At 57.3% G+C, this 56,637-nt stretch carries 53 protein-coding genes (2 of these 53 running past the window's edge); 19 read left to right on the top strand and 34 right to left on the bottom strand.

All coding sequences use genetic code 11. The annotated features are described in order from the left end of the window. Window positions 1-907, top strand: partial view of an aspartate:alanine antiporter gene (locus tag AC0T7J_RS08810; RefSeq protein WP_031593167.1) — the 3' portion only. 782 nt of this gene lie to the left of the window's left edge; the window shows 907 of its 1,689 coding nt (coding positions 783-1,689); the start codon falls outside the window, past its left edge; it ends in the stop codon at window positions 905-907. 404 nt (window positions 908-1,311) lie between these two features. Beyond that, a complete protein-coding gene (gene ybjG, locus AC0T7J_RS08805) occupies window positions 1,312-1,917 on the top strand; it encodes an undecaprenyl-diphosphate phosphatase (RefSeq protein ID WP_473793536.1) in 606 nt (201 codons plus the stop codon). A gap of 222 nt (window positions 1,918-2,139) precedes the next feature. Here the strand turns inward: ybjG and AC0T7J_RS08800 are convergent, their stop codons facing one another. Further along, window positions 2,140-3,342 carry a serine hydrolase gene (locus AC0T7J_RS08800; protein WP_473793534.1) on the bottom strand — a complete coding sequence of 401 codons (1,203 nt, stop codon included), beginning with the start codon at window positions 3,340-3,342 and terminating at the stop codon, window positions 2,140-2,142. Between the two features lie 272 nt (window positions 3,343-3,614). On the opposite strand from AC0T7J_RS08800, the gene AC0T7J_RS08795 reads away from it, so the two are divergent. After that, complete coding sequence (locus AC0T7J_RS08795; RefSeq protein WP_473793532.1) at window positions 3,615-4,271, top strand: HAD family hydrolase; 657 nt, start codon at window positions 3,615-3,617, stop codon at window positions 4,269-4,271. Window positions 4,272-4,416: 145 nt separating this feature from the next. Here AC0T7J_RS08795 and AC0T7J_RS08790 read toward each other — a convergent pair whose 3' ends face one another. The 9 genes from AC0T7J_RS08790 to AC0T7J_RS08750 all read right to left on the bottom strand — a co-directional run bounded on the left by AC0T7J_RS08790 (window position 4,417) and on the right by AC0T7J_RS08750 (window position 14,346). Beyond that, a complete protein-coding gene (locus AC0T7J_RS08790; RefSeq protein ID WP_473793530.1) occupies window positions 4,417-5,553 on the bottom strand; it encodes a PQQ-dependent sugar dehydrogenase in 1,137 nt (378 codons plus the stop codon). A 112-nt stretch (window positions 5,554-5,665) separates the two neighbouring features. After that, window positions 5,666-6,325, bottom strand: a complete 660-nt coding sequence (locus tag AC0T7J_RS08785) for a DUF3313 domain-containing protein (protein ID WP_473793969.1) — start codon at window positions 6,323-6,325, stop codon at window positions 5,666-5,668. 141 nt (window positions 6,326-6,466) lie between these two features. Then, window positions 6,467-7,102 carry a carbonic anhydrase gene (locus tag AC0T7J_RS08780; protein WP_010254395.1) on the bottom strand — a complete coding sequence of 212 codons (636 nt, stop codon included), beginning with the start codon at window positions 7,100-7,102 and terminating at the stop codon, window positions 6,467-6,469. A gap of 504 nt (window positions 7,103-7,606) precedes the next feature. Beyond that, window positions 7,607-8,056: a DUF4385 domain-containing protein gene (locus AC0T7J_RS08775; RefSeq protein WP_031593172.1), complete on the bottom strand. Its 450-nt coding sequence runs from the start codon at window positions 8,054-8,056 to the stop codon at window positions 7,607-7,609. Continuing rightward, a complete protein-coding gene (gene gsiD, locus AC0T7J_RS08770; protein WP_031593173.1) occupies window positions 8,053-8,958 on the bottom strand; it encodes a glutathione ABC transporter permease GsiD in 906 nt (301 codons plus the stop codon). Before gsiD ends, AC0T7J_RS08775 begins: the two co-directional genes overlap by 4 nt. After that, a complete protein-coding gene (gsiC, locus tag AC0T7J_RS08765; RefSeq protein ID WP_052270855.1) occupies window positions 8,955-9,884 on the bottom strand; it encodes a glutathione ABC transporter permease GsiC in 930 nt (309 codons plus the stop codon). The genes gsiD and gsiC overlap by 4 nt, the downstream gene beginning before the upstream one ends. A gap of 46 nt (window positions 9,885-9,930) precedes the next feature. Further along, window positions 9,931-11,466, bottom strand: a complete 1,536-nt coding sequence (gene gsiB, locus AC0T7J_RS08760; RefSeq protein ID WP_473793527.1) for a glutathione ABC transporter substrate-binding protein GsiB — start codon at window positions 11,464-11,466, stop codon at window positions 9,931-9,933. Window positions 11,467-11,520: 54 nt separating this feature from the next. Then, entirely contained in the window at window positions 11,521-13,377 is a 1,857-nt protein-coding gene (locus AC0T7J_RS08755; RefSeq protein WP_473793525.1) for a dipeptide ABC transporter ATP-binding protein, read from the bottom strand. 9 nt (window positions 13,378-13,386) lie between these two features. Beyond that, window positions 13,387-14,346: an isoaspartyl peptidase/L-asparaginase family protein gene (locus tag AC0T7J_RS08750; protein ID WP_473793523.1), complete on the bottom strand. Its 960-nt coding sequence runs from the start codon at window positions 14,344-14,346 to the stop codon at window positions 13,387-13,389. A gap of 256 nt (window positions 14,347-14,602) precedes the next feature. Between AC0T7J_RS08750 and moeA the strand changes: the two genes are divergently transcribed. Beyond that, window positions 14,603-15,838, top strand: a complete 1,236-nt coding sequence (gene moeA, locus AC0T7J_RS08745) for a molybdopterin molybdotransferase MoeA (RefSeq protein ID WP_473793521.1) — start codon at window positions 14,603-14,605, stop codon at window positions 15,836-15,838. Next, complete coding sequence (moeB, locus tag AC0T7J_RS08740; protein WP_473793519.1) at window positions 15,839-16,597, top strand: molybdopterin-synthase adenylyltransferase MoeB; 759 nt, start codon at window positions 15,839-15,841, stop codon at window positions 16,595-16,597. Window positions 16,598-17,418: 821 nt separating this feature from the next. Here the strand turns inward: moeB and AC0T7J_RS08735 are convergent. The 7 genes from AC0T7J_RS08735 to mntR all read right to left on the bottom strand — a co-directional run bounded on the left by AC0T7J_RS08735 (window position 17,419) and on the right by mntR (window position 26,435). Further along, window positions 17,419-19,011: an ABC-F family ATPase gene (locus tag AC0T7J_RS08735; protein ID WP_010254366.1), complete on the bottom strand. Its 1,593-nt coding sequence runs from the start codon at window positions 19,009-19,011 to the stop codon at window positions 17,419-17,421. A 178-nt stretch (window positions 19,012-19,189) separates the two neighbouring features. Further along, window positions 19,190-19,591: an H-NS family histone-like protein gene (locus AC0T7J_RS08730; RefSeq protein ID WP_003850507.1), complete on the bottom strand. Its 402-nt coding sequence runs from the start codon at window positions 19,589-19,591 to the stop codon at window positions 19,190-19,192. Window positions 19,592-20,454: 863 nt separating this feature from the next. After that, the gene (locus tag AC0T7J_RS08725; protein ID WP_473793516.1) at window positions 20,455-21,984 is read right to left on the bottom strand and encodes an efflux transporter outer membrane subunit; all 1,530 of its coding nucleotides are present in this window, start codon (window positions 21,982-21,984) and stop codon (window positions 20,455-20,457) included. Between the two features lies 1 nt (window position 21,985). Then, window positions 21,986-23,554 carry a DHA2 family efflux MFS transporter permease subunit gene (locus AC0T7J_RS08720; protein WP_010254360.1) on the bottom strand — a complete coding sequence of 523 codons (1,569 nt, stop codon included), beginning with the start codon at window positions 23,552-23,554 and terminating at the stop codon, window positions 21,986-21,988. Then, window positions 23,551-24,696 (bottom strand): HlyD family secretion protein, encoded by a 1,146-nt coding sequence (locus AC0T7J_RS08715; RefSeq protein ID WP_473793514.1) that lies wholly within the window; start codon window positions 24,694-24,696, stop codon window positions 23,551-23,553. The genes AC0T7J_RS08720 and AC0T7J_RS08715 overlap by 4 nt, the downstream gene beginning before the upstream one ends. Window positions 24,697-24,846: 150 nt before the next feature. Next, the gene (locus AC0T7J_RS08710) at window positions 24,847-25,956 is read right to left on the bottom strand and encodes an SLC13 family permease (RefSeq protein ID WP_473793512.1); all 1,110 of its coding nucleotides are present in this window, start codon (window positions 25,954-25,956) and stop codon (window positions 24,847-24,849) included. Between the two features lie 20 nt (window positions 25,957-25,976). Then, on the bottom strand, window positions 25,977-26,435 hold the full coding sequence (gene mntR / locus AC0T7J_RS08705; protein WP_010254350.1) for a manganese-binding transcriptional regulator MntR: 459 nt from the start codon (window positions 26,433-26,435) through the stop codon (window positions 25,977-25,979). Between the two features lie 253 nt (window positions 26,436-26,688). On the opposite strand from mntR, the gene AC0T7J_RS08700 reads away from it, so the two are divergent. Beyond that, entirely contained in the window at window positions 26,689-26,886 is a 198-nt protein-coding gene (locus AC0T7J_RS08700) for a hypothetical protein (RefSeq protein WP_473793510.1), read from the top strand. Between the two features lie 230 nt (window positions 26,887-27,116). Here the strand turns inward: AC0T7J_RS08700 and ompX are convergent, their stop codons facing one another. Continuing rightward, window positions 27,117-27,629, bottom strand: a complete 513-nt coding sequence (gene ompX, locus AC0T7J_RS08695; RefSeq protein WP_473793508.1) for an outer membrane protein OmpX — start codon at window positions 27,627-27,629, stop codon at window positions 27,117-27,119. Window positions 27,630-27,997: 368 nt separating this feature from the next. Here ompX and rhtA point away from each other — a divergent pair, with 368 nt between their 5' ends. The 5 genes from rhtA to glnQ all read left to right on the top strand — a co-directional run bounded on the left by rhtA (window position 27,998) and on the right by glnQ (window position 32,265). Further along, on the top strand, window positions 27,998-28,912 hold the full coding sequence (rhtA, locus tag AC0T7J_RS08690) for a threonine/homoserine exporter RhtA (protein ID WP_473793506.1): 915 nt from the start codon (window positions 27,998-28,000) through the stop codon (window positions 28,910-28,912). A 326-nt stretch (window positions 28,913-29,238) separates the two neighbouring features. After that, on the top strand, window positions 29,239-29,742 hold the full coding sequence (dps, locus tag AC0T7J_RS08685) for a DNA starvation/stationary phase protection protein Dps (RefSeq protein ID WP_473793504.1): 504 nt from the start codon (window positions 29,239-29,241) through the stop codon (window positions 29,740-29,742). Between the two features lie 319 nt (window positions 29,743-30,061). Next, complete coding sequence (gene glnH, locus AC0T7J_RS08680) at window positions 30,062-30,808, top strand: glutamine ABC transporter substrate-binding protein GlnH (protein WP_010254333.1); 747 nt, start codon at window positions 30,062-30,064, stop codon at window positions 30,806-30,808. Between the two features lie 78 nt (window positions 30,809-30,886). After that, complete coding sequence (gene glnP / locus AC0T7J_RS08675; protein WP_022625976.1) at window positions 30,887-31,546, top strand: glutamine ABC transporter permease GlnP; 660 nt, start codon at window positions 30,887-30,889, stop codon at window positions 31,544-31,546. Then, window positions 31,543-32,265, top strand: coding sequence for a glutamine ABC transporter ATP-binding protein GlnQ (glnQ, locus tag AC0T7J_RS08670; RefSeq protein WP_010254327.1), 723 nt, complete (start codon window positions 31,543-31,545; stop codon window positions 32,263-32,265). Before glnP ends, glnQ begins: the two co-directional genes overlap by 4 nt. 241 nt (window positions 32,266-32,506) lie before the next feature. Here glnQ and rlmF read toward each other — a convergent pair whose 3' ends face one another. Next, complete coding sequence (gene rlmF / locus AC0T7J_RS08665; RefSeq protein WP_473793502.1) at window positions 32,507-33,439, bottom strand: 23S rRNA (adenine(1618)-N(6))-methyltransferase RlmF; 933 nt, start codon at window positions 33,437-33,439, stop codon at window positions 32,507-32,509. Window positions 33,440-33,580: 141 nt separating this feature from the next. Between rlmF and AC0T7J_RS08660 the strand changes: the two genes are divergently transcribed. Then, window positions 33,581-34,213, top strand: a complete 633-nt coding sequence (locus AC0T7J_RS08660) for a flavin reductase family protein (protein ID WP_010254320.1) — start codon at window positions 33,581-33,583, stop codon at window positions 34,211-34,213. A gap of 3 nt (window positions 34,214-34,216) precedes the next feature. On the opposite strand, the gene AC0T7J_RS08655 is transcribed toward AC0T7J_RS08660, so the two are convergent. From AC0T7J_RS08655 to AC0T7J_RS08635, 5 genes are read right to left on the bottom strand one after another with little or no spacing between them, the layout of a single operon-like run. Next, on the bottom strand, window positions 34,217-35,734 hold the full coding sequence (locus tag AC0T7J_RS08655) for an HAL/PAL/TAL family ammonia-lyase (protein ID WP_473793500.1): 1,518 nt from the start codon (window positions 35,732-35,734) through the stop codon (window positions 34,217-34,219). Continuing rightward, window positions 35,731-36,525 carry an ABC transporter ATP-binding protein gene (locus AC0T7J_RS08650; protein ID WP_022625980.1) on the bottom strand — a complete coding sequence of 265 codons (795 nt, stop codon included), beginning with the start codon at window positions 36,523-36,525 and terminating at the stop codon, window positions 35,731-35,733. Before AC0T7J_RS08650 ends, AC0T7J_RS08655 begins: the two co-directional genes overlap by 4 nt. Before the next feature lie 2 nt (window positions 36,526-36,527). Then, the gene (locus tag AC0T7J_RS08645) at window positions 36,528-37,259 is read right to left on the bottom strand and encodes an ABC transporter permease (RefSeq protein ID WP_010254311.1); all 732 of its coding nucleotides are present in this window, start codon (window positions 37,257-37,259) and stop codon (window positions 36,528-36,530) included. 8 nt (window positions 37,260-37,267) lie between these two features. Continuing rightward, window positions 37,268-37,987 (bottom strand): ABC transporter permease, encoded by a 720-nt coding sequence (locus tag AC0T7J_RS08640; protein ID WP_010254310.1) that lies wholly within the window; start codon window positions 37,985-37,987, stop codon window positions 37,268-37,270. A 12-nt stretch (window positions 37,988-37,999) separates the two neighbouring features. After that, window positions 38,000-38,848: a transporter substrate-binding domain-containing protein gene (locus tag AC0T7J_RS08635; protein WP_031591733.1), complete on the bottom strand. Its 849-nt coding sequence runs from the start codon at window positions 38,846-38,848 to the stop codon at window positions 38,000-38,002. A gap of 169 nt (window positions 38,849-39,017) precedes the next feature. Between AC0T7J_RS08635 and AC0T7J_RS08630 the strand changes: the two genes are divergently transcribed. Next, a complete protein-coding gene (locus AC0T7J_RS08630; protein ID WP_473793497.1) occupies window positions 39,018-39,176 on the top strand; it encodes a hypothetical protein in 159 nt (52 codons plus the stop codon). Here the strand turns inward: AC0T7J_RS08630 and hutG are convergent. Both hutG and hutI read right to left on the bottom strand, forming a co-directional pair. Continuing rightward, entirely contained in the window at window positions 39,163-39,954 is a 792-nt protein-coding gene (hutG, locus tag AC0T7J_RS08625) for an N-formylglutamate deformylase (RefSeq protein WP_473793496.1), read from the bottom strand. The genes AC0T7J_RS08630 and hutG overlap by 14 nt on opposite strands. Further along, window positions 39,951-41,168, bottom strand: coding sequence for an imidazolonepropionase (hutI, locus tag AC0T7J_RS08620; RefSeq protein ID WP_473793494.1), 1,218 nt, complete (start codon window positions 41,166-41,168; stop codon window positions 39,951-39,953). Before hutI ends, hutG begins: the two co-directional genes overlap by 4 nt. An 81-nt stretch (window positions 41,169-41,249) precedes the next feature. Here hutI and AC0T7J_RS08615 point away from each other — a divergent pair, with 81 nt between their 5' ends. Together AC0T7J_RS08615 and AC0T7J_RS08610 are read left to right on the top strand one after the other, a co-directional pair. Further along, a complete protein-coding gene (locus tag AC0T7J_RS08615) occupies window positions 41,250-42,605 on the top strand; it encodes a formimidoylglutamate deiminase (RefSeq protein ID WP_473793492.1) in 1,356 nt (451 codons plus the stop codon). Further along, entirely contained in the window at window positions 42,602-43,165 is a 564-nt protein-coding gene (locus AC0T7J_RS08610; protein WP_473793490.1) for a HutD/Ves family protein, read from the top strand. The genes AC0T7J_RS08615 and AC0T7J_RS08610 overlap by 4 nt, the downstream gene beginning before the upstream one ends. Window positions 43,166-43,336: 171 nt before the next feature. On the opposite strand, the gene hutC is transcribed toward AC0T7J_RS08610, so the two are convergent. Then, window positions 43,337-44,092, bottom strand: coding sequence for a histidine utilization repressor (hutC, locus tag AC0T7J_RS08605; protein WP_010254300.1), 756 nt, complete (start codon window positions 44,090-44,092; stop codon window positions 43,337-43,339). A 326-nt stretch (window positions 44,093-44,418) separates the two neighbouring features. Between hutC and hutH the strand changes: the two genes are divergently transcribed. From hutH to AC0T7J_RS08590, 3 genes are all read left to right on the top strand, one after another. Beyond that, window positions 44,419-45,969 (top strand): histidine ammonia-lyase, encoded by a 1,551-nt coding sequence (gene hutH, locus AC0T7J_RS08600; protein ID WP_473793488.1) that lies wholly within the window; start codon window positions 44,419-44,421, stop codon window positions 45,967-45,969. Between the two features lie 15 nt (window positions 45,970-45,984). Then, entirely contained in the window at window positions 45,985-47,670 is a 1,686-nt protein-coding gene (gene hutU / locus AC0T7J_RS08595) for a urocanate hydratase (RefSeq protein ID WP_022625986.1), read from the top strand. 198 nt (window positions 47,671-47,868) lie between these two features. Beyond that, the gene (locus AC0T7J_RS08590) at window positions 47,869-49,026 is read left to right on the top strand and encodes a M20 aminoacylase family protein (protein ID WP_473793486.1); all 1,158 of its coding nucleotides are present in this window, start codon (window positions 47,869-47,871) and stop codon (window positions 49,024-49,026) included. A gap of 1 nt (window position 49,027) precedes the next feature. Here AC0T7J_RS08590 and ybiB read toward each other — a convergent pair whose 3' ends face one another. The 4 genes from ybiB to AC0T7J_RS08570 all read right to left on the bottom strand — a co-directional run bounded on the left by ybiB (window position 49,028) and on the right by AC0T7J_RS08570 (window position 53,443). Beyond that, the gene (gene ybiB / locus AC0T7J_RS08585; protein ID WP_473793484.1) at window positions 49,028-49,996 is read right to left on the bottom strand and encodes a DNA-binding protein YbiB; all 969 of its coding nucleotides are present in this window, start codon (window positions 49,994-49,996) and stop codon (window positions 49,028-49,030) included. Between the two features lie 26 nt (window positions 49,997-50,022). Beyond that, window positions 50,023-52,191 carry an ATP-dependent DNA helicase DinG gene (dinG, locus tag AC0T7J_RS08580; RefSeq protein ID WP_473793483.1) on the bottom strand — a complete coding sequence of 723 codons (2,169 nt, stop codon included), beginning with the start codon at window positions 52,189-52,191 and terminating at the stop codon, window positions 50,023-50,025. 173 nt (window positions 52,192-52,364) lie between these two features. Beyond that, window positions 52,365-52,883 (bottom strand): GNAT family N-acetyltransferase, encoded by a 519-nt coding sequence (locus tag AC0T7J_RS08575; RefSeq protein ID WP_473793481.1) that lies wholly within the window; start codon window positions 52,881-52,883, stop codon window positions 52,365-52,367. Beyond that, the gene (locus AC0T7J_RS08570) at window positions 52,880-53,443 is read right to left on the bottom strand and encodes a helix-turn-helix domain-containing protein (RefSeq protein WP_473793479.1); all 564 of its coding nucleotides are present in this window, start codon (window positions 53,441-53,443) and stop codon (window positions 52,880-52,882) included. Before AC0T7J_RS08570 ends, AC0T7J_RS08575 begins: the two co-directional genes overlap by 4 nt. A 149-nt stretch (window positions 53,444-53,592) precedes the next feature. On the opposite strand from AC0T7J_RS08570, the gene AC0T7J_RS08565 reads away from it, so the two are divergent. Then, window positions 53,593-54,327, top strand: a complete 735-nt coding sequence (locus AC0T7J_RS08565; RefSeq protein WP_473793478.1) for a MerR family transcriptional regulator — start codon at window positions 53,593-53,595, stop codon at window positions 54,325-54,327. A 175-nt stretch (window positions 54,328-54,502) separates the two neighbouring features. Here the strand turns inward: AC0T7J_RS08565 and AC0T7J_RS08560 are convergent, their stop codons facing one another. The 3 genes in view from AC0T7J_RS08560 to AC0T7J_RS08550 are tightly spaced (each overlapping or abutting the next) and all read right to left on the bottom strand, a layout consistent with a single transcriptional unit that may run on beyond the window. Further along, the gene (locus AC0T7J_RS08560) at window positions 54,503-55,234 is read right to left on the bottom strand and encodes an ABC transporter permease (protein ID WP_010669716.1); all 732 of its coding nucleotides are present in this window, start codon (window positions 55,232-55,234) and stop codon (window positions 54,503-54,505) included. After that, window positions 55,222-56,169 carry an ABC transporter ATP-binding protein gene (locus AC0T7J_RS08555; RefSeq protein ID WP_010254263.1) on the bottom strand — a complete coding sequence of 316 codons (948 nt, stop codon included), beginning with the start codon at window positions 56,167-56,169 and terminating at the stop codon, window positions 55,222-55,224. Before AC0T7J_RS08555 ends, AC0T7J_RS08560 begins: the two co-directional genes overlap by 13 nt. Next, window positions 56,162-56,637, bottom strand: the final stretch of a protein-coding gene (locus AC0T7J_RS08550; RefSeq protein WP_473793475.1) for an ABC transporter permease. It continues 700 nt past the right edge of the window; the window shows 476 of its 1,176 coding nt (coding positions 701-1,176); its start codon lies beyond the right edge, outside the window; it ends in the stop codon at window positions 56,162-56,164. The genes AC0T7J_RS08555 and AC0T7J_RS08550 overlap by 8 nt, the downstream gene beginning before the upstream one ends.

Genomic DNA, 56,637 nt, shown 5'->3' with positions numbered 1-56,637 from the left:
TGCGGTGTTGCAGCTCGGTGATGATATCTCGCTGGTGGGCTATCCCGACGCACACGCCCGGCTCGATCCCAGCTTCCGCAACGGCAAAGAGGTATTTGACCGCGACCTGCTGGATATGCGCATCGTGACCGAAGAGATTGTGGTGAAGAATCATAACGCGGTGAACAAACGCCTCAGCAAGTTAAACCTTACCGATCACGGCTGCTTCCTGAACCGGGTGATACGCAGTCAGATAGAGATGCCGATCGATGACAGTATCATGCTGAACAAAGGTGATGTGCTGCAGGTCAGCGGCGAGGCACGACGGGTCAAAAGCGTGGCGGATCGCATTGGCTTTATCGCGATTCACAGTCAGATGACCGATCTCTTAGCCTTCTGCGCCTTCTTTATCGTCGGTCTGATGATTGGTCTGATCACCTTCCAGTTCAGCAATTTCAGTTTTGGTATTGGTAACGCCGCGGGTCTGTTGTTCGCCGGTATCATGCTCGGCTTCCTGCGCGCCAACCACCCGACCTTTGGTTATATTCCACAGGGCGCGCTCACCATGGTGAAAGAGTTCGGGCTGATGGTGTTTATGGCGGGTGTGGGGTTGAGTGCCGGCAGCGGCATTAATCACGGCCTGAGCAGCGACGGTGCGATGATGTTGCTGTGCGGCCTGCTGGTGAGCCTGATTCCGGTGATCATCTGCTATCTGTTTGGTGCTTATGTGTTGCGGATGAACCGCGCCCTGCTGTTTGGCGCCATCATGGGGGCGCGTACCTGCGCACCGGCCATGGAGATCATCAGTGATACGGCACGCAGTAATATTCCGGCGCTGGGCTATGCCGGGACCTATGCCATCGCCAACGTGTTGCTGACGCTGGCGGGAACGCTGATTGTGATTATCTGGCCGATATTGCCCCTATAAAATTTTTTTGCCTGCGTCCAGAACTTTATTGTTAAGGGATAGTCATAATAAGTGCCACTGCTTTTCTTTGAAATCCCCAAATTGTGGAGCCCGCTGGTCTTTTTCCCGGCGGGTTTTTTTATGCCCTTTTTTCGCCCTTGCCCGTCATTCTGCACCAGATTCGCAACTGCAGGTGTCATAAAACTTAAACAGTTACACAACTCAACGGCAGATTAAGAGCCTTTCTATAGACGAACAAAGCGGTAAAAAGCAGGATAGACCGCTGTTTAGTTAGCAATTTGTGCTGACTGATTGGGTTAGCGTGCTGTCGCTGACCGTTTTTTTTGCCGCTGTTATCGGGCCGGGCTGGCGGGAGGCTGCCAGCTGCCGTTAACCGGACTGTCTGCTGAGGAATTTATCCCGAAATGGAAGAGCTGAACCATTCACTGTTTACTGCCATTAATGCCACACCGGCTTCACCCGCCTGGTTACTGCAGCTGGCGACGTTTTTTGCCAAAGATCTGATCGCCATCGTGCCGCTGTTAATCGTGGCGATGTGGCTCTGGGGGCCGCGCGATCAGGTTTCTTCGCAGCGGGTGCTGGTACTGAAAACCGGCATGGCGCTGATCTATGCGCTGGCGATCTCCTGGACTGTGGGCCAGCTGTTGCCGCATCCCCGCCCTTTCGCTATCGGTTTTGGTTATCAGTTCCTTCATCACGCCGCCGATGACTCCTATCCCAGCGATCACGGCACCACGATATTCACCTTTGCACTGGCCTTTATCTTCTGGCATCGCCTCTGGTCAGGTGTGGTTCTGATGGTGGCCGGTTGCGCTATTGCCTGGTCGCGGATCTACCTTGGCGTTCACTGGCCGATGGATATGCTGGGCGGGTTCCTGGTGGGGCTGCTGAGCTGTCTGGCTTCGCATCTGGCGTGGCAGTTCTATGGCGAGCGGATGCTGGCGGTAATCAATCCACTCTATCGGTCGCTGTTTGCCGTGCCGATTCGCAAAGGCTGGACGCAGGATTAAGAAAGGGACGCGTTAGCGTCCCCAGCACTATGGCAAACCCGGATTTACCGCAGCGAATAAGCTTAAAGCGCAGGGAAGAGGGTCAGAGGAGGAAAGCGTCCCGCGCCAGGGACGGCGCGGGCCGAGCATGTCATGGATGACGGATTTTGCGTCTTTCCGATCTGACCCTGTTCCCTGTGCAGGCTCGGGCTCAACGCAGTACGAGCCTGCGTCCCTGCTTACTTATGAAAACCACTTTCCGAACCAGCCATTGAATTTCATCATCACGAAATCAATCATCCGGCTGAAGAACCCGCCTTCCGGCACATCCTGCATCACCACCAGCGGCCGCTGTTCAATGGTTTTCCCATCCAGCTGGAAATCGATGGTACCGACCACCTGATTCTTCTTCAGCGGGGCTTCCAGCTGCGGCGTAGTGAGTTTAAAACTCGCCTTCAGGTTTTTCATCTGCCCTTTCGGGATGGTCAGCGCGGCATCTTTCGCCACGCCCAGGTTCACCTGACTCTTATCACCGAACCAGACCCGCTGCTGCGCAAACGGCGCATCCGCTTTAATCGGCGTGACCGTTTCAAAGAAACGGAAGCCCCATGTCAGCAGCTTTTCACTTTCGCGGAAACGAATCGCATCGCTGGCGGTGCCCAGCACCACCGAGATCAGACGCATATCCCCTTCGGTTGCTGAAGCGACCAGATTATTCCCCGCGCCCGAGGTGTGGCCGGTTTTAACACCATCGACCTTGAGGTTGGTGCTCCACAACAGGCGGTTGCGGTTGATCTGCCGAATATTGTTGAAGGTGAACTCTTTCTCTTTATTCAGCGCGTACTCTTCGGGCACGTCGCGGATCAGCGCCTGAGCAATCAACGCCATGTCACGCGCGGTGCTGTACTGCCCTTCTGCATCCAGGCCATGCACCGTCATAAAGTGGGTGTTCTGCAGCCCCAGCGCCTTCACATAGTTGTTCATCAGGCCGATAAATGAATCCTGACTGCCCGCCACATAATCCGCCAGCGCAATACAGGCGTCATTGCCGGACTGAATCACGATTCCCTTATTCAGCTCATGCACCGGAATACGATCGCCCGGCTTGAGGAACATCAGCGACGAGCCGCGCAGCTTAGGATTGCCGGTCGCCCAGGCATCCTGTCCGACGGTAACCAGGTCATCCGGTTTGATTTTGCCCGCTTTAATCGCCTGACCGACGACGTAGCTGGTCATCATTTTGGTCAGACTGGCAGGATCAAGGCGCTGATCGGCACTGGATTCAGTTAACACTTTACCGCTGGCGTAGTCGATCAGAATCCACGCTTTAGCATCAATGCCTGGCGCGGCGGGAGCCTGCTCAGCAAAAACGCTGACGGGGGCAAGAATCAGTAATGAAGTGGCAGCAAGGTGCCGCAGGCGAGATGTGAAGCGAGTGTTTGTCATGGGCTTGGCCGGATTGTCCTTGTTAAATCGAAATTCCAGGGGCAGAAAATTCTCACTCAAACGCTAACCCTTGACGGCAGCGAAAAAAACCGTCGAATCGTAAAGTTTTTTAGAGTTTAGTAGAGTAACCCTGGCATAAGTGCCGCGCGCGTGCCGCTTTTCCCCGGTTCTGTCGCTATCAAAACTGCGTGAAATTCCGATTTTTCGCAGAAGAGTTAAGCCCGTCACAAATATCAGTTAACCTGAACGCCAGTCAGCCGAGGAGACCGACCATGGACTTAGCCCTTTTTGATCTGGATGAAACACTCATTTGTGAAGACAGCACCAGCCTGTGGCTGCGCTGGCTGGTATCACAGGGATTCGCCCCCAGTGAACTGATTGATCAGGAACAGGCATTAATGAGCCAGTACTATGCCGGTACGCTGTCGATTGAAGAGTATATGAATAAAACGCTCTCCCCTCTGGCGGGCATGGCCACGCTTACCGTTGAAGGCTGGGTGCGCCGCTTCATTCACCGCGACATCATGCCACGCGTTTATCCTGCGGCCCGCGAGCGGATTGAGTGGCACCGGTCGCGTGGCGACAAGGTCATGATCATCTCCGCCAGCGGCGAGCATCTGGTGGTGCCGATTGCAGAGAAGCTGGGCGCCTGCGGCGCGCTGGCGATTGGCGTTGAAATCGTGGACGCGCGCTACAGCGGCAACACTTACGGCACCATGACCTATAAAGAGGGTAAAGTCACCCGACTGGGTGACTGGAAAGCGTTGCAGCAGGACGAGACCTTTGACCGCACCTGGGCCTACAGCGATTCGATGAACGACCTGCCGCTACTGGAACAGGCCGATCATGCCCATGTCATCAACCCTGACGAACAGCTGCACCAGGAAGCATTAAACCGCGGCTGGCAGGTTTATCACTGGGCGCGCTGACGCAGAGCCTGGTCCATCAGGGGTAATTGTTGCTGGCAGCCTGGACACGGCAGTGCGGAAGAACCAGAACATACACGTAGTCCGTGAGGCGTGTGAGCAATGCCCAGGCCCAGACTGACCAATAAAATAGCCCGGGAACAGGCTCTTAACCGCGGGACGCGCCAGCGTCCTGCGCTAATCCCACTTTCAGCAGCTTGCCATTGGCCTCATCGGTCAGCACATAGAGCCAGCCATCCGGCCCCTGCCGCACATCGCGAATGCGCGCCTTCTGATCGTCCAGCAGTCGTTGCTCTTCCACCACTTTCTCGCCGTTGATACTCAGACGAATCAGGTTTTTCTCTTTCAGAGCGCCGATAAACAGGGAGTTTTTCCACTGCGGAAAACGGGCGCTATTGTAGAACGCCATGCCGCTGATGGCCGGAGAATCCTTCCAGTGATAAAGCGGCGGTTCGGTACCCGCAACCTGTGTGCCCTGTGACTCCGGCACTTTGTCACCGCTATAGTCAATGCCGTAGGTTGCCAGCGGCCAGCCGTAATTCTTGCCCCGCTCCATGATATTCACTTCATCGCCGCCGCGCGGGCCATGTTCGTTTTCCCATATCTTGCCGGTCCAGGGGTTAAGCGCCAGCCCCTGCGGATTACGCAAACCATAGGCCCAGATCTCTGGCCGTGCGCCGCGCTGTTTCGCAAACGGGTTATCGTCCGGCACGCTGCCATCGGCGTTGAGCCGCAGCAGTTTGCCCTGCAGCTTATCAAGGTCCTGCGCAGCGCTGCTGGCAAAGTTATCGCCGAAGGCGATCCAGAGATAGCCCTGGGTATCAAACGCCAGCCGGGTACCGATATTGTTGCCGCTGGAGAGCATCGGCGTCTGCCGAATCACCTCGCGGAAATTGCTGAGTTGCCGGTTATCCTTGCTCAGCGTGCCAACGCCGACCACCGCGCCCGCTTTGCCACTGCTGTTCGCTTCGGTATAGCTAAGCCAGACGCGACGACTGGTGGCAAAATCGGGTGCCAGCACCACATCCAGCAGGCCACTCTGCCGTTCTGCCCAGACCTTTGGCACCCCCTGGATCGGCTGCGAAAGGCCCTTCTCCGGGCTCCAGCTACGCAGTTGTCCGCTACGTTCGGTAATCAGCAGCGTTTTGTTGTCGGGCAGGAAGGCGACGGACCATGGATGTTGTAACTTATCCTGTAATACCTCGACCTTTACGTCGGCGGCAAACAGCGGCGAGGCGCAGAACAGTGCTCCACTTAGCAACAAGGCAGTTGAGAAACGGGCCATAACGATCTCCTGACGGGATAGAATGCCCTTAAGCGTAGTCAGCCCCTCTGCAATGATGTTGAGGATTTACAAAAGATTAATCAGGGCGACGGCGCTCTGTCGCCCGTCAGCGTCAGGGCGCGTTAAAACTGACCGTGTCACGCACCATCGTATCGATACCAGGCTTCAGCTCGTCAAAGGTGATCGGCGTATTGCTGTTGCTGACCGTTTTGCCAAAGGCTTTGCGAACCACCCGGATCAGCGGTTTGCCCGTCACCGCATCGCTGGCCTCTATCTCCAGAAACAGTTCGCTGTTCTGAGTACGATGCCCTGACGCCGCCATGGTGCTGGCAACGACCGCGGCAACCGGTACCACTTCATAAAACTGCACGCCCTGGTTTTCTGCTGACACGGCGGTAATGGCGGCCCTTACCTTCAGGGTATGCGGCGTAGCCTGATTCACCAGAGGCAGACGGGTGGCTATCGCGCCTTTTAGCTGGATATCTGTGTAACTGAGCACCTGATCCAGCGTTTGCTGAGTGACGCGTGGCGTGGGATGCGCAGTCGGGTAGTAGACCAGCGGCGTATAGAGTACATCTTTATAATGGCTGCTTTGATAATCGGGTGAAATCCAGCGCAGAGTGGGTTCACCACTGGCTGACGCGGTCGGTTGCAACTGGTTGTAATCGCTAAGAAAACCCGAATATTGCTGCTTATCAGCGACATGAGAGGTACAACCACTGAGCAGCAGTGCAGAAACCGCCAGAAGAGCAGCAACGGGAGTTTTACGCATCATCAACTCGCTTGTATCAGGAAGGTTTAAGCAAGGATAGATAAGTCACAGGGGAAATGCATAATAACAGAGGCGGTTTTACGCTGTTATGCAGAATGAGTAGAAGGAAAACCCGCTGCAGAGCACAGCGGGCGAAAAAGATTACTCAAAGCAGGTATCAGGATTCTCAGACAGGGTGATGAACTGTTTGCCACCCTGGGTCAGCGCCATAATGGTGCCGCTTTCGATATCGTAAACCCAGCCGTGCAGACGCAGCTTACCGTTACGCAGTGCAACGGACACGGAAGGATGGGTTTTCATGTTGTTCAGCTGGGCGATGACGTTCTCTTTGACCATCTCGTTCAGCTTCTTCTCTGGCGAGTCATACTCACGCTGCTCAACCACCGCTTTTGCCGCATCGGCATAGCGCAGCCAGTGTTCAACCGCAGGCATGGTATCCATGCAGGCGCAGGAGGCGATGGCGTTCATGGCTCCACAGTTAGAGTGACCACAGATGATGATGTCGGAGACGCCCAGCGCGACTACCGCATATTCGATAGTGGCGGAGACACCGCCTGGCTCCGGGCCGAATGAGGGAACGATGTTGCCCGCATTGCGGATAACGAACAGCTCTCCTGGCTCCTGCTGCGTCACCAGTTCAGGCACCAGACGGCTATCTGAACAGGAGATGAACAGCGCTTTCGGATTTTGATTTGATGCCAGGCTTTTGAAAAGATCCTTCCTTTCAGGAAACACATTCTGCTGGAAATTCAGAAATCCGTTGATGATCTCTTTCATTATTTAGCTCTCACATTATCCATTTCATTACCTGAGGGGCATAGCCCCCTCAGTGGGGTTTGCCCGTTTATTATTAATGAAAACAAGTGAATATCAACCTGCGTTTTACCGGATGCGCTAAACAGCGGCCACTGTCAGCGTTTCGCTTGTCCACCCGTCAGAGGCTCAGCAGCCAATTTCTTTTTATAGCACGGGAAGTTATTGGAAAAAGCACGGTCTGAACCGCCCGTTTTTTTTGCCTGTACCCTGGATCGGCTTTTACGCGTTTTTTCACTACTTTACGCCCCGGCTCGCCAGCAGAATAGGTTTCTCATCTGCTGCTGCCTGACCTTATCAGGGCAAACCTGGCGGGCGATTGCGTTTTATGGCGTGAGCGAAACGGCAGCACGGGCGCTGCGCCAGAGCCTTTGCAGGCAATAAACGGGGATAAGATTGAGCAGGACGGGTTCATTAAAACCACCCCGGCAGCAGGGGGTAGCGGCTGCCGGGAGATCAGGGTAACGCTTAGCCATACTGCTGCTGATGCGCTTTTTTACGTCGCAGATAGTCCTCATCTGCACGAAGTTTGTCCCAGTAGCCTTTGAAAACAGCCGCCGCTGCGGCTTTTTCCTCGTTGACGCCGCGCGGCAGCTCCTTGCCATCCGCGTCATATTTACGTCCGCCCTTGTGGTTGCTGTAACGGCGCGCACGGGTATATCCCATCTGAATAAATTTGCGCGCCATATCCATGCCGACAAAATCGTCTTTGCGCCGATAATCCTCAAACAGCGCCATGATTTTCTCAGCCGACTCTTCAGCAATGGGAACGGTACGAAAACGCCAGTGTGGCAGTATTTCGCCTTTATAAGGCTCGACCATCAGCACGCCCTGCTCACCACGCCCGACCTGATAAAGCTCGGGGTGCTGGCGGAAGTCGATAGTGCTGAAGTCCTGATCATAATCGAAAGGTTTCATCTCTTTAGTTTAGGATCAAGTGCGTCGCGCAGCCCGTCTCCGAGTAAATTAAATGCCAGAACGGTAAGGAAGATGGCCAGGCTGGGGAAAATCGCCACGTGAGGCGCGATAACCATGTCGGCCCGCGCCTCATTCAGCATCGCACCCCACTCCGGCGTAGGCGGTTGCGCCCCCAGCCCCAGAAACGACAGGCTGGCCGCGGTAATGATTGAGGTTCCGACCCGCATGGTAAAATAGACCACAATCGGCGATACCGTGCCGGGCAGGATATGCCGCATCAGGATAGTCCAGTCAGAAGCGCCGATGCTGCGTGCCGACTCAATATAGGTCTGATGCTTCAGCACCAGCGTATTGCCGCGAACCAGCCGGGCAAACGCCGGGATACTGAAGATAGCGACCGCCACAATCACATTACTCATGCCGCTGCCCATAATCGCCACCACCGCAATCGCCAGCAGAATGCCGGGAAAGGCAAACAGCACATCGCAGATACGCATGGTGATGCGGTCCCACCAGCCTTCGTAATAGCCCGCTAACAGCCCAAAGAATGTGCCGATCAGCGCGCCGATCACTACCGAAAAGAAACCCGCAATCAGGGAAATACGCGTGCCGACCAGCACCCGACTGAAAATATCACGCCCAAGCGAATCGACGCCAAACAGATGCATCAGCGAGGGGCCTTCGTTGAGCCGGTCATAATCGAAATAGTTCTCTGCGTCGAATGGCGCAATCCATGGTGCGATAACCGCCAGCACAATCAGTACCAGCACAAACAGCCCGGCCAGCAGCGCCACCGGCTGCCCTCTGAAACGCCGCCAGAATTCACGCCACGGCGTTCGCACCCGATTCTCCGCAATCAGCGGCATTGTTTTCAGTGCCGCTTCGCGTCGCCAGTTTTTCATCGCGACTCCTTAAAGCGAATAGCGGGATTGATCACCGCATAGAGCATGTCGACAAACAGGTTGATCAGAATAAACTCCAGTGAAAACAGCAAAACTTCCGCCTGAATAACCGGGTAGTCGCGCATCGCCACGGAATCGACCAGCAGACGCCCCAGGCCTGGCCAGTTAAATACCACCTCGACCACGATCGATCCGCCCAGCAGGAAACCAAACTGCAGCCCCATCATCGTCACCACCGGGATCATGGCGTTGCGCAGGCCATGCTTCACCACCACCAGCGACTCGCGCACTCCTTTGGCCCGGGCGGTCCGCATATAATCTTCCTGCATCACCTCCACGAACGAGGCGCGGGTAAAGCGCGCCATCACCGCCGCTACCGCCGCGCCCAGAGTAATGGAGGGCAAAATGTAATGTTTCCAGCTCTCTGCACCGACGGTTGGCAGCCATCCCAGCTCTACCGAGAAGACCTGCATCAGCAGCATGCCCAGCGCAAAGGCGGGAAACGAAATGCCCGACACCGCCAGCGTCATCCCCAGCCGATCAGGCCAGCGATTGCGCCAGACAGCGGAAACGATACCGATGGACATGCCAAAAATCACTGCCCAGATCATGCTGACCAGCGTCAGCCACAGGGTTGGCATAAAGCGTGAGGCGATCTCCTCCGCTACCGGCCGCTTCGAGACCATCGACTGGCCGAAATCGCCCTGCAGCGCATTCAGCATAAAGTGCCAGAACTGCTGCGGCAGCGGCAGATCGAGTCCCAGCTCCTGACGCACCAGCGCCACCACCGAGGCATCGGCTTCCGGCCCGGCGATCAGACGTGCCGGGTCGCCCGGCAGCAGGTGAACAAACAGGAACACCAGCACCGCCACAATCAGCAGCGTAGGGATCAGCCCAAAAAGTCTTTTGAGAAAATAGTTAAACATGCAACATCCTGCAGCTGCGGCCAGCCTCACGGGCTGGCCGACTCCGTTACTTCAGAGTGGCCTCATCGAAATTGAATGAGGTATCGGGCATCACATAAAAACCGCTGAGGTTTTTGCTGTTGGCTGAAACCAGCTGCTCAACCACCAGTGGGATCCACGGATGATCCTGCCAGATGGTATCCTGCGCATCTTTGTAGAGACGCGCTTTCTCGGCACGGTCAGTGGTTTTCAGCGCATCAGCCAGATCTTTATCGACCTTAGGATTGCTGTAAAACGCGGTATTGAAGATCGCCGGTGGCCAGGCCGTAGTCGCAAACAGTGGTGTCAGTGCCCAGTCCGCTTCGCCGGTTGAGGCGGACCAGCCGGTGTAGAACATGCGCACGCCGCTCTCTTTCTGGCCTTTGCCTTCGACTTCAGCGGCACGCTGACCCGCATCCATCGCCGTAACTTTAACTTTCACGCCAACCTGCGCCAGCTGCTGCTGGGTGAACTGCAACACTTTCTGCGCGGTGCTGTGGTTGTGTGACGACCAGAGCGTGGTTTCAAAACCGTTCGGGTAACCCGCCTCTTTCAGCAGGGCTTTCGCTTTGGCCGGATCGTAGCTGATGGCCGGATAGGTCTGAGCGAAGTCGATGGTGGGCGGCACGATGCCGGTAGCAGGCGTGGCGTAACCGGAGAACGCCACTTTCGCCAGCGCCTGACGGTTGATGGCATACTCCAGCGCTTCACGCACCTTCGGATTGTCGAACGGCTTCTGAGTGACGTTGAGGCTGATGTAACGTTGCATAATCGATGGCGTGGTTACCACAGCAAGCTTGCTGTTCTTCTCCAGCCGTTTTGCCTGCTCATAGGGCACCGGGAAAGCAAAGTTCGCTTCGCCGGTCTGCAACATCGCCGCGCGGGTGTTGTTGTCCACCACTGGTCGCCAGGTAATGCTGTCCAGCTTCGGATAGCCCGGCTTCCAGTAGCCGTCCCACTTCTTAACCTTCACAAAATCGGTCTGGTTCCAGGTTTCAAACACAAACGGGCCGGTTCCCACCGGATGGAAACCGATCTCTTTGCCATATTTTTTCAGCGCGGTGGGCGAAATCATCGCCGCCGCCGGATGGGCCAGAATGTTGATAAAGGCGGAGAACGGCTCTTTCAGCGTTACTTTTACCGTAGTCGGATCCACCACGTCGGTTCTGGCGATATGTTTAAACAGGTTGTAGCGCTTGAGATGGTTATCCGGGTTGCTGGCGCGATCAAGGTTGACCTTTACCGCTTCCGCATTGAAGTCAGTGCCATCCTGGAATTTAACTCCGGAACGCAGCTTGATGGTGTAGGTCAGGCCGTCGGCGCTGGCCTGATAGCTCTCAGCCAGCACGTTGGTGAGCTTCATCTCTTTATCAAAACCAAACAGGCCCTGATAGAAGGATTTCGCGACCGCCTGCGACAGCGTGTCGTTGGCATCATAAGGATCGAGGGTGGTGAAGTTGGACGCGACGGCAATCACCGCATCCTGTGCTGCCCAGGCGGGCAATGCCATTGCGCTGCTTAACACGCCAGCCGCCAGTAACCCTTTACGCATCGTAATCTGCATCTTTTTCTCCTGTAATCCCTGTCGGGTTGGTCGCCGGGGCGACATCGTCACTGTTCAGGTCGCGCTGATAACATGGCGGGCGACGAAGTGGCCCGGAGCCACCTCCGTCAGCGGCGCCACTTCAGGTTCATCCCCTAACGCATGAATCGGGCTGGGGATCTCATCGACCAGTAAGGCTCGTTCGCGACGCCGGTGAGCCGGATCGGCTACCGGCACCGCCGCCATGAGTTTTCGGGTGTAAGGGTGCTGAGGCTGCTCAAACACCGCCTGACGCGGCCCCATCTCGACAATCTGACCGAGATACATCACCGCCACGCGGTGGCTGATACGCTCCACCACTGCCATATCGTGAGAAATAAACAGGAAGGCGATGCCAAACTCGCGCTGCAGGTCGAGCATCAGATTAATAATTTGCGCCTGAATTGACACATCCAGCGCCGAGACGGACTCATCGGCGATCACCACTTTGGGATTCAGCGCCAGCGCGCGGGCTATACAGATGCGCTGACGCTGGCCGCCGGAAAATTCATGGGGATAGCGCTGAGCATGTTCCGGCAGCAGACCCACTTTATCCAGCAGCCAGGCGACGCGCTGCTCTGCCTCGCGACGCGGCATCGCCTTGTGGACCAGCAGCGGCTCCATAATGGAGAAGCCAACCGTCAGCCGGGGATCGAGCGAGGCGTAGGGATCCTGAAAGATAAACTGAATGTCGCGTCGCAGATGGGCCAGCGCGGCACCTGACAAATGATCTATCCGCTGCCCGTCAAAGGTCAGGGTGCCACCCTGACTGGCAACCAGCTTCAGCAGCGAGCGCCCGGTGGTCGATTTACCACAGCCAGACTCCCCCACCAGCGCCAGTGTCTCACCGGCATAGAGATCAAAACTGACTTTTTCGACGGCATGCACCCGGCTTTTGACGCGGTTCAGCAGGCCGCCGCGAATATCAAAGCGGGTGACCAGATCGCGCACCTGTAAAATGGGTGGCTGCAGGCGGCGAACCGTATCCTGCGGCACGTCATCAACGGCATCGCTGTGCAGCAACGGAAATTTGGCTGGCAGGGGCTGGCCGTGCATCGAACCGAGCTTTGGCACCGCCGCCAGCAGCGCCTGGGTATAGGGCTGCTGCGGGGCGCTGAACAGCCTGGCTACCGGGGCATTTTCTACGACTTCGCCGCGATACATCACCTGAACCCGATCGGCCATTTCGGCAACCACGCCCATATCGTGAGTGATAAAAATCACGCCCATCTGCATCTCTTTTTGCAGCACGCGGATAAGCTGCAGAATCTGCGCCTGAATGGTGACGTCCAGCGCGGTGGTCGGCTCATCGGCAATCAGCAGGGCCGGTTTGCAGCAGAGCGCCATCGCGATCATCACGCGCTGACGCATCCCGCCCGACAGCTGATGCGGAAAGCGGGATAACACCTTTTGCGCATCAGGAATTCGTACCAGATCCAGCATCCGGCGCGCTTCGGCCAGCGCACCGGCATGGCTCAGCCCCTGATGCAGACGGATGGATTCCGCAATCTGCTCGCCCACGGAGAAAACCGGATTCAGCGAGGTCATCGGCTCCTGAAAGATCATCGCCATATCCGCACCGCGCACCCGGCGCATCTGACCTTTTGAGGCACGCATCAGATCCAGCACCTCGCCGTTGCGACGCCGCAACAGCACCTCGCCGCTGACCCTCCCGCCAGCCTGCTCAATCAGCCGCATCAGCGCCAGCGAGGTCACTGATTTCCCCGAGCCTGACTCCCCCACCAGCGCCAGCGTTTCGCCGCGAAACAGATCGAGTGACAAATGACGCACCGCGTCAGTGACGGTGGTTTCGTGCTGAAAACGCACGTTGAGATCGCGCACCGCCAGTACCTGCTCAGGGGCCAGCGGCGGTAACGTTTGCCTGTCGCTCATCTGTGCTCCTTAACTTTCGCGATAGATAGCGACGTCTGCCACTTCGCCGACCCGCGCCACACCGCGATACATCCCTTCACTGTTGAACGGCAGCGCCACGTTGCCTGCGCGATCGACGGCAATCAGCCCCCCGCTGCCGCCCAGCTCCAGCACGCTATCATGAATGACATTAACCGTGGCCTGCTGCAGTGAGCGCCCGGCGTAGCGCATCTGCGCTGCCACATCGTAGGCCGCCAGCGTCCGCATAAAGACTTCTCCGGTGCCGGTACAGGAGACCGCCACGCTGTCGTTACTGGCGTAACAGCCCGCGCCCGGCAGCGGCGAGTCGCCGACCCGCCCGGCCTGCTTGTTGGTCATACCGCCCGTTGATGTGGCGGCCGCGAGGTTGCTCTCAAGATCCAGCGCGACGGCCCCCACCGTACCAAACTTACGATCCGGGTCGAGCGGGTCGTCGCTGTGCGCCGCCCCATCATGGTCCAGCACCGCTGCATCGCTGTTCAGCGCGCGCTGCAACTGCTCCCAGCGTTCCGGGGTCGAGAAGTAATCAGGCGTGACCGTTTCCAAACCGTGCCCTTCAGCAAACTGCTCTGCGCCCTCGCCGATAAACAGGACATGCTCGCTATGTTCCAGCACGGCACGTGCCGCCAGCACCGGATTACGCACCCGCGTTACGCCCGCGACCGCCCCTGCACCCAGCGTGCGGCCATCCATGATGCAGGCATCGAGTTCATGGGTGCCCTGATGGGTAAATACCGCGCCTTTACCGGCGTTGAACAGCGGGCACTCTTCCAGCAGTCGCACCGCTTCGGTCACCGCATCGAGTGCGCTGCCGCCCTGAGCCAGTATCTGCTGGCCCTGAGTGACAATATCGTGTAGCGCCTGACGATAGCGCTGTTCTTTTTCGGCGCTCATTGCTGAGCGCGTGATAGCGCCTGCGCCTCCATGAATGGCGATCACTGCATTGACCATAACGATCTACCCTGTGGTTGCATCAGGACGAAAAACACTGATTTAAAATGGTTTTCACCCATTTTTGGTGATTTTTGACTATAGAAAGCCTGCTAAGTGTTGTAAAGCGGAAACTGTTCCTGTGGTTATAACCTTTTCTTACCGCCATATTTCACTTTGGCTACAACAACAGACAAGTCAGGTCGACCCCGATGTGACTCAGCGGCTAATTCCCACCATAATAGGCAGCATCTGAGATAACCAGGCTGGAATATCCATGGAAAGTTTTACTGCAGGTTTGATCTCCCTTGAGGAGGCACAACAAAAAATGCTGTCACAGCTGACGCCCGTCACCGACTGTCTTAGCGTGCCGCTGGCCGAAGCGGTCGGGCGTATCACCGCCAAAGCGGTGTCTTCACCGATTGCCGTGCCACCCTTTGATAACTCTGCGATGGATGGCTACGCCGTCAGGCTGGCTGACGCCAGCAGCGGTCAGCCGCTGCGTGTGGCGGGTAAAGCCTTTGCCGGCGCACCGTTTAGCGGGGAATGGCCGCAGGGCAGCGTGATTCGCATCATGACCGGTGCGCCGGTGCCTGCGGGCTGTGAAGCAGTAGTAATGCAGGAGCAGACCGAAACACAGGGTGATGCGATTTTGATCACCGCGCCTGTCCGTCCCGGACAAAACATTCGTCTCATCGGCGATGACATTCAGCCAGGCACCGTGGTGCTGGAAGCGGGTACGCGTCTGGGTGCCGCGGAGCTGCCACTGCTCGCCTCACTGGGTATCGCACAGGTCAGCGTGCTGCGCAAACTGCGTGTCGCTATCTTCTCCACCGGTGATGAACTCCAGCCGGTCGGCGAGCCGCTGGCCGAAGGCCAGATTTACGATACCAACCGCTTTGCGGTATCGCTGATGCTGCATAAGCTGGGTTGCGAAGTCATCGACCTTGGCATCATCAAAGATGACCCGGCCGCACTGCGTGCGGCTTTCACCGAGGCCGATCGGCAGGCGGATGTCGTGATTACCACCGGCGGCGTCTCGGTGGGCGAAGCGGACTTCACCAAAACGATGCTGGAAGAGCTTGGTGCCATCAGCTTCTGGAAGCTGGCGATCAAGCCCGGCAAGCCATTTGCCTTTGGCCGCCTCAACAGCAGCTGGTTCTGCGGCCTGCCAGGTAATCCGGTCTCCGCCGCCGTGACCTTTTATCAGCTCGTCCAGCCGCTGCTTGCCACCCTCACCGGCCAGCAAAAATCGGCATTACCGCCACGTCAGAAAGTGCGCTGCACCTCGCGGCTGAAAAAGTCACCAGGCCGGCTCGACTTCCAGCGTGGCATCCTGCGACAGAACGCACAGGGCGAACTGGAGGTGGAGACCACCGGGATGCAGGGTTCACACGTCTTCAGCTCCTTCGCCCAGGCGAACTGTTTTATTGTGCTGGAACGAGAGCGCGGCAATGTTGAACCGGGCGAATGGGTTGAGGTGGAACCGTTCAACGCCCTGCTGGAGGCGTAAATGCTGCCTGAATTAAGCGATGAGGAGATGCTGCGCTACAACCGGCAGATTGTATTGCGCGGCTTTGATTTCGACGGTCAGGAGCGGCTGAAAGCGAGTCATGCGCTGGTCGTGGGGCTGGGCGGACTCGGCTGCGCGGCTGCGCCCTACCTGGCGGCTAGCGGTGTCGGTAGCCTGACGCTGCTCGACTTCGATACCGTATCGCACTCTAACCTGCAACGGCAGATCCTGCATCACGATGCTGACATTGGCCTCGCCAAAGTGGACTCTGCCGCACAAAGCCTGGCGACCATCAATCCGCACTGCCAGCTGCATGCGGTTAATGGACAGCTGGACGATACCGCGCTGCTGGCGCTGATTGCCCGGCAGCAGGTGGTGCTGGACTGCACCGACAACGTTGCGGTGCGCGAGCAGCTTAACCGGCTCTGTCGTCAGCAGCGGGTGCCATTGGTCTCCGGCGCCGCGATTCGGATGGAAGGTCAGATCAGCGTATTCAGCTGGCAGCCCGGCACACCCTGCTATCGCTGCATCAGCCGCCTGTTTGGGGAACAAACTCTGAGTTGCGTGGAAGCGGGCGTCATGGCTCCACTGGTTGGCGTGATTGGTGCGATGCAGGCGATGGAAGCGATTAAAGTGCTGACGGCATTTGGCACGCCCGCCACCAGCCGGTTGCTGATGTACGATGCGATGAGCGCAGAGTTCCGCAGCATGAAGGTGGCGCAGGATGCGCACTGTGAAGTGTGTGGTGGTAGCGCGTAGAATTGGCAGGAACGCCTGTGCTCCCTGAGCCCGCACCGTGGTGAGGTTTTACCTGCTTAGGGAACACGGTCAGATCGGAAAGTCGCTTAAACCATCCATGGGCGCTCGGCCCGCGCCATCCATGGCGCGGGACGCTTTCCTCCTCTGACCATGTTCCCTGCGCCTTAAGCATATGCGTTGCTGTCAGATAATCCCCGAGCAGGCTTTATCAGAAGACAAAGTGATGGGAGCATACGCCTGTAGAAAAGCATTGCGGGCCACGGATAGCCCGTGCTGATCCCAAAAACCCTACAGCCTCAAAACGGAAAGCCCGCACCGTCCCCCCTTTCAGACAGCTCAGAACTTAAAGCGAAGGGAGCATACGCCTGTAGCAAAGCATCGCGGGCCACGGATGGCCCGCGCTGAGTCGCCATGGATGGCGCTTTTGCGTCTTTGCGGAAGGTGTATGCTCCCTGAAGCCCGTTCTGAACCAACAGACCCAACAGCCTAAAACGTAAAGCCCGCACCGTCACCCCCTCCAGACAGCTCAGAACTTAAAGCGAAGGGAGCATACGCCTGTAGCAGAGCATCGCGGGCCACGGACAAAAACGCCGGGAGCGTTTTTGAACAACGCAAAGCGTTGGCCCGGCTACGGGCGCACCTCAGGGATGAGGTGCGTAATCGCCCGCGCTGAGCCGCCATGGATGGTGCTTTTGCGTCTTTGCGAAAGGCGTATGCTCCCTGAAGCACGTGCTGAACCAACAGACCCTAAAGCCTCAAAAATAATAAAACTAATCATCAGCACCAAAAAAAACGGGGTGGCCTGCGCCACCCCGTTTCAATCAGACGATACCCTGACTCCGCAGGTAATCTTCGTAATTACCGGTGAAGTCCACCACGCGGTCTGCTTTCAGCTCTATCACGCGGGTTGCCAGCGAGCTGACAAATTCACGGTCGTGTGAAACAAACACCAGGGTGCCTTCGTACATCTCCAGCGCCATATTGAGCGATTCGATCGACTCCATATCGAGGTGGTTGGTCGGCTCATCCATAATCAGAATGTTCGGTTTTTCCATCATCAGCTTACCGAACAGCATACGACCCTTCTCTCCACCGGAAAGCACTTTGGCCGGCTTCTTAATATCATCCTGTGAAAACAGCAGACGACCCAGAATACCGCGAATGGTCTGCTCATCATCGCCAGGCTGTTTCCACTGACTCATCCAGTCAAATACCGTCAGGTCATTGGCAAAATCGTCAGCGTGATCCTGAGCGTAATAACCAATACGCGCATTCTCTGACCATTTAACGCTGCCGTTATCTGGCGTCAGCTGACCCACCAGCGATTTCAGCAGTGTTGATTTACCGATACCGTTAGCACCGATCACCGCCAGTTTCTCACCCACTTCCAGCAGCAGATTTAAATTCTTAAACAGCGGGCCGTTATCAAATCCTTTGGTCAAACCTTCCACTTCCAGGGCATTACGGAACAACTTCTTGTCCTGCTCAAAGCGGATAAACGGGTTCTGACGACTGGAGGCTTTCACTTCATCCAGTTTAATTTTATCCATCTGTTTAGCGCGTGATGTCGCCTGACGCGATTTAGAGGCGTTGGCGCTAAAACGACTGACGAACGATTGTAAGTCAGCAATCTGCGCTTTTTTCTTGGCATTATCGGATAACAAACGTTCACGCGCCTGGGTCGCCGCGGTCATATATTCGTCATAATTACCGGAATAAACCCGCAGCTCGCCATAATCCAAATCAGCCATGTGCGTACAGACCATATTAAGGAAGTGACGGTCATGCGAAATGATAATCATGGTGCTGTCACGCTCGTTCAGCACCTGCTCCAGCCAGCGAATAGTATCGATGTCCAGGTTGTTCGTCGGTTCGTCGAGTAACAAAATATCGGGATTAGAAAACAGTGCCTGCGCCAGCAGCACACGTAATTTAAAGCCCGGCGCAATTTCGCTCATCGGGCCATAATGCTGCTCAACCGGAATACCGACGCCGAGTAATAACTCACCGGCACGAGACTCGGCGCTGTAGCCGTCCATCTCACCGTAAAGTGCCTCAAGATCGCCGACTTTATACCCTTCTTCTTCGCTCATTTCTGGCAACGAATAAATACGGTCGCGCTCCTGCTTCACTTCCCATAATTCATGGTGTCCCATGATCACGGTGTCCAGCACGCTGAATTGTTCAAAGGCGAACTGATCCTGACGCAACTTACCAATGCGCTCATTGGGATCGTAAGAGACATTGCCCCCTGAAGGCACCAGATCGCCACCCAAAATCTTCATGAAGGTGGATTTTCCGCTGCCGTTCGCACCGATTAAACCGTAACGATTACCGCCGCCAAACTTAACGGAGATATTTTCGAACAGTGGCTTGCTGCCAAACTGCATGGTGATATTGCTGCTAACTAACACGGCATTGACCTTTGTGAAGAGAATGGATGAAAAAACGGCGGCTATTATGCCAGATGTGACGCAGCGCACGCCAGCGTCAGCCGTGGATTCCTTGCGGGGTGATTGATATCCCGGCAGAAATAAAAAAGCCGGAGGGCCATAATGGCCCCCCGGCTCCCACTTACAAGGATTGTGTTGATCAATCGATCAGGAAGCTGTCCAGGCTTTTACCGGAATCCAGCGCTTTTTTAATCGCTGCCGGGGTACGGCCCTGGCCAGTCCAGGATTTCTGCTCACCATTTTCGTCGGTGTAAGAATATTTAGCCGGACGCGGCGCACGCTTGGTGCGTTTTTTTCCGCTTTCCAGTGCACCTAATAATTCATTAGGGTCGATGCCGTCAGCCAGCAGCATTTCGCGATATTTAGAAAGCTTTTCTTCTTTTTCGCGATTCTGCGTCTCTTCCGCTTCTGCTTCTTCACGGCGCTCAGTAACAACAACGGTTAATTTTTCCAGGATCTCTTCAAGATCGGTCAGTGGCAGTTCACGAGCCTGGGCACGTAATGTGCGAATATTGTTCAGTACCTTAAATGCGTCACTCATCACAATGTCCTTGATTAAGGGGGGTTAATAAAACTGTAGCGCCAAGACTACCTAATTCAAATAAAAAAATAAATTATTTTTACGCTACAGATAATTCCTAAGTATTAATTCAGCTGAAACAGAGCTATTAAAAACGGGCGTGTCTGGCCTTTTATTAACGCTGAATTAACAACAAATCGCACTTTTACTCAGGAGTTGAAAACGATTTCAGGAAGATTATCCCGGCAGAAGGCTGTTAACCCTATCCACTAAATGCGGGCTATGAACATCATTATTTACCATGACGGGCCCGGGATAACAGATTAAAAATGAGCCCGGCTCGCGATCACTGTCACACCAGCTTACAGATTATGCTAAAAAATCCGCCCCGGGCACCGTTAAATAGCGCAAAAGAATTAACGCGCTGGTGGTTTTTTTAATTATGCCCTTTGTCCTCTGTTAACCATTTTTGCCGCTGCAACGTGCAGCAGAGTCGGATTATTCGCAGATCGCTTAGCTGCGCAATAACCATTGTGCCCGGCTCCGCCTGGTGAATAGCCGCGTGTATCGCCACGCGTTCAGCAGTAAGTTGCCTTAAAAAACCGGTGAAGAAATAATTCAGAAAGGTGACGCAGTGCAAAAATCGGAGTATGGGATATGCAGACAGCCTGAAAATAATCGCTAGCCGGTGGCGCTGATAATAACCCTGTGGTTACCGATGTTTTATTTCCTGCTGCCTGAACCTGGCACAGTAACGCTGAGATATCTATTTTTTCAATGGGTTAGATCATGATGAACAACATTGCGAGAAAGACAGTCACTGATTTAACGCTACTGAGGAAGAACTAAGGCGGTCCTGCACGAAGGCAGCGACCGCCGGATAACTAATTAGCCTGCGTGGCCGGACCAAATACCGGATATTGCGGCATCTCAACGTTCTGATATGTTTCCCAGCCGCCGCCCAGCGCTTTATAAAGCGCCACTAAATCGAGTGCGCTCTGCATCCGCGCCTGTGTCGCCTGCTCCTCTGCCTGCGCCAGCTGACGCTGCGCATCCAGCACCTCCAGGAAGGTCGAGAGCCCCTGACGATAACTGTCGCTGGCGAGATCAAAGGCGCGCTGAAGCGCACCGGTTGTCTCATCCAGCGCGGTGACCCGCTGCTGATCGGCGCGATAGCTGACCAGCGCATTCTCCACATCCTGCAACGCCGTCAGCACTGTCTGACGATAATCCAGCGCAGCACTGGCCTGCTGCGCCCGCGCTAACTTCACGCTCGACACCAGCTGTCCGCCCTGGAAAATCGGAATCGATAACGACGGGCCATAACTGTAGAAATGGCTGCTCCAGTTATCCAGATAGCTGACATCGGTGTTGCGCACACCCAGCTGGCCGGTCAGTGACAGGCTCGGGAAAAGTTGCGCGACAGAAACCCCAATCTCAGCGGTTTGTGCATGCAGCGTCGCTTCAGCCTGACGAATATCAGGACGACGGCGTGCCAGCGTGGAAGGAATGCCCACCGGAACAAACTGCGGCAGCGGCGGTAACGCTTTTGGCGTACTGAGTTCAGCATCCAGCGCGCCCGGTGTTTTGCCGAGCAGCACCGCTAACCCATTCATCGCCTGCCGCGCCTGCGACTGATACTGCGGTAGTTGCGCCTGCAGCGTGCTGAGCTGGGCACGGGCATTTTCCACATCGGTCAGTGGGGCCAGGCCATTACGCTGCTGGCTTTGGGTCAGCTCAGTCGTCTGCTGCGCCACCTCAATCTGCTGTTGCAGCGTCTGAATCGTGCTCTGCGCGCCACGCAATTGCAGCCAGGCACGCGCTACTTCGGCCTCCAGTGAGACCAGCGCATCATTGCGCTGTTCTATCGCTGCCTGCTGCTGGGCATTGGCAGCCTCAACCTGACGGCGCACTTTGCCCCACAGGTCCAGCTCCCAGCTGGCATCGAAGCTGCCCTGATAGAGGTTAACCGGCTGCGTCAATCCATTGAGCTGGCTGGCAACGTTGCTGTCGAGCTGATCGGTTGCGCCATTGGATTTCAGCAAGCCTTCCAGCCCAAGCTGCTGACGCGTCACTTTGGCTGAACCGCCCAGGGTGGGGAACAGACTGCCCTGCGCCTGCGTCAGCTGTTCACGTGCCCCGGCAATGCGCAGCACCGTCTGCTGCAGGCTCAGGTTGCCCGCAATCGCCCGCTCAATCAGACTGTCGAGTTGCGGATCATTGAAGCTGCGCCACCAGCGTGAATTAATCGCGGCATTTTGTGGCTTTGACGCCTCCTGCGAATCCAGAGTGTTGTAACCACCCGGCACGGCAGGTTTCGGCACCTGATAGTCAGGTCCGACGGCGCAGCCCGCCAGCCCGAGGGCCAGCAGTAAACTCAGGGGTTTCAGGCGATGAGAGTAAAAAACCTTCATGTTAGTGTGCTCCTGCACTGCCTTCGCTCTTAATCGGCGACAGCAGCCAACAAAATGGAATCAAAATCAGGGCGACAATACTCAGGCCTGAGAAGACATCGATGTAAGCGAGGATACGCGACTGCGCAATCATCTCCTGATAGAGCTGACCGGTTGCCAGCGTGACGGGATCGCCCACCGCCGAGGTAAAGTCGCGTATCGCCTGTGCCCAGTGCTGAAGCGTAATGTTGAACGGCTCATTCAGCGGCGTCATGTTATGCACCATGTGCGCCGACCGCACCTGTTCGCGCTCGGTAATGGCAGCGGTCGAGAGTGAAATCCCAATCGATCCGGCTACGTTACGGAACATGGTAAACAGCGCCGAGGCGTCAGCATTAAGCCGCTGCGGAATGGTGACAAAGGCGATAGTCGTCAGCGGGACAAACAGGAAACCCAGCCCGATTGACTGTGCGCTGCGCATCAACACCAGCGTGGTGAAATCGACATTGGGCGTTAAGGTGGCGGAGTAGAGAAACGCCACGGCCAGACAGCTGAAGCCAAAGGCAATGATGTAGCGCGTCTGAACGATCGGCATCAGTTTCAGCACCAGCGGTATGGTCAGCACAATCAGCACCGCGCCAGGCGACAACACCAGACCTGACCAGGTGGCGGTGTAGCCCAGATCCTGCTGCGCCAGCTGTGGCAGTACTACGGAGCTGCCATACAGAATCATCGCCATCCCCGCCATCAACAGCCCGGCGACCCAGAAGTTGCGATCTTTCATCACCAGGATATCGACCACTGGCTTACGGGCATACATCAGCCAGTAGATGGCACCGACGATACCAATCAGCGCCAGAATGGCGAACAGCACGATAAAGTGCGAGGCAAACCAGTCCTCATCCTCTCCGCGATCCAGCATCACCTGCAGACAACCCAGTCCTAAGGTAATCAGGCTGATGCCGATATAGTCGATCTTCAGCTTACCTTTGGCCCATTTACGCTCCCACGGTGGATCTTCCAGCAGCTGATAGATCGCCAGCACGGTAAGCACGCCGACCGGAATGTTGATAAAGAACACCCAGCGCCAGCTGTAGTTGTCGGTAATCCAGCCACCTAATGTCGGGCCAATCACCGGCGCGACAATAATGGCGATAGAGGAGAGCCCAAATGCCTTGCCACGATCTTCCGCCTTGAAGTAATCCAGCAGAACAGACTGCTGAACCGGCTGCAATCCGCCGCCAAAAAAGCCCTGCAGCACGCGGAACAGAATGATTTGCCACAGTTCGGTAGCGATGCCGCACAGGAAAGAGCAGATGGTAAACATCACGATGCAGATCAGGAAAAACTGTTTACGGCCAAACAGTCGGCTGAAGAACGCAGAGATAGGCAGCACAATGCCGTTCGCCACCAGATAGGAGGTCAGCACCCAGGTTGACTCATCGTAACTGGAGGAGAGCGAACCGGCGATATGCGGCAGCGCCACGTTAACAATGGTGGTGTCGAGGATCTCCATAAACACCGCCAGTGTTACCGTGATCGCCACTAACCACGGATTACTGGCGGGTTTCCAGCTCTGCGCCGTACTCATTCCACCGTTACCTTCGGTTCAACTGAGAGACCCAGCGGCAGAGGATGGTTTGGATCAAGGCCTTTGTCGATGACGATTTTCACCGGCACGCGCTGAACGATTTTCACATAGTTACCGGTGGCGTTTTCTGACGGGAAAGTCGAGAAGCGTGAACCCGAGCCCATCTGGATACTGTCAACATGCCCTTCCAGCTTCATATCCGGCCAGGCATCGACGCTGATTTCAACTTTGTCGCCAGGATTCATGTGTTGCAGCTGAGACTCTTTGAAGTTAGCGGTGATCCAGATTTCAGGCGAGACCAGCGAGAACAGCGACGATCCCGCCTGCACCAGTGTGCCCAGCTGCACGTTACGCTTGGTGACAAACCCGTCATAGGGCGCGCGAACCTGGGTATAGGAGAGATTAAGATCGGCCGTGCTTAACTGCGCCTTTGCCTGCTCAACCTGTTGCTGACGCGCTTCAACATTGGTCTCCTGCTGACGAATCTGCAGGGCAACCTGTGAAGCGACTTCAACCTGTGCTTTCGCGCTTTGTAACTGCGCCTGCGCCGAACGTAACTGCGCGGACGCGCTGTCGATATTACGCTGACTGGTCGCACGCGGATCGACGCCGCGCTGGCGACGATAATCCGCCTGCGCATTAATCAGATTCGCTTCCGCTTTCGCCTGATCCGCCAGCGCCTGATCGCGCTGTGCCGGATACTGTACCTTGGATAGCGCCAGCTGAGCCTGCGCCTGATGCAGCTGTGCGACAGCTAAACCGAGCTGCGCATTAGCCTGTTCGCGCTGGGCACGATTGTCGCTGGGATCGATCTCCACCAGCAGATCGCCCTTCTTCACCCGCTGGTTATCTTTCACCAGCAGCTTCACGACATAGCCGGAGGCTTTAGGCGCAATGGTAACGGCATCGCCTTCGGTAAAGGCGTCGTCGGTGGTTTCAATATTGCGGGTAGTGAACCAGAACCAGAAGCCGACAATCAGCATAATCACCACCACTACCGCCAGAATAATCAGCGGCTTTTTACCGGGGCGTTTACGCTCAGGCTGCTGGTCGTTGTCCTGATTTTCCTCTGACTGACGGCTTTTATCTGTCGCATTCTCTGCGTCCTGCTGGTGTGGATCGCGTTGCTTATTCTCGCTCATAGTTCCCATCACTGGCTAAGGCCCTAATTCCCGGGCATAAAGGTCCTGTTAACCTTATATCGGAAACTGACAAAATCCAGCGCAACTTTACGAAACTTGAGAAATGGCGCACATCCTGCCACCTGTTGGGGATAGCAGGATGCGTCGGACCTAGTTGAGCAACTGCAATAGCAGCCAGCCGCTGGCCATCGACCAGGCAAGGAGAGGGAGAGAAAAGAGATGGAAATGCCACCAGACGGCCCGATCTTTCGCCATACGCAAGGCAATCAGGTTGGCGAGCGAACCCGGCAACAGGCCGAATCCGCCAATATTGACCGCCCAGGCCAGCACTTCGCCAGGCGGGACTTTTTGCAGCAGCAGAATTGTCGCCGGTACATTACTGATGACTTGTGACAGACCAATTGCCAGCAAATAAAGCTGTCCCTGACCGAAATGAGAAACCGCATCAAAGTGAGCCTGCATCACCGGCAGACGCGTCAGCAGGAAAACGTCAATAAACATGGCGATAAACACCGCCAGCAGGCTCCAGTCGATGCGTTGCAGCACCGGACGTGCCATCACCAGGAACGTGGCAAGAATCAGCAACAGTATCCAGCCGGTGATCTCCAGCTCCAGACCGGCGATAAACAGCAGGTACAACACCACGCTGACCATAAAAAGCGGCTTTTGCCACTGCGGCTGTTCCGGGTTGTCATGCTTATCAATGGAGCGCTTCGAAAAGCTGAACCAGGTTAACACCATCAGGCTCAACAGCAGCCAGGCGGCCAGCGGCAGCATCTGCACAATAAATGCAATAACGCTAAGCTTGCCGTGGCTCCACAGCAGGATGTTTTGCGGGTTGCCGACCGGCGTCAATAGGGATCCGGCATTGACCGCCAGCGCCTCAAAGATGATCAGTCGCGAGATGGGTAAGTGAGAGAACTTCCGCAGCGTCAGCGTCAGCGGCACCAGAATAAACAGTGCCACATCGTTAGTCAGAAACGTGGAGAGCAACGCAGCAGCCAGCACCATAAACAGCGCCAGCGCACGTTCGTGCCGGAAACGCGCAATCAGTCGTCCCCCCAGCACGTCAAAGTAGCCGCTGGTTTCCAGCCCTTTGGTCAGGATCAACAACCCGGTGAGCGTAATAATAGTATGCCAGTCTACAGCGCCAGGCAGATCGGCCCAGCGAAAATCCGCCAGAAATGCCAGAACCACACCAATCACGATTAATAAATGCAAAATAGAGTCATGCAAAAAAGATCGAAGCAGTTGAGGCATGATGAGGGTACGCCTTAGCGTTAACGGGTTTCTGAGAATTTCTTAAAAACGGCCAGCGTTTCATCACTGACGTGATGTTCAATACCTTCTGAATCACGTCGGGCTGTTTCGGGACTGATGCCTAACGCCAGCAGAAAACTTTCAACGATGTGATGACGGGCGCGGCTTTCCTCAGCCAGCTTCTCGCCTTCACCGGTCAGGAAGACACCGCGGTAAGGCACCTGCTCAACCAGCCCGGCACTGCCCAGTCGCTTCAGCATTTTCGCTACGGTCGGTTGTGAAACGCCCAGACGGGCCGCCATGTCGACCTGACGTGCTTCGCCAAATTCACCAATTAAATCAGAGATTAACTCAACGTAGTCATCAATTAATTCCCGACGATGCGCTTCACGCACCTGCCGAAAACCTTCGACATGCTCTTCAATATCTTTCAGTGGTCCTTTTGGCGCAGAAACCACGCTTTTAGCACGACGACTCATTCAGCTTCCTCATTATTATTTCCCGTACTGACACTGCTATACGGATTTAGCTGCGCTCATTGTAAACCAGCCGCAAAGAAGCTCAAATTTTTCGTCAATAGCCTTGGCTAAACGATATAGCCAGTGCTATATTTGATGATAATGTAAGCAGCAAAAGAGAGATCCTTGTTGATCCTCAATTGCTCCGGTGATGATGACGCTTCTCACCGCAGGCTGCTGACTACCGCGTCGACAATGATTGGGAGGTGATTCTATGAGCACCCTGAAATGTTGCTTAGATTGCAGCAAATGCTTCCAGGCTGAGAAGAAAACAACCACGGAGATGAAATCCTGGCTCTGCCTGCTGACGCGTTCCCCGTTCACGCTGCGTCTGATGTTGCTGGAAAAACTGCTGGGCCATAAGTCAGCCGATCGTCGCTGTCAGAATCTGATCTGGCGCGGCGAATCCTGAGTCAGTGCCTTTTAGCCGCTGGCTGAGAGGCGCACTTTCTCTTTCTGTTCTCTTTTTTCTTACATCCTGATAGAAGATGCTGCCCAGCGGCATTAAAACGCATGGCTATTGATGAGCCTGAGTGTTCATGCTGAGCCGGGAAAGGGCGGACGAGAAAGGGGGAGGTAAAACCAGCACAATAAAAAACGGCCCACATGGGGCCGTTTTTTGGCAGGTCAGCTAAGCTAAACTTAGAAGCTGTAACCTACGCCAGCAATCCAGGTGCCAACGTCAACGTTACGGATACGGCTCTGCTCGTAACCCACGTCAACTGCGAAGTCCTGAACTGGGTTAAACTGCAGACCTGCGCCGTAAGAGAAACCTACGTCGCTTGAATCAGTTTTATCGCGTGATGCAGTATCGTTCTGCTGGAATTTACCGTAGCCGATACCCACAACACCGTAGATGCTTGCCCAGTCGTTCAGACGGAAAGCAGGACCACCGGTCACACCGTAGTACTGGCCTTTGTTATAAATGCCAGAATCGGTGTTATCTTTTTCTGTGTAGGTGAATGAACCGATCCAACCCAGTGGGTTAGAACCGTCTTCGTAGCGGTATTTCAGGTTGAAGCCGTTAGCTTTGTTAGCTACGCCCTGATAGTCGCTCTGAGCATAGCCACCAGTTACGGTGCTCTGTGCCATTGCTGAACCTGCAGATACTGCCAGTACACAGGCTAATGCTGAAAGACATGCAATTTTTTTCATAACCACCTCAAATGTGAAAATACTTCTCTCCTGACAACGCTGAAAATATAACAAAAAATAGCGAGAAACTCTGCCCGGATTTTGTTGTCTAACAGAATGTTTGGTGTAACAGGAAGTTAATGCAACAACCTATGTCATTCATTTTTCTTATAAAATCCGTCATCTTTCTGCAATAATCATTTTGTGCTCATTTTGTTCTTTAAGTTAAATCCTAAAAAAACCTGACATTTCTTTACCTAAATGGCACTGATTCTGGCCAAAAATCGCTCAGTTGAGACAAATTTAAAACCCCATTTCATGATTTTTTGCCTGCTATTTCCTTTACACTGGCTGACTCATTACGTTGCTGACCAGGAAAAGTACACAGGATGTCTGCCTCTCCCGCTTCTAAAAACCTTACCCCGATAGTGATGCCCATTGCCGTACTGCTGATTGCGATGCTGTCGCTTCAGGGCGGTGCGTCGCTGGCGAAAAGCCTGTTTCCTGCCGTGGGCGCTACCGGCATCACCGCGCTGCGCCTGGGCTTTGGCACCCTGATACTCTGTGTCATCTTTAAACCCTGGCGTTTACGCTTTAGCCGGGAGCAACGTCTGCCGCTGCTGATGTATGGACTGGCGCTGGGCACAATGAATTTCACGTTTTATCTGGCGATTCGTACCGTGCCGCTGGGCGTGGCGGTGGGACTGGAATTTACCGGCCCGCTGGCGCTGGCGCTATTCGGCTCGCGCCGGCCGCTTGATTTTGTCTGGGTGTTACTGGCGGTGATTGGTCTGTGGTTCCTGCTGCCTTTTGGAACAGGCATGACTGCGATTGATCCGCTGGGCGCGGCGCTGGCAGTGAGTGCAGGCGCCTGCTGGGCCATCTATATCCTGGCGGGACAGCGGGCAGGCGCAGAACATGGCCCGGCGACAGTGGCTATCGGGTCGCTGATTGCCTCAGTGATTTTTGTACCGCTGGGCCTGACGTTCGCAGAAAGTGGCATCTGGACATGGGCCGTTATGCCGATCGCGTTAATGGTTGCCCTGCTCTCCAGCGCCATTCCCTATTCGCTGGAGATGGTTGCCCTCACCCGCTTACCGGCGCGCATCTTCGGCACGCTGATGAGTCTGGAACCCGCCATGGCTGCCTTTTCCGGCATGCTGTTTCTGGGGGAAACCCTGACCGGGTTACAGTGGCTGGCGCTGCTGGCGATCATCATCGCCTCGGCAGGTTCAACGCTGACCATGCGACCAAAAAAGAGTCAGTTAAACAGCGTTGAGTTATCAGATGATATTCAAAAATAAACGCTATCCGTCCCGCCTGCTGGCGGGGCTAAATAATAATCATGCTCATCATGAGAATTATTCTTAATCTTCGCTCCTTCCTGCGCTGCCTATTTTGACACAGACACTTACCAGTTATTTACACAATAGAATAACAACATGATTTAAATAGCTATTTACTTTATTTTATATTTTAACATGGCATTAACTTTCTTAGCCCGGATCTGCTTTGAGTAAAGACACACGCTATTTCATCCATCGACAAAGTCGTTTCTGCAAAGCTGAAAAGCGCTGCTATACTTATCCGGTACTTGATTAGGACAACCATCAAAGAGAGGACTGAAACGATGAGTACCGCTAAATTGGTTAAAACTAAATCTTCTGACCTGATTTATACCCGTAATGATGTGGCCGAAGACGATAAAAAAGCCACCATCGCGGTGTTAAACCGTATGGTAGTCGAGTTTATTGACCTGTCATTGATCACTAAGCAGGCGCACTGGAACATGCGTGGTGCTAATTTTATCGGTGTGCATGAGATGCTGGATGGCTTCCGTACTGCCATTACCGATCATCAGGATACTATTGCCGAGCGTGTGGTTCAGCTGGGTGGCGTGGCGCTGGGCACCACGCAGGTCGTTAACGATACGACTCCGTTGAAGAGTTATCCGCTGAATATTCATAGCGTACAGGATCACCTGAAAGCGCTGGCAGACCGTTACAGCGTTGTCGCGAATGACACCCGCAAAGCGATCTCTGAAGTGAAAGATGAAGATACCGCTGACATCTTTACTGCGGCTTCACGTGATCTGGATAAGTTCCTGTGGTTCATCGAAGCCAACATTGAATAAGACTCAATGCAGTCAATCAGGCGGGGAAACCCGCCTTTTTTACGTCTGTGTTACCGCATTTTTATGACCCTGTTAACAGTTCTTCCCTCCTCCGCTTCACAGCCTTAACATCTGAGGCACACTACCGCTTGCACCAAAACAGTCACCCGCACCAAAATTGGGCACCAAACTGGTGCAATGGCAGAATTAACTGCAAAATCGTGTCAGCTATGTTATTTAACTCTCTGATTTGGCAGATTTTGCAAAGTTGGCATAATTCTTTCATATGACAAGCCACAAACGCAGGCCCTGCCGCCTGGTAGTAAAAAAAGGAAAAATGATGAAGTCACTGTTAAAAGTTTCTGTGGCCGCGCTGGCGCTGGCCTTCTCTCTCTCTTCCACTGCAGCAGACAAGAAGCTGGTCGTCGCCACGGATACCGCCTTTGTTCCGTTTGAATTTAAACAGGGTGATAAATATGTCGGCTTCGATGTGGATCTGTGGGATGCCATTGCGAAAGAGCTGAAGCTCGATTACACCCTGAAGCCAATGGACTTCAGCGGCATTATCCCTGCACTGCAAACGCGCAATGTCGATCTGGCACTGGCGGGTATCACCATTACCGAAGAACGTAAAAAAGCGATTGAGTTCTCTGACGGCTATTACAAAAGCGGTCTGCAGGTGATGGTGCGTAACAATGAAAACGACATCAAAGGCATCAGCGATCTGAACGGTAAAGTGGTCGCAGTGAAAAGCGGCACCGGCTCCGTGGAATACGCGAAAGCCAACATCAAATCTAAAGATCTGCGTCAGTTCCCGAATATCGACAGCGCTTATATGGAGCTGGGCACCAACCGTGCGGACGCCGTGCTGCATGACACGCCAAACATCCTTTACTTCATCCATACCGCCGGTAAAGGTCGCTTTAAAGCGGTAGGCGATTCCATTGAAGCGCAGCAATATGGTATCGCCTTCCCGAAAGGCAGCGACGATTTACGTGAAAAAGTTAACGGCGCACTGAAAACCCTGAAAGAGAACGGCACCTACAACACGCTCTATAAAAAATGGTTCGGCACCGAACCTAAATAATAATTTGCCCGTTATCTGATTTCAGCAGGGAAACTTTTTCCCTGCTTTTTTCCATCGCAACATATCTGGAGTGACACCATGGAGTTTGACTGGAGCGTCATCTGGCCCGCCATGCCAGCGCTGCTTGAAGGCGCTAAACTGACCTTAATTATCTCAATTATTGGACTGGTTGGCGGCCTCTTCATCGGCCTGGTTGCGGGCTTTGCCCGCGCTTACGGTGGCTGGATCACCAATAACATCGCACTGGTGTTTATCGAAATCATTCGCGGCACCCCTATCGTGGTGCAGGTGATGTTTATCTATTTTGCTTTGCCGATGGCGTTCCCCGACCTGCGCATTGATCCCTTCAGCGCGGCGGTGGTGACCATCATGATTAACTCCGGCGCTTACATTGCCGAGATTACCCGTGGTGCCGTGCTGTCGATCAACAAGGGCTTCCGCGAAGCCGGACTGGCACTTGGCCTGTCGAGCCGCGAAACGCTGCGCTACGTGATTATGCCGCTGGCGCTGCGCCGCATGCTGCCGCCGCTGGGCAACCAGTGGATTGTCAGCATCAAAGATACTTCGCTGTTTATCGTTATTGGTGTGGCTGAACTGACCCGTCAGGGTCAGGAGATTATTGCCGGTAACTTCCGCGCGCTGGAAATCTGGAGCGCCGTCGCGATTATCTATCTGGTTATTACGCTGGTGTTGAGCTTTGTGCTGCGCCGCATTGAGAAAAGGGTGAAAATCCTGTGATTGAATTTAAAGATGTCTCCAAGCATTTTGGCCAGACCCAGGTGCTGCACAATATTGACCTGAAGATTAACCAGGGCGAAGTGGTGGTGATTATCGGCCCATCCGGTTCCGGTAAATCAACCCTGCTGCGCTGCATTAACAAGCTGGAAGAGATCACCAGTGGCGAACTGATTGTCGATGGTCTGCGCGTCAATGACCCGAAAGTCGACGACCGCCTGATTCGTCAGGAAGCGGGCATGGTGTTTCAGCAGTTTCATCTGTTCCCACAGATGAGTGCGCTGGATAACGTCGCCTTTGGTCCTATCCGTGTGCGCGGTGCCAGCAAAGAGGCGGCACGCCAGCTGGCGCGTGAGCTGCTGGGCAAAGTGGGCCTCGCCGAGCGCGCGCACCACTTCCCGTCTGAGCTTTCCGGCGGTCAGCAGCAGCGCGTGGCGATTGCCCGTGCGCTGGCAGTTAAGCCGAAGATGATGCTGTTTGATGAGCCAACCTCAGCGCTCGACCCGGAACTGCGTCACGAAGTGCTGAAGGTGATGCAGGATCTGGCGGAAGAAGGCATGACGATGGTGATTGTGACGCACGAAGTAGGCTTCGCACAGAAGGTGGCTTCACGGCTGATCTTTATCGATAAAGGCCGGATTGCGGAAGATGGCGATCCCGACAGCCTGATCAGCAACCCACCCAGCGAGCGTCTGCGCGAATTCCTGCAGCACGTATCCTGATCAAAATGGGCCGCTAAGCGGCCCTTTAAGGTTGTTGACAACGTTCGCCCGGTCCGCTGTAAGACCGTACCTGCGCCGGGAACACGGTCAGATCGGAAAGACGCAAAAGCCGTCATCCCTGACATGCTCGGCCCGCGCCATCCCTGGCGCGGGACGCTTTCCTCTTCTGACCGCGCTCCCTGCGCGTTGAGCTTATTCGTTGCGGTCAGATTCGCCCTGTTTACTGACAGGGAAAAACACCTCAGTTCCCCAGGCGACTCAGCAGCTTAGTGCGCTGGGCGACAGGCATAAAACTCCACGCCAGGAAGCGGCTCTGCTTCTGACCCTGCGCCATATTAACCACGCGCATCTCCGCCACGTCGAGCGCCTGCAGCTGTTTTTCCAGCGCCGGTAAGTTCTCTTTGCGCGACACCAGCGAGGTAAACCAGCCGATCTGACGACTAAACGCCACGCTCTCGGCGATCATCTTGCCGATAAAACCTTTTTCGCCACCGGGATACCACAGCTCATTGTGCTGGCCGCCAAAGTTGAGCGGCGCACTCTTATCCAGTCCGAGATTGCGGACCTTACGCTGCGATCCCGATACCGCCTCTTCTGCCGAGGCGTGGAATGGCGGGTTACACATCACTGCACTGAAAAATTCAGTTTTACTGACCACACCAGCCAGCACTGCATCGCTGTTTTTCTGACGACGCAAACGGATCTGGCGCGTCAGACGCGGATTGGCCGCAACAATGCGGTTAGCGGCTTTGATGGCGGCTTCATCGACTTCGGTGCCGGTAAAGCGCCAGCCATATTCTGCAGCGCCAATCAGCGGATAGATGCAGTTTGCGCCGCAGCCGATATCCAGAACGTCCGCCGTCGGGATTACGCCGTTGTTATCCAGCGCCAGCAGATCGGCAAGGTAGTGCAGATAATCGGCGCGTCCCGGCACGGGCGGGCAAAGTGAGCCGGGAGCCAGCTGCCAGTCGATGTCGTAAAATAGTTTGATCAGCGCCTGGTTCAGCAGCATCACCGCCTCCGGGTCCGCGAAATCCACGGACTGCACGCCATAACCATTGGGCCGGACTTTGGCTTTCAGCGGCGGATGGGCAGCGGTTAACGCGGCAAAATCGTATTCGCCCTGATGGCGATTGCGGGCGTGGAAGGGCGACGTGCTGGCTGACTTTTTCATACGTTCTCTCAATTATTCAGGCGCGCGTACAATACGCTGTAGGCGGCGGAAAATAAACCCGCACCATCCGCTTACCTCTTTCCGATTCCGTCGGGCGATGCTGTCGGGCTAAGATAAATAAAATTCCCTGCTGGAGAAGTTATGACCCGGAAACGCTATTCCTATCAACCCCGTGCTGGTCACGGTCTGCCGCACGATCCGCTGAACGCCATTATCGGGCCGCGTCCGATCGGCTGGATTAGCTCAGTGAGCAGCAGCGGCCAGCGCAATCTGGCACCTTACAGCTTCTTTAACTGCTTCAACTATCATCCGCCGATTATCGGTTTCGCCAGCAGCGGCTGGAAAGACAGCGTGAGAAATATTGCTGAGACCAAAGAGTTTGTCTGGAACCTGGCGACCCGTCCGCTGGCGGAAGCGATGAACGAAAGTTCCGCCTCGCTGCCTGCCGATCAGGATGAGTTCGCCTTTGCCGGTTTAACGCCGCTGGCAGCTTCTCAGGTCAGCGCCAGTCTGGTGGCAGAGAGCCCGGTCAACTTCGAGTGCCGCCTGACGCAACTGATTCAGCTGCAGGATGCCAGCGGCAATCTGATCGACAGCTGGCTGGTGCTGGGGGAAGCGGTGGCGATTCACATCGATGAATCGCTGCTGGAAGAGGGCATTTATCAGACCGCTAAAGCCGAGCCGATTCTGCGCGCGGGCGGCCCCAGCGCCTATTACGGCATCAGCGAAGCGCAACGTTTTGATTTAGTCCGTCCGGACGCACGCCGCAGGTAATCCTCACCCCACAAGCGCATCGGCCCGGTGCGCTTTAATCTGAGCTACCGCGCAGGCGATGTCGGGTGCCAGCCAGCGATCCTGCTGCCAGCGCTCAACAACCTGCCGCAAATGCTGCCAGGCGCGCCGCGTGCCTGCTGCCAGCTGTGACTCACCGTGAAACTCCAGCGCCTGCGCCGCCAGCAGATACTCAATCGCGATAATGTGATCAACATTGCTGACCAGTTTCAGCAGCTTCAGCGCCGAGCCGGTGCCGAGGCTCAGATGATCCTCCTGTAATCCTGAAGTGACATAGTTATCAAGCACCGCAGGCTGTGCCAGCTGACGGTTCTCCGCGCAGAGTGACGCCGCCACGTACTGCGCAATCATCATGCCGGAATTCACGCCCGGCTCGGCCACCAGAAACGGCGGCAGGCCGCTGACCAGCGGATTCACCAGCCGATCAAGCCGTCGCTCGGCGATGCTGCCCAGCTCCGCCATCGCAATCGCCAGCAGGTCGCAGGCCATTGCCACCGACTCGCCATGCGGATTGGACTGTGACACCACACGCCAGGCCTGCGGCGTCCCCAGCACCAGCGGATTGTCGGTACAGGCGTTGAGTTCGGTCTCCACCTGACGGACAGCGTGACTAAACTGATCGCGACAGGCGCCGTGCACCTGCGGCATCGAGCGCAGACTCAGCGCATCCTGAGTCCGGATGCCAACGCTGGCTTTCAGCAGCGGGCTGTCAATAAGCAACTGGCGCAGACGTTCGCCGCTGCGCTGAATCCCCGGGCTGGCCTTCAGCGCCAGCACCTCAGGGTCAAATGCCACCAGCTGACCGCGCAGCGCCTCAAAGCTCATCGCACCGGTGACGTCTGCCCAGTCCAGCAGCCGTTCGGCATCGTCCAGCGCCAGACAGGCTAAGCCGGTCATGCAGGGCGTGCCGTTGACCAGGCTCAGTCCCTCTTTGGCGCCAGGCCGGTAAGGGGCTAATCCCGCCTGGGCCAGCGCCTGCTGCGCCGGAACGATTTCGCCCTTCCACTCCACCTCGCCGATGCCAATCATCGCCAGGCCGATATGCGCCATGTGGGTCAGATACCCCACCGATCCCTGCGACGGTATCTGTGGGGTAATCTGCAGGTTTAGCAGCGCCAGTAACTGTTGCACCAGCGCCACTGAAACACCTGATTTTCCGTGGCTGTAGTTCGCAATCGCAGCGCACAGAATGGCGCGGACCTCGGGTTTTGCCAGCACCGGCCCGACGCCACAGGCATGGCTCAGCAGGGTATTGCGCGACAGCTGGCTCAGTTCATCTTCAGACAGGGTGATGTTGCACAACGCCCCCAGCCCGGTATTGATGCCGTAAGCCACCTGCCCCGCCGCCACGATATTCCCGACGATTTCACGGCTCTGCGCAATTCGCTGCCAGGCACTGTCGCTCAGCGTCAGGGTGGCACCGTGCCGGGCGACCTGCACCAGCGCCTGCCATTTCAGCGGGCCATCGCCCCAGACCAGCGTCTGACGTATCACGTCACTCATACCACCGGCTCCACCTGATGATGACTGGAGATAAACTGCTTAAAGCGCGCCGATCCCGCCTCGCCGAACATCGCCTCTGGCGTGCCCTGACAATCAATAGTGCCCTGATGCATAAACACCACCCGGTTAGAGACGTTGCGGGCAAAACCCATCTCATGGGTCACTACCAGCATGGTGCGGCCCTCTTCCGCCAGGCTGCGCATGACCTTCAGCACCTCGCCCACCAGTTCCGGATCGAGTGCCGAAGTTGGCTCATCAAACAGCATCACCTCCGGGTCCATTGCCAGCGCCCGGGCAATCGCCACCCGCTGCTGCTGACCGCCTGAAAGCTGGGCGGGATAAAAATCTTTGCGATTCAGCAGACCGACACGATCCAGAAGCTGTTCCGCCTGGGCAATACAGGCTTTTTTATCGCGCTTGAGGACGTAGTGCGGCCCTTCAATGACATTTTGCAGCACGGTCAGGTGCGACCAGAGGTTAAAGCTCTGAAACACCATGCCGAGACGGGAGCGCAACCGCTCAATCTGACGCGGATTAGCCGCCAGCTGGTGTCCCCGGGCATGGCGCTTCATCTCAATGGTTTCACCGCCCACGCTGACCACGCCCGCATCAGGTGTCTCAAGCAGATTAATGCAGCGCAGCAGCGTACTTTTGCCCGAGCCGCTGGCACCGAGTATTGAGATAACATCGCCCTGGTGCGCCTGCAGCGAGATGCCTTTCAGCACCTCCATGGCGCCAAAGGATTTATGGATATCGCTGGCCGACAGCGTGACGGGTGGCAGTTCAGACATGTTTATTTTCCTCCAGGAATCGGCTTAGCGGCCGGTAACGGCTTTTTTTCCGGTTTATGAACCGGCGTCAGGCGCCGCTCCAGCAGGGCATAGAGTTGCACAATGATGAAGTTGAGGATCAGGTAGATCGCCGCCGCACAGAGAAACACCTCCATAGTGCGGTAAGTACGCTGGATAATCTGTTGCGCCACTCCGGTGACATCCCAGACCGTGACCAGACTGGCCAGCGCGGTCGATTTCACCAGCAGAATCGCCTCGGTGGAGTACGCGGGTAGCGCATAACGCAGCATCACCGGCGCGATAATGCGCCGCAGTAGCAGCCCGCGCGACATGCCGCACGCCATCCCCGCCTCCACCTGACCGGGCGGCACAGCCAGCAGCGCGCCGCGCAGGATCTCTGCGGTGTAGGCGGCGGTGCAGAGCGACAACGCCAGCACCGCACAGGTAAAGGGCTCACGCAGAAACGGCCAGAAGAGACTGTGCCGGATCACACCAAACTGCCCAAGGCCGTAGTAGATCAGGAACAGCTGGATCATCAGCGGCGAGCCGCGAAACACCAGAATGTAGCCACGGGCAAAAGCACTCAGCAGACGCCAGCGGCTCATGCGCAGCGCCAGAATACCCACCGCCAGCACGCCACCACACAGAAAGGCGCTGATAAACAGGCCCAGCGTAACCGGCAACGCGGCGCTGAGTTTCAGGAAGGTGTCAGTGAGGAACGCAAAATCGATCATAAGTCTCCTTAATGCTGTGCAGCGGTGCGGCTTTGCCAGGCGCGACCAAGACGGGATTCAGCCCGCAGAAAGGCGCGGTTCGACAGCAGCGTCAGCAGCAGATAACAGGCACCGCCCACCAGATAAAAGGAGAAGTAATCACGGGTGGAGCCGGCCGCAATCTGGCTGGCCCGCATCAGCTCGACAATGCCGGTCACTGACACCAGCGCCGAGTCTTTCAGACTCATCTGCCAGACGTTTGACAGGCCGGGCAGCGCATATCGCGCCACCTGCGGCAGCAGGATGCGTTGCCGGATGCGCCAGCGCGGCATACCAATAGCAACAGCGGCTTCGATCTCCCCTTTCGCCAGGGCCAGCCGTGCGGCACGATAAACTTCCGCCTGGTAAGAGCCGGAGATAAGCCCGATGGCCAGCGCCCCGATCAGAAACGGCGGCGCTTCGATAAACCCGTCCGCGCCAAACAGTTGTCCGATCTGCGTGATCAATCCCGATCCGCCGAAGTAGAAGAGGTAGATCACCAGCAGCTCAGGAATGCCACGAAAAATCACCGAGTAGCCTTCCCCTGCCCAGCGCACCGCGCGGTGCGGGGATAACTTTGCAGCGGCGACGCCCGATCCCACCACCGCACCGACCAGCAGCGCGGCAAATGAGAGCAGCAACGTCGTCAGCGTCGCACTCAGAATCAATCGTCCCCAGCCCTCCGGGCCAAAACTCAGCAGGCTTATCATCAGTTACCTCACTCAGGGTGTGACGTCAGTTTTGAACCACTTCTCGCTCAGCTTTTTCACTGTGCCATCGGCCAGCGCGGCTTTGATCGCCTGATCCAGCCGGGCTTTCAGATCGTTGTCTGCCATGCGCACGCCCATCGCCTCGCCCTCACCCCAGATTGGGCCGCCCAGTTGCGGACCGCTAAAGCTGAGGTTACGGTTATCCGGTCGCGCCAGCATCGACTGCGCAAAGGTCACATCGTCAAACACCGCGTCAATACGCCCCGCCTGCAAATCGAGGATCGCATCAGCTGAGCTGGTGTATTCCCGAACATCCGCCACCTCTTTGAAGTACTTGTCGATAAACGGCGTGTAGACGGTGCCGGAGGCGATACCAATGGTTTTGCCCTTCAGCGCCGCTTTCAGGGGTGCGATGGCTGGCTCCACGGTTTTCTCATCGTCGGTGAGTTTGATGATCTTACTGTCGGCAGGCAGCAACGACCCTTTCACCGTGATGAAGGTGGCGGGCGTTGAGGCGTAGGGCACGGTGAAATTGATCACTTTCTTGCGATCGGGGGTGATCACAATTGCATCCATGATCACGTCATATTTTCCGGCATTCAGACCGGCGATCATTCCATCCCAGTTCTGCACCACCAGCTTGCACTGTATCGCCATGCGCTGGCAGAGATCGGCCATCAGCTCCGGTTCAAAACCGCCCAGCTTGCCGCCTGGCAGGGTGAGGTTCCAGGGTTCATAACTGCCTTCGGTGGCGATGGTGATCGACTTCCACTCTTTGGCCTGGGCGCTGACGCCACAGAGCAGCAGGCTGGAAACCAGCGTAGTGAGACATAAACGACGAAGAGTCAGAGGGTGTGTCATACGGTTCTCCTGAAAGTAGCGGCCTGGTGATCGTCCTGACGAGATTTAACATAAATTTCACAGGATGATATGTCATGTATATACAAGTTAACGCAGCGCAGTTCATTGCCGGCTTTATCGTTTTGTGAGCCAGACAGAATTTATTACGCAGATGGAGGCGCTGCTGCACTTGTACATACAACCAAGCAAAGGTTATGCCAGCTCTGCAAAGATGGAAAAAGCGGCGGGAGTATGGGAGCTGGCAGGCGACCTGCCCGCCGCTGCACTTAATCAGGGCAGCGATGCACCGGAGTGGCGCATCGCTCTGGTGAGTTTTATTGCGGTTTAGCCTGCGCCAGCATGGCGTGGATCAGTGCCTTAAGCACGTTCTGCAACCTGGCGGCACGCGCCTGCTGCCAGGCGTAAGGTGGGGTTTCATCCATGTAGTTGAGCTGCGCCAGCTCCAGCTGGACCGCCTCAATCTGCTGCTGCGGCTGACCGTAGGCACGGGTGATGTAACCGCCTTTAAAGCGCCCGTTAATCACCCAGCTGTAGTCGTTCTGCGCCGCGCACACGGCCTCCAGCGCCGTACTCATTGCTGGCGTGCAGCTTGCGCCGTCGTTGGTGCCAATGTTGATATCGGGCAGGCGGCCGTCAAACAGGCGGGGAATTTCACTGGCGATAGAGTGGGCGTCAAACAGCAGCGCATAGCCATGCTGCGCTTTGAGCCGCGCCAGCTCCTGTTGAATCTGCTGATGATAGGGCTGCCAGATCTGATCGATGTAGCCCTGACGCGCCGTGTCATCGGGTGTTTTGCCTGGCGCAAAGGTCGGTGTGCCGTCGAACAGGGTTTCCGGGAACAGGCCGGTGGTGGCGCTGGTGTAGAGCGGCTGGTTATCGGGCGGGCGATTGAGATCGACCACAAAGCGGGAGTAGCGCCCGATTAACACGCTGGCCCCGAGATCACGCACAAAATCATACAGCAGCGGAATATGCCAGTCGGTGTCGGGTAAGCCGCGCGCGGCCTCACTCAATCCGGCTTCCACGCCGGGCGTCAGCTCGGTACCGGCGTGGGGAATGCTGACCAGCAGCGGCAGACTGCCCTGGGTAAAATGGAAAGGGTTCATTGTGGTTCTCCACGATAGATAACGGTACAGGGCAGTTCACCACCCAGCCAGTAAACCAGTTCTGCCGGACGGGCCAGCGGCCAGTGAACGAAGTTCGCCACTTTTCCCGCCTCCAGCGAGCCGTGACTGTCAGCCACCCCCAGCGCTTTTGCCCCCCACAGCGTGACGCCCGCCAGCGCCTCTTCCGGCGTCATGCCAAACAGGGTGCAGCCCATATTAAGCATCAGACGCAGCGACAGCGCAGGCGAGGTGCCGGGATTGGCATCGCTGGCCAGCGCCATCGGCACGCCATAGCGCCGGAAGAGATCTACCGGCGGACGCTGCGTCTCCCGCAGCAGATAAAATGCACCAGGCAGCAGAACCGCCACGGTGCCATGCTGTGCCATCGCTCTGGCATCCTCCTCGGTGGCATATTCAAGGTGGTCGGCAGAGAGCGCCCCATAGCGGGCCGCCAGTGCTGCGCCACCTGACGCCGAGAGCTGCTCCGCATGCAGTTTCACCGGCATGTCCAGCGCCACTGCCCGATCAAACACTCGCGCCACCTGCTGCGGTGAAAAGGCGAGATGCTCGCAGAACGCATCCACCGCATCCGCAAGTCCCAGTGCCTGCACCTGCGGCAGCAGCCGTTCGCAGATGATATCGACCCAGCCATCCGGGTCGTGCTTAAACTCCGGCGGAAAAGCATGTGCCGCCAGACAGGTAGCGCGCACGTCAGCGGCTACGCTCTCTCCCAGCTGGCGAATCGCCCGCAGCATCCGCAGTTCGCTCTCTTCATCCAGGCCATAGCCGGACTTGATTTCCACGGTGGTGACGCCCTCGGCCAGCAGGCGGTTAAGCCGCCAGCGAGCCGATGCCACCAGTTCCTCTTCAGTGGCGGCGCGGGTAGCGCGCACGGTTGAGAGGATGCCACCGCCCTGCGCGGCAATCTCTGCATAGCTGACGCCATTCAGGCGCTGTTCAAACTCCTGGCTGCGGTCGCCGCCAAACACCAGGTGAGTATGACAATCCACCAGCCCCGGGGTCACGATGCCGCCCGGCAGATGATGATGCTGATCGGCGACGAACGCGGGCATCTCCGCCTGCGGCCCGACCCACACCAGCCTGCCCGCCCGCACCACCAGTGCGCCCTGGGGGATAAGATGGTACTTTCCGTCACGCATGGTGACCAGGTCAGCCCCGGTCCACACCGTCTCTACGCGCATCTCTTCTGCCATCGCTGCCTCATGCCTCCGCCGTTTACACTGTGCCTCAAAGTATGTATATGTATATACAACCACATCCGATGAGGATCAACCATGGCGACTTTTTTTGCCTCGCGTGCACTGCTGGCGGAGGGCTGGCAGCAGCAGGTGCGTATCACGGTCAATAAGGCCGGTTTTATCGACTCCATTACCCCGGATAGCCACGCTGATCAGGCTATCCGGCTCAACGGCGAGGTGATCCCGGCAATCGCCAACCTGCACTCGCACGCCTTCCAGCGTGCCATGGCGGGTCTGGCTGAAGTAGCGGGCGATCCTCAGGACAGTTTCTGGACGTGGCGGGATCTGATGTACCGCATGGTGCAGCGCCTGACGCCGCAACAGGTGGGCGATATTGCCGCCCTGCTCTACATCGAGATGCTGAAAGGCGGCTACACCCAGGTGGCAGAGTTTCACTACCTGCACCACGACACACAGGGTGCGCCCTACAGTGATGATGCGATGCTGCAACAGCTGATTGAAGCGGCGGAGATCGCCGGTATCGGCCAGACGCTGCTGCCGGTGCTCTACACCTACAGCGGCTTCGGCAGCCAGCCAGCGTCGGCGGGTCAGAAGCGTTTTATCCAGCAGACCGACCGCTATCTGCAACAGCAGGCGCGGCTTGATGCGTGGCAGCAGCAAAGACCACTGCTGAACCGTGGCCTCTGTTTCCATTCGCTGCGGGCGGTGAGTGAAAGCCAGATGCAGGACGTGCTGGCGGCCAGTGATCCGACGCTGCCGGTACATATCCATGTGGCTGAACAGCAGAAAGAGGTGAATGACTCGCTGGCGTGGAGCGGCGAGCGTCCGGTGGCCTGGCTGCTGAACCGCTTTGAGGTGGATGCGCGCTGGTGCCTGATCCACGCCACCCATCTGGATGAGAGTGAGCTGGCGCGTCTCGCCCGCAGCGGCGCAGTAGCGGGTCTCTGCCCGACCACCGAAGCCAACCTCGGTGACGGCATCTTTCCGGCAGTGGAGTACATCGCGCAGGGCGGATGCTGGGGCATCGGCTCTGACAGTCACGTTTCGCTGAGCGCCCAGGAGGAGCTGCGCTGGCTGGAGTATGCTCAGCGACTGCGCGACCAGCGTCGCAACCGGATTACCCTGCCCGGCCAGCCGTCGGTAGGCGATCTGCTGTGGCAACAGGCAGCAGCGGGCGGTGCGCAGGCGTGTGGCATTCAACAGGGCACGCTGGCGGTGGGACAACGTGCCGACTGGCTGGTGCTGCGGGATGAGGCGTGGCTCGGCAGCGTCGGGTCGCACGCCGTACTCAACCGCTGGCTCTTTGCCGGGCAGCGCGATCAGATTCGGGACGTTTATGTGGCGGGTAAAGCCGTGGTTGAAGATGGGGTGCATCCGCACCAGACGGCGTGTGCCGCCCGTTTTGCTCAGGCGATGGAGGCGCTGCGATGATCGCCCGGTTCACGTACCCGGAGCTGGCGGTCAGCCGCTGGCGCAACGGCGGCGGCGAAACCCGCGAAATCATCAGCTTTCCACCCGGCGCGGAGCGTTTCGGCTGGCGCGCCAGCATTGCGACGCTGGCGCAGGATGGTCCCTTCTCTGCCTTTCCTGACATTGATCGGGTGATTACCCTGCTACATGGCGATCCGGTGTTGCTGACCGCGCCGGGCGTGCAGCACTTACTGACGCCTCAACAGCCCTGGGCGTTTGCCGGCGAACTCGCCTTAACGGCAAAGCTGCAGGGCAGCGTCAGCGAAGATTTTAATATTATGACGCGGCGCGGGGAATGGCAGGCAACGGTGGAGGTGGTGACCACGCCGGTCAGCTCTCTGCATGGCGTTGCCTGGGTGCTGGCTGGCGCCTGGCAGACGGCTGTCGGGGAACGGCTGACCGCGCAACAGGGCGCATGGTGGGTCGATGAAGAAACAGCACTCAGCCCGTGCGATACCGATGCCCGGCTGCTGTTTACCCGTCTTAGAGCCTATCCCAGTAGGCGTAATTGTTGCAGGTAGTCTGGACACGGACAGCGCGGAACAATCCGTAGTACACGTAGTACGTGAGGATGACTCGCTGCGCTCGCCCTTTCAGGGCCGCCCTGACGGGCGTTCAGGTTGCTAAAGCAGCCTGTGTGAGCACTGCCCAGGTTCAGACTGACAAATAAAATAGCCTGATGGGCTCGGCTCTTAACCGTGTCCTCTGAAGCGGCCCAGTAATTTGTAACGTGAGCCAGGATAGAGCAACCGCGCATAGGTCACAATTTTAGTGTCGCTCCAGGTCTGACGGCGAATCAGCAGGCAGGGTTCGTGCTCATCCACCGACAGATGTTTACGCTGACGCGCATCGGGCAACACCGCTTCAACAATGTGCTCGCCCGCCGTCAGCGGCGCAACGCGCATCAGATAGGTGTAAGGCGTCATCTGCTGATAATCCTGCGTCAGGTAATCGGGCGCGACCAGCGGATTGACCAGGCGGTCCTCCAGCTGCACCGGCAGATCATTTTCATAATGCACAATCAGCGAATGATAGAGCGTCTGCCCGGTGGTCAGTCCCAGCACCGCCGCCTGCTCAGGATCGGCTTTGTCCTGGCCGATGGCGAGGATTTTGCAGCTGTGCTGATGGCCGCGCTGAGCGATCTCATCGGCGATGTTATGCACCTCCAGCATGGCGGTGTAGCCTTTCATCTCCGCCACGAAGGTTCCGACGCCCTGCATCCGCACCAGAAAGCCTTCGCTGGTGAGTTCACGCAGCGCCCGGTTAATGGTCATGCGGCTGACGCCCAGTTCATTCACCAGTTCACTTTCTGATGGCACACGCTGATTCGCTTTCCACAACCCTTCACGGATCTGGCTGACGATGGCCTGCTTCACCCGCTGATAAATCGGGGCAGGCTCATCGCTCATTGCCGCCGCCAGTTGTGCCAGTGCCGTATGCTCAACCATTTGCTGTTCCTTATGCTGAAAGTCCCCTAAGTTTACTGTCTCACCGTGTGAATGTATATACATCCAGTACGGTGCACGGCGCCCCAATGGTGCAGCCTGCGCATCCTGATGGTGCAGTCTCTGAGTAGCGCTAAATAGTCAACCCGCAGCCGGCGGGCAATCGATTTTTGTGATCGGCCTGGCACGGCACTTGCTTACTCCCTTTGATTGTATAGACAAGCATAGACAAGAATTAACGCTTATGTTTCACTCGTATTATTCCGCTGGATCAGGGCAAGGAGAGCAGTTTAGCCACGCCAGCACACTTGTATAGACAGGAGTAGACTATGTCAGGTTCGTTTCAGGTTTTGCGCCTGGTGCCAGGCGAGGTGGACCTCGCCACATTACGCGCTATCTATCAGGGTAACGTCACGCTGACGCTTGATGAGCCCGCGCGTCAGGCCATTGCGGCGGCGCAGCAAACCGTGGATGCGATTGTCGCCTCCGGCAACGTGGTATATGGCATTAATACCGGCTTCGGCAAGCTGGCGCAGACGCAAATCCCGGCCAGCCGGCTGGCGGATCTGCAGCGTAATCTGGTGCTGTCACACAGCGTCGGGCTGGGCGATCTGCTGCCCGACAATGTTACCCGTCTGGTGGTCGCCACCAAAATCATCAGCCTGGCGCGCGGTCACTCTGGCGTGCGAATCGAACTGGTTGAGGCGCTGCTGGCGCTGTTCAATGCGGGCGTAATGCCCTGCATCCCGGAAAAAGGCTCGGTCGGTGCCTCCGGCGATCTGGCACCGCTGGCGCACATGTCCCTGATGCTGCTGGGCGAAGGTCAGGTCCGGCTCAGGGGTGAGTTGATCCCGGCCACCGAAGGACTGGCAAGCGTGGGCCTGTCGCCGTTTGTACTCGGCCCGAAAGAGGGACTGGCGCTGCTTAACGGCACTCAGGTCTCAACTGCGCTGGCGCTGCGCGGCCTGTTTGAAGGTGAAAATCTGTTTGCAGCCGGTCTGATGGCAGGTGCGCTGTCGCTGGAGGCGATTAAAGGCTCACTGAAACCGTTCGACGCCCGTATCCATCAGGCGCGCGGCCAGCATGGCCAGATTGCGGTCGCCGCTGCCGTAAGCACCCTGATTGAGGGCAGTGAAATAGTGCTGTCGCATACGCATTGTGGCCGCGTTCAGGATCCCTACTCCATCCGCTGCGTGCCGCAGGTGATGGGTGCCTGCCTGGACAACGTCAGCCACGCGGCGCGGATTCTGGAAATCGAAGCGAACGCGGCCTCTGACAACCCGCTGGTGTTCAGCGACAGCGGCGATGTGATCTCCGGCGGCAACTTCCACGCCGAGCCGGTGGCCTTTGCTGCGGATATCCTGGCGCTGGCGATTGCCGAAGTCGGAGCCATCTCCGAGCGGCGGCTGGCGCTGCTGCTGGACAGCGGCTTGTCGGGCCTGCCGCCCTTCCTGGTGCGCGACGGCGGCGTAAACTCCGGCTTTATGATCGCCCAGGTGACCGCCGCAGCCCTGGCCTCTGAGAACAAATCGCTGGCCCATCCGGGCAGCGTCGATAGCCTGCCGACCTCCGCTAATCAGGAAGATCACGTCTCGATGGCGACCTACGCCGCCCGCCGTCTCGGCAGTATGTGCTTTAACAGCGCTGCGGTCGTGGGCATTGAGGCGATGGCCGCTGCACAGGGCATTGAATTCAACCGGCCGCTGAAAAGCTCTGCGCTGATTGAGCAGGCCATCGACACCATTCGCGAGCAGGTCGCCTTCCTTGAGGAGGATCGCCTGCTGGCTCCCGATATCGAGGCAATGCGTCAGTGGGCAAGTCGCACTGACTGGCCTCAGGCATTGACCGCGCTGCTGCCGAGCATGCGCCCAACTTCTTGAATTAAGGAATCTTTCATGAGCGAAACTCTTTCTCAGGCTGTGGCACGTGAAATTCGCGCGCCTCACGGTACCACGCTGCACTGCGCCAACTGGCTGATTGAAGCCGCTTACCGCATGATTCAGAACAACCTCGATCCCGATGTTGCCGAGCGACCGGAAGATCTGGTGGTTTATGGCGGCATCGGTAAGGCGGCGCGTAACTGGGAGTGCTTCGAGCAGATCCTGCGTTCGCTGCGGGCACTGCAGCCGGATGAAACCCTGCTGATCCAGAGCGGCAAGCCGGTCGGCATTTTCCGCACCCACGCGGATGCACCCCGCGTACTGCTGGCAAACTCCAATCTGGTGCCGCACTGGGCAACCTGGGATCACTTCCATGAGCTGGATAAAGCGGGCCTGATGATGTACGGCCAGATGACCGCCGGTTCCTGGATCTATATCGGCGCGCAGGGCATTGTGCAGGGCACCTACGAAACCTTCGTGGAAGCGGGACGTCAGCACTACAACAACGACCTCAGCGGACGCTGGATCCTCACCGCCGGGCTGGGCGGCATGGGCGGCGCGCAACCGCTGGCGGGTGTTCTGGCCGGGGCCTGTGTGCTGGCGATTGAGTGTCAGGAGTCGCGCATCGATTTCCGCCTGCGTACCCGCTATGTAGATTACAAAGCCACCACGCTGGATGAAGCGCTGGCGTTAATCAGCGAAGCGACCGCGGCGAAAAAAGCGATTTCGGTCGGGCTGCTGGGCAATGCCGCCGAGATCCTGCCGGAGCTGGTGAAACGCGCCCGGGCGGGCGGGCCAAAACCGGACATCGTCACCGATCAGACCTCGGCACACGATCCGATAAATGGCTATCTGCCGGCTGGCTGGGATCTGGTGCGCTGGCAGCAGGAGCGCGTCTCACAGCCGAAGGCAGTAGAGAAAGCGGCACGTGCGTCAATGGCGGTCCACGTGCAGGCGATGCTCGACTTCTGTCATATGGGCATCCCGACCGTGGACTACGGCAACAATATCCGTCAGGTAGCGCTGGATGAGGGTGTCAGCAACGCCTTCGACTTCCCTGGCTTTGTACCGGCCTACATCCGTCCGCTGTTCTGCGAAGGAAAAGGCCCGTTCCGCTGGGTGGCGCTGTCCGGCGATCCGGAAGATATCTACAAGACCGACGCGAAACTCAAAGAACTGTTCCCGCACCACAAAACGCTGCATCGCTGGCTGGATATGGCGCAGGAGCGCATCGCCTTTCAGGGACTGCCAGCACGCATCTGCTGGCTGGGACTGGGCGAACGGCATCTTGCCGGTCTGGCATTCAATGAAATGGTCCGCAACGGCGAGCTGAAAGCGCCGGTGGTGATTGGCCGCGACCATCTCGACTGCGGTTCGGTTGCCTCACCTAACCGTGAAACCGAAGCGATGAAGGATGGCTCGGATGCAATCTCAGACTGGCCGCTGCTCAACGCACTGCTGAATACCGCAGGCGGCGCGACCTGGGTCAGCCTGCATCATGGCGGTGGTGTCGGCATGGGCTTCTCGCAGCACGCCGGTATGGTGATTGTCTGTGACGGCAGCAAAGAGGCGGATGCGCGTCTGGGTCGGGTATTGTGGAACGATCCGGCCACCGGCGTGATGCGTCATGCTGACGCGGGTTATGAGCTGGCACAAAGTTGCGCGGCAGAGCATGACCTGAATCTGCCGATGCAGAAGTAATACGCTGAACGGGGCGGGCAGCGACTTGCCCCGTTTTCTTCGCGTTTCCATTCTTAAGCCCTGCCCGGACATCACTTCCTTATTACTTATTCCATTTTGATTTAGCCTATAGCCAGATTTCGTCCTGCCGGCGATAGACGCAGCGCCACCCGACCTCTAAAGTGAAATCTTCTCATTCTGTATGGAGCGCGACTCTGCATGACCCTTTCCCCTGCCCTGCTTGAAGATGCCCTGCGCTGGCGCCGTGAGTTTCATCGCCACCCCGAATTAGGTTACCAGGAACAGCAAACCAGCCAGTTTATCGCTGATGAGTTAGAGCGGGCGGGATTGCAGGTGTTTCGCGGTCTGGCGGGCACCGGCGTCATCGGCACGCTGGAAAACGGTCCCGGCCCGGTTATCGGGCTGCGTGCGGATATGGATGCGCTGCCGATTACGGAAAAAGGCGACACTGAATGGCGCTCCGCCACCCCTGGCGTGATGCACGCCTGCGGGCACGACGGTCACAGCGCCATTCTGCTGGCCGCCGCCCGACAGCTGGCCGCCACACGCCAGTTCCGCGGCACGGTACATTTCATTTTTCAGCCTGCCGAAGAGAACCTGGGCGGTGCGCGCAAAATGGTGGAAGAGGGACTGTTCCAGCGCTTCCCGATGGATGCGATCTATGCGATGCACAACTGGCCGGGACTGCCGCTGGGGTCACTGGCGGTTAACCCTGGCGCCATGATGGCGTCGCTGGATTCGTTTGAGATTACCCTGCACGGCAAAAGCTGCCACGCGGCGATGCCGGAAAGCGGTGCCGATCCAATGGTGGTGGCGGCCGAGCTGATTCTGGCGCTGCAGACAATTCCGTCACGTCGGCTCTCGCCGCTCGCCTCGGCGGTGGTCAGCGTGACGCAGATCCACGGTGGCGAAGCAATCAACGTGATCCCGGAACAGATTGTGCTGCGCGGCACGGTGCGTTGCCTGCAGACCAGCGTGCGCGAAAAAGTACGCGGGCTGATTGATGAATTTGTCGCTACCCTGCCACGTCCGTTTGGTGTCAGCGGTGAGATCGAGTGGTTACCGGGCTATCCGGTGACAGCCAACCATGCGGCCCCGGCTGAGCAGGTGCGCGACGTGGCGCTGGCGACGCTGGGGGCCGAACAGGTTCAGTGGCAGGTTAATCCGTCGATGGCGTCTGAAGATTTTGCCTGCATGATGGAGGCCTGTCCGGGTGCTTACTTCTGGCTGGGCGCGGATGGCGACACGCCCTCCGCCCCGCTGCACAACGCCCGCTATGACTTCAACGACGCGCTGCTGCCAATTGGCATTACTTTCTGGCAGAACCTGGTTGAACAGGCGCTGCCAGCAGCCTGAGTCAGTAACCGGCGGCGAGGATTTGCTGCTCTGCCGCCGCCAGCGAGTCGCACTGGCCGCTGGCACGCAGGCAGCAGGCGAGCTGAAGTCGCAGTGACGCGGGCACCGGTCGCTGCTGATTCAGCACCTCTTCAATCCAGCGCGCAGTTACCTCTGCCGTCTTATACGCCGGCAGTTCAACGGCCACTTCAGGCTGACGCTCAACCCACACTTCCGCTTCTGCGCCTGCGCCCTGAATCATGCTGATCGCCGGGCAGCGCTGTGGATTGGCATAGACTTCCCCTTCGGTGCCATTGAGCAGTATCGCAGGCGCATCGATGTCACTGAAGAATTTCGCTACGCGCGGCACATACTCCGGATGCGACACGCTCGACAGACGCAGCGCCGCACGTTCGGCAAACGGGGTCGCCAGTTTTGCCAGCGTATGCGCGCTGTTACGCACGCCCATTCGCCAGCGCAGCGACAGCTGTTTCGCCATTGGCGGGCAGAGATGATCGATGGTGATAAAGGCGAGTTCGCCCTGATCGAGTTTTGCCTGCGCCGCCTCTGCAGTGGTGACGGGGGCAATACCCAGCGCGGCAAACACCGCTTCACTGGTGATGCGCGTCGCGTCGTCGCTGACGCCATGCACCAGCACCGGGAAGCCGAGTTTCACCAGCAGCAGCGCCAGCAACGGTGTGAGATTGCCCTGCCGGCGTGCACCGTTGTAGCTGGGGATCACCACCGGCATCGGGCGGTTTTCCGGCGCCTGCAGTTGCATCATCTGCGCCTGCATCGCCTGATAAAAGCCGCGCATTTCCGCTTCGCCTTCGCCTTTGATACGCAGCGCAATCAGAATGCCGCCCAGCTCCAGGTCCGGCACCTCGCCCGCCAGCATCGCACCATAAAGCGCCACGGCGGTATCAAAGTCGATATCGCGGGCATGATTTTTACCGCGACCAATCTCTTTAATGATTTTATTCAGTTCCATCACTCGCTTCCGGTTAAGTGCGCGGCTCAGCGCCGCGTGGGACGTCGTTTACGTACCGTGTTTTTTGGCACCACGGTGGCCGGTATCGCTGCCGGCTCTGGCGCTTCCGGCTGCTCAATCGGGAAAATCGGCAGCGCCGCTAACAACCGGCTGCCGTAAGATTTGCTCAGCAGACGGCGGTCATAAATCACGATTTCGCCATAACATTGATGGCTGCGAATCAGGCGTCCGACCTGTTGAATCAGGGTAAAAGAGGCACTGGGTAAGCTCTGCACCTCAAACGGATAGCGCTTCAGGCTTTTCAGCCACTCGCCTTCTGTCAAAATTACCGGACTGTCTACCGGGGGAAAAGCGATTTTATGAATATGCACCTGACTCAGCAGATCGCCTTTGAGATCCAGCCCTTCCGCAAACGACTGCAGGCCAATCAGGATGCTGGTTTCCCCTTTGGCGACGCGCTGACGATGCAGATCGACCAGGCGGCTGCGCGGCTGATCGCCCTGAACCAGCATTGAGAGGCGCAGGTCGGGCAGACAGGCGACAAACTGCTGCATCGCCCGGTTGCTGGCAAACAGCACCAGCACGCCTTTGTGCTTTTTCTCCGCCATCTGCTGCCGGAAGAAACCGGCCATCTCCGCGATATGCTCCGCTTCGTGCGTCATCAGCGGCTCATAGCGCATCTGCGGGATCACCAGCTTGCCCTGCTCCACGTGGTTAAACGGGGAGTCCAGCGCCAAAAAGCGGTCGCCCGCCTTTTCGCTGAGTCCCGACATCTCCTGCAGGCGGTTGAAACTGTTAAGCGATCGCAGGGTGGCGGACGTCACGACCACGTGCGGAATTTTACGCCACAGCATTTTCTCCAGCTGGTCGCTGACGCGGATCCCTGCGCAGTGAAACAGCAGGTGCGCCTGACCTTCGCGCAGCTCGCGGGTGATCCACTTCGACACCGGCGCGCCAGAGGCTTTTTCCATCGCCGCCAGCCGCCACAGTTTGCTGACCGATTCGAACCAGCCAAACTGGCGATTGAGCTGCAGCAGATTGCGATGCAGTCGCACCACATCCACCTTGCCGGTCTGCTCGCTCAGCGCATTAATCAAACCTTCACTCAGGCCGCGTAGCGCATCGCTGAGCTTAAAGAGCCGGGCGCAGAGATCCAGCAGCTCCTGCGGCAGCGCGCCCAGCACAAAGCGGAATTCGCCCGGCTGGTTATGCGGTGGCAGCAGCGGATTCAGCGCCTGAGCGGTAATTGTCAGCAGTTCGCGCAGTTCATCGCAGTGCGCTTTCAGCCGCTCCGGGTTAGCCAGCGGCGGCGGTGATTTTGGCCGCATCTGCGTCATAATACTCTCTACCAGCTTGATAAAGAGGTCGAGCTGCAGGCTGCTCCAGCCCGGCGTGATGTCGGCGCTCATCTCCAGCGCATCGCGGGCCACTTCCGGCAGATGATGCCCTTCATCCAGCACCAGCATCAGGTTTTTAGCCGGTGGCAGCACCGACTCATTCTCCATGGCTGCCATGACCAGCGCATGGTTCGCCACCACTACATCGACCTGCTCGATCTCGCGCCGCGCCACAAAGAACGGGCATTCACGATACCAGCGACAGTGTGCGCCAAGGCAGCTCGCTTTGTCGGTGGAGAGCCGCTGCCACAGGCTGTCGCTGACGTTCTCCTCGCTGTGATCGCGCAGGCCGTCCCACTGATAGCGATCCAGCGATTTCTGCAACCGGCCACACTGCGTCTGCTCTTCTTTAGTGCTGCTGACGGCATCATCGTCCAGATAAAGCAGCAGATCGCCCTGCTCATCGTCATCGGCCGCCATCGCCGCCAGATTACGCGGACAGACATAGCGCCCGCGACCAAAGGCGGCGGTAAAGGTGAGATCGGGAATGATTTTTTTCAGTAGCGGCAGATCTTTGGTGAAGATTTGATCCTGCAGCGCCACGTTGGCGGTGCTGATCACCAGCCGCTTCTCCTGGGCGCGGCTGGCCGCGATGCCCGGGATCAGATAAGAGAGGGTTTTGCCCACGCCGGTTGGCGCTTCAACCGCCAGATGGCGCGAATCGTCGCCCGCCAGGCACTTCGCCACTTCGGCGATCATCTGGCGCTGTGGCGCACGCGGGATGAAGTCAGGCACCTGCTGCTGAAGCGCTTTATACCACTGCGCTATCTGGCTTTTTACTGCGGCTGTCAGGGCCATGATTTGCGTTACCACACCGAAAATATGGCCTGTATTTTTACACAGTATCCCGGCGGCGTCAGCTTTCGCGCCGAATTTTTCGTGCGCCGTCGTAAATTTCAGCCGTTGACTGGTTCAGGTTCACGCGGGCAGCCCGTCAAACCGGGCCGGCACGAAGAAAGGCCAGCCGCAGGCTACGCCAGCACCTGGTACATATAGGTGGTGGCATCCAGCACGCCAGCGGTGGATTCGGCATAAAACGGGATCGACCCCGCCACCTGCCAGCCCAGCGAGCGATAGAGATCGCTGGCGACATCGCCGCTGCGCGTATCCAGCACCAGCAGCGTTTTGCCCTGCGCGCGGGCCTGCTGCTCAGCGCGCTGCATCAGCTCACGCGCGATGCCCTGACGGCGCGCCTGCGGATGCACCAGCAGTTTGCTGATCTCCGCCCGGTGTCGGCCATTAGGCATCGCGCTGCCACTGAGAATGACCGTGCCCACGATGCGACCGTGCTGCCGCGCAACGAATAATTCGCTATTGTCGTCTGCCAGACCGGCAATCCGCTGCTGCCAGAATCGCGTCATCACCTCTTCGTCTTCAGCATCAATAAAGCCGACGCTGGCCCCATCTGCCACACAGGCCTGCAGCACCGCAGTGAGTTCACCCAGTTGCTGTTGCGCTTCGTCGGCGCGAAGTATTGCGTAATCGATCATGGTTTCGCCGCCACCAGTAAATAGCGCGCGCCGTCAGTCAGGTGCGCCTCAAAAGCCGATCTCCCGACCAGATGAAAACGTAAGCAGTCACCGGGCTTCAGCGCCCACTGCTGCGCCCCCATCGTGACGGTGAGGCCGCCTTCGCGTAGCCAGATATGCTGCTCCAGCCCCTGAATGGGTGGCGCATCGTAATCTATACGTGCACCGGGCCGTAATTTGCCCTCAACCAGTTCGCATCGGAAATGAAGCGCAGGAGGTGAAACATTCCGGCGAATAAATCCGCTGGATTCATCCTGCCACACGGGCTGCTGGTCATCTCTGATCAGCAGACTGGACTCAGCCTCCACTTCACTGAGCAGGCGCGACATCGTTAATCCGTAGGCAACACACAGACGGTTAAGCAACGCAGCAGTAGGGCTGGTCTCGCTTCGCTCAATGCGCGATAATGACGCACGACTGATGCCCGTTGCGACAGAAAGTTCATCCAGCGACCAGCCGCGTTGCAGGCGTAATTCTGCCAGCCTCACCGCCAGTCGTTGCTCCGTATTCAGCTCTGACATGGTGAATTCTCATATTTGGGAATAATTCTCTGATATGAGATATAGCGGAGAAACAGCGTATCAGTCAAGTTGTACATTGAGAAATGTATTGTACAACTTAGTCGGCTTCGTTATGGTAATTGCACTCAGACCAATCGAAAGAGGAATTTATGACCTTATACAGTATCGGTGACGTTGCCGAGCGCTGTGGCATAAACCCAGTCACTCTGCGCGCCTGGCAGCGTCGTTATGGCTTACTGAAGCCGCAACGTACCGAAGGCGGACATCGTCAGTTTGACGAAGAAGATGTTCATCGCATCGAAGAGATCATGCGCTGGATTGAAAGCGGCGTGCCGGTCGGTAAAGTTAAGGCACTGCTGGAAGGTGGCGATGTAGATGCCCATGACGGCTGGACCACACTCCAGGATGAGCTGATCAGCGTCCTGCGTCACGTCAGACCCGCTAAACTTCGTAATAAAATTGCCGCGATTGGTCGCGAACATCCGATTGATGCGCTTATCGACCATGTTTTTATGCCGGTGCGCCAGAAGCTCAGTCTGGATCAGAACACCGCCCGCACTATGTGCAGCCTGCTGGATGGTTTGCTGATCGATTATGTCGCGTTCTGCCTGACCGGCAGCCGTAAAAAATCGGGTAAAGATGCGCTGATTATTGGCTGGGGTATCGACGATCGTACCCGCATCTGGCTGGAAGGCTGGCGTCTGTCGCAGCATGGCTGGCGAATAGATGTGCTGGCAGAACCGCTGGATTTACCGCGTCCTGAGCTCTTTCCTGGCATGAATATGTTTGTCTTTACCGGTAAAAAACTGACCCGCCGCCAGCAGGAACAGCTGTCACACTGGCAGGAACAGGGCTATACCGTGCGGTTGCACGACCCTGCCTGATAACAAAAACGCACGCCGGGCACTTTGCCTGCTGCCTTGCGCGCGCTATTATCCCCGCCTCACTGTTAACGAGCTCAGGTTTTAACCATGAATGTCAAAAAAGCCTTTTTCGCCACCCTGTTTTTCATTATGGCGGCAGGCGGCACCGGCGGTCTGATGCTGGTGGGATACTCTCTCATCGTTCACTCACGCTAAGCCAGCGCTGCAGGCGTTCAAACAGGCGATCGCTGACTATCGCCAGCAGCGCCACCAGTAATGCCCCCTGAATCACATAGGCTGTATTAAAGCCGCTTAGGCCGATAATCACCGGCGATCCCAGACTTTTCGCGCCGACCGTCGAGGCGATGGCAGCGGTGCCGATGTTGATGATCACCGAGGTGCGTATCCCGGCGATGATGACCGGCGCAGCCAGCGCCAGCTCAATCTGCCACAGCCGCTGCCAGCTACTCATGCCGACCCCGATGGCGATCTCCCGACTGCTGGCGGGTACGCTATCAATACCCGCCAGCGTCCCCTGTAAAATCGGCAGCAATCCGTAGAGCAGCAGCGCCACGACTGCGGGCCAGGCGCCAAATCCCATCACCGGCACCGCAATCGCCAGCACCGCCACCGGCGGAATCGTCTGCCCTGCCGCCACAATGGTTTCCATCAACGGCCGGAAGGCGCGGCCCGCCCGTCGCGTCACCAGCACACCGCTGCCGATGCCAATCACGATCGCCAGCAGGCTGGCGGTGATCACCAGAAACAGATGTGCCAGCGTCAGTTGCCAGAAGCTCTCCTGCTGATAGAGTGGCCGCGCCAGTTCGGGAAACCAGCGGTGAAACAGCGGCCCGCTGTAAGGCATCAGGGTCAGCAGCGCGCCGTAGAACAGCACCAGCCACAGCAGCGGATCCCTTAGCCTGCGCATGTTAAATCCTCGCGCAGTTGCAGCAGATCGCCAAAGTGGAGCACGCCCAGCGGCCGCTGCTGATCGTCAATGACCGGCAATTTATCGGTACGCCGGGCGATAAACTGCGACAGGGCGTCCCGCAGCGTCAGTGCCGCAGCGATCGGTTCGCCCGGCAGCCACTCGCCGCGCCGCACGGCATTACCGACCTGCTCCAGCGACAGCAGCCGTACCCCCATTTCGCTGCGACCAAAGAAGTCGCGCACAAAATCATTTTTCGGCTGGGTGAGCAGCTCCACCGGCCTGCCCTGCTGAACAATCTCGCCGTTATCCATCAGCACAATACGGTCTGCCAGCGTCAGCGCTTCGTCGATGTCGTGCGTCACCAGCACGATGGTGCGGCCCGACAGTTGATGAATGCGCAACATCTCCTGTTGCAGCACCCCGCGCGTCACCGGGTCGAGTGCACCAAACGGCTCATCCATCAGTAACACCTCCGGATCCGCCGCCAGTGCCCGCGCCACGCCGATGCGCTGCTGCTGCCCACCCGAGAGCTGATGCGGATAGCGGTCCAGCAGCTGCGCATCGAGATTCAGCAGCGCCAGCAGCGCCGTGATACGTTCATTGACCTGTGCCCGGGGCCAGCCCAGCAGCACGGGCACCGTGGCGATATTCTTCCGCACCGTCCAGTGCGGAAACAGGCCAATCGACTGAATGGCGTAGCCCATGCGCCGCCGCAGCGTGCGGGCATCGAGCTGGCGAATCGACTCTCCGGCAAAGCGGATTTCACCACTGTCAAACTCCACCAGCCGGTTGATCATCTTCAGGGTGGTCGATTTGCCCGAACCGGAGGTGCCAAGCAGCACGCAAAACTCCCCTTTCGCCACCTGTAACGACAGATCTTTCACCGCCGCTTTACCGTTAAACGCGCGGGAAACGCCGTCAAACTCAATCATCTTTTCTCTCCAGCAGTGAGATCAGCAGGCGGAACAGCGCATCGATGATCACCGCCAGCGCAATCACCGGGATCACCCCCAGCAACACCAAATCAAGCGCACTGCTTAACAGTCCCTGGAAAATAATCGCGCCAAAGCCGCCCGCGCCAATCAGCGCCGCGACCACCGCCATGCCCAGCGTCTGTACCACCACTACCCGCAGGCCCGCCAGCCAGACCGGCAGCGCCAGCGGCACATCCACCGCAATAAACTGCTGCCAGCCACTCATGCCGACGCCACGTGCACTCTCCCGCACGTCGTGCGGTACCTGTTGCAGCCCCACCACCACGCTGCGCACCAGCGGTAACAGGGCGTAAAGCACCAGCGCGATCAGTGCCGGAGCCATGCCAATACCGCTGATGCCCCAGTCGCCGAGCCACGGAAAATGCTGGGCCAGTCCGGCCAGTGGCGCAATCAGCAGACCAAACA

Source organism: Pantoea sp. E956-1, assembly GCF_982223955.1.
The sequence above is the reverse complement of the archived record's forward strand: the minus strand, read 5'-3'. Positions and strand labels throughout refer to the sequence as shown.

What these genes read in the sequence shown, in the direction of transcription:
- dinG (WP_473793483.1), bottom strand. Translation starts at nt 52,191, where the DNA reads ATGGCCCTGACAGCCGCAGTAAAAAGCCAGATAGCGCAGTGGTATAAA.
- gsiC (WP_052270855.1), bottom strand. Translation starts at nt 9,884, where the DNA reads ATGTTTAACTATTTTCTCAAAAGACTTTTTGGGCTGATCCCTACGCTG.
- AC0T7J_RS08575 (WP_473793481.1), bottom strand. Translation starts at nt 52,883, where the DNA reads ATGATCGATTACGCAATACTTCGCGCCGACGAAGCGCAACAGCAACTG.
- ybiB (WP_473793484.1), bottom strand. Translation starts at nt 49,996, where the DNA reads ATGGAACTGAATAAAATCATTAAAGAGATTGGTCGCGGTAAAAATCAT.
- AC0T7J_RS08660 (WP_010254320.1), top strand. Translation starts at nt 33,581, where the DNA reads ATGACCCGGAAACGCTATTCCTATCAACCCCGTGCTGGTCACGGTCTG.
- AC0T7J_RS08720 (WP_010254360.1), bottom strand. Translation starts at nt 23,554, where the DNA reads ATGAGTACGGCGCAGAGCTGGAAACCCGCCAGTAATCCGTGGTTAGTG.
- AC0T7J_RS08800 (WP_473793534.1), bottom strand. Translation starts at nt 3,342, where the DNA reads ATGACAAACACTCGCTTCACATCTCGCCTGCGGCACCTTGCTGCCACT.
- AC0T7J_RS08795 (WP_473793532.1), top strand. Translation starts at nt 3,615, where the DNA reads ATGGACTTAGCCCTTTTTGATCTGGATGAAACACTCATTTGTGAAGAC.
- hutU (WP_022625986.1), top strand. Translation starts at nt 45,985, where the DNA reads ATGAGCGAAACTCTTTCTCAGGCTGTGGCACGTGAAATTCGCGCGCCT.
- glnH (WP_010254333.1), top strand. Translation starts at nt 30,062, where the DNA reads ATGAAGTCACTGTTAAAAGTTTCTGTGGCCGCGCTGGCGCTGGCCTTC.
- hutC (WP_010254300.1), bottom strand. Translation starts at nt 44,092, where the DNA reads ATGGTTGAGCATACGGCACTGGCACAACTGGCGGCGGCAATGAGCGAT.
- gsiD (WP_031593173.1), bottom strand. Translation starts at nt 8,958, where the DNA reads ATGAAAAACTGGCGACGCGAAGCGGCACTGAAAACAATGCCGCTGATT.
- AC0T7J_RS08565 (WP_473793478.1), top strand. Translation starts at nt 53,593, where the DNA reads ATGACCTTATACAGTATCGGTGACGTTGCCGAGCGCTGTGGCATAAAC.
- moeA (WP_473793521.1), top strand. Translation starts at nt 14,603, where the DNA reads ATGGAAAGTTTTACTGCAGGTTTGATCTCCCTTGAGGAGGCACAACAA.
- AC0T7J_RS08560 (WP_010669716.1), bottom strand. Translation starts at nt 55,234, where the DNA reads ATGCGCAGGCTAAGGGATCCGCTGCTGTGGCTGGTGCTGTTCTACGGC.
- AC0T7J_RS08555 (WP_010254263.1), bottom strand. Translation starts at nt 56,169, where the DNA reads ATGATTGAGTTTGACGGCGTTTCCCGCGCGTTTAACGGTAAAGCGGCG.
- hutG (WP_473793496.1), bottom strand. Translation starts at nt 39,954, where the DNA reads ATGAACCCTTTCCATTTTACCCAGGGCAGTCTGCCGCTGCTGGTCAGC.
- AC0T7J_RS08710 (WP_473793512.1), bottom strand. Translation starts at nt 25,956, where the DNA reads ATGCCTCAACTGCTTCGATCTTTTTTGCATGACTCTATTTTGCATTTA.
- AC0T7J_RS08715 (WP_473793514.1), bottom strand. Translation starts at nt 24,696, where the DNA reads ATGAGCGAGAATAAGCAACGCGATCCACACCAGCAGGACGCAGAGAAT.
- hutH (WP_473793488.1), top strand. Translation starts at nt 44,419, where the DNA reads ATGTCAGGTTCGTTTCAGGTTTTGCGCCTGGTGCCAGGCGAGGTGGAC.
- AC0T7J_RS08790 (WP_473793530.1), bottom strand. Translation starts at nt 5,553, where the DNA reads ATGGCCCGTTTCTCAACTGCCTTGTTGCTAAGTGGAGCACTGTTCTGC.
- AC0T7J_RS08750 (WP_473793523.1), bottom strand. Translation starts at nt 14,346, where the DNA reads ATGGTCAATGCAGTGATCGCCATTCATGGAGGCGCAGGCGCTATCACG.
- AC0T7J_RS08635 (WP_031591733.1), bottom strand. Translation starts at nt 38,848, where the DNA reads ATGACACACCCTCTGACTCTTCGTCGTTTATGTCTCACTACGCTGGTT.
- moeB (WP_473793519.1), top strand. Translation starts at nt 15,839, where the DNA reads ATGCTGCCTGAATTAAGCGATGAGGAGATGCTGCGCTACAACCGGCAG.
- AC0T7J_RS08700 (WP_473793510.1), top strand. Translation starts at nt 26,689, where the DNA reads ATGAGCACCCTGAAATGTTGCTTAGATTGCAGCAAATGCTTCCAGGCT.
- hutI (WP_473793494.1), bottom strand. Translation starts at nt 41,168, where the DNA reads ATGGCAGAAGAGATGCGCGTAGAGACGGTGTGGACCGGGGCTGACCTG.
- AC0T7J_RS08590 (WP_473793486.1), top strand. Translation starts at nt 47,869, where the DNA reads ATGACCCTTTCCCCTGCCCTGCTTGAAGATGCCCTGCGCTGGCGCCGT.
- ompX (WP_473793508.1), bottom strand. Translation starts at nt 27,629, where the DNA reads ATGAAAAAAATTGCATGTCTTTCAGCATTAGCCTGTGTACTGGCAGTA.
- AC0T7J_RS08640 (WP_010254310.1), bottom strand. Translation starts at nt 37,987, where the DNA reads ATGATAAGCCTGCTGAGTTTTGGCCCGGAGGGCTGGGGACGATTGATT.
- glnP (WP_022625976.1), top strand. Translation starts at nt 30,887, where the DNA reads ATGGAGTTTGACTGGAGCGTCATCTGGCCCGCCATGCCAGCGCTGCTT.
- AC0T7J_RS08570 (WP_473793479.1), bottom strand. Translation starts at nt 53,443, where the DNA reads ATGTCAGAGCTGAATACGGAGCAACGACTGGCGGTGAGGCTGGCAGAA.
- rlmF (WP_473793502.1), bottom strand. Translation starts at nt 33,439, where the DNA reads ATGAAAAAGTCAGCCAGCACGTCGCCCTTCCACGCCCGCAATCGCCAT.
- ybjG (WP_473793536.1), top strand. Translation starts at nt 1,312, where the DNA reads ATGGAAGAGCTGAACCATTCACTGTTTACTGCCATTAATGCCACACCG.
- mntR (WP_010254350.1), bottom strand. Translation starts at nt 26,435, where the DNA reads ATGAGTCGTCGTGCTAAAAGCGTGGTTTCTGCGCCAAAAGGACCACTG.
- gsiB (WP_473793527.1), bottom strand. Translation starts at nt 11,466, where the DNA reads ATGCAGATTACGATGCGTAAAGGGTTACTGGCGGCTGGCGTGTTAAGC.
- AC0T7J_RS08615 (WP_473793492.1), top strand. Translation starts at nt 41,250, where the DNA reads ATGGCGACTTTTTTTGCCTCGCGTGCACTGCTGGCGGAGGGCTGGCAG.
- rhtA (WP_473793506.1), top strand. Translation starts at nt 27,998, where the DNA reads ATGTCTGCCTCTCCCGCTTCTAAAAACCTTACCCCGATAGTGATGCCC.
- AC0T7J_RS08755 (WP_473793525.1), bottom strand. Translation starts at nt 13,377, where the DNA reads ATGAGCGACAGGCAAACGTTACCGCCGCTGGCCCCTGAGCAGGTACTG.
- AC0T7J_RS08775 (WP_031593172.1), bottom strand. Translation starts at nt 8,056, where the DNA reads ATGAAACCTTTCGATTATGATCAGGACTTCAGCACTATCGACTTCCGC.
- AC0T7J_RS08780 (WP_010254395.1), bottom strand. Translation starts at nt 7,102, where the DNA reads ATGAAAGAGATCATCAACGGATTTCTGAATTTCCAGCAGAATGTGTTT.
- AC0T7J_RS08610 (WP_473793490.1), top strand. Translation starts at nt 42,602, where the DNA reads ATGATCGCCCGGTTCACGTACCCGGAGCTGGCGGTCAGCCGCTGGCGC.
- AC0T7J_RS08650 (WP_022625980.1), bottom strand. Translation starts at nt 36,525, where the DNA reads ATGTCTGAACTGCCACCCGTCACGCTGTCGGCCAGCGATATCCATAAA.
- AC0T7J_RS08730 (WP_003850507.1), bottom strand. Translation starts at nt 19,591, where the DNA reads ATGAGTGACGCATTTAAGGTACTGAACAATATTCGCACATTACGTGCC.
- dps (WP_473793504.1), top strand. Translation starts at nt 29,239, where the DNA reads ATGAGTACCGCTAAATTGGTTAAAACTAAATCTTCTGACCTGATTTAT.
- AC0T7J_RS08725 (WP_473793516.1), bottom strand. Translation starts at nt 21,984, where the DNA reads ATGAAGGTTTTTTACTCTCATCGCCTGAAACCCCTGAGTTTACTGCTG.
- AC0T7J_RS08655 (WP_473793500.1), bottom strand. Translation starts at nt 35,734, where the DNA reads ATGAGTGACGTGATACGTCAGACGCTGGTCTGGGGCGATGGCCCGCTG.
- AC0T7J_RS08645 (WP_010254311.1), bottom strand. Translation starts at nt 37,259, where the DNA reads ATGATCGATTTTGCGTTCCTCACTGACACCTTCCTGAAACTCAGCGCC.
- AC0T7J_RS08785 (WP_473793969.1), bottom strand. Translation starts at nt 6,325, where the DNA reads ATGCGTAAAACTCCCGTTGCTGCTCTTCTGGCGGTTTCTGCACTGCTG.